This window comes from uncultured Erythrobacter sp., from assembly GCF_947492365.1.
In the GTDB taxonomy this organism is placed as follows: domain Bacteria; phylum Pseudomonadota; class Alphaproteobacteria; order Sphingomonadales; family Sphingomonadaceae; genus Erythrobacter.
This window is the reverse complement of the sequence record NZ_CANLMB010000001.1, coordinates 1-55,781: the sequence shown is the minus strand read 5'-3', so window position 1 is coordinate 55,781 and position 55,781 is coordinate 1. Positions and strand designations below refer to the sequence as shown.

Here is a 55,781-nt window from a genome sequence, read left to right as displayed (position 1 = left end):
CTGCCGAACCGCACCCTCCGAAAACCAGCCAGAATGTGCCGACAAATTCGGCGGTAAGTTTCCTCATCATTTCCAGTCCCTCCCGTCTTCTTCTGTAACTCCGCCCTCTTATCAGCACATTTTGGAAGGATGTGCTGTACCGAATTGTAAGCTCCAGACCGAGCGACCTACCGCGCAGTACCCCGGTCGCGTTCGAGCAGCAGGTGCCACAGGATCGCCCCCAATTGCGCATCGGGCTTGCCTTCGATCCTCTCCGGCCGCCAGCGCCGCTCAAAGGCTTCGATCGCCTTGCGCCCCTCGGTGATGTCATAGCCAAAGCGTTCAAGCGCGAGGATGAAAGCGCCTTCATTGTGGAACGGGTCTGCTTGTTCGAGCTTCTCCGGGCGCTCCAGACACAGACCATACTCGGCGAGGCGATCCCACGGGAACAGCTCACCCGGATCGATCTTGCGCAAGGGCGCGACGTCGGAATGTCCGACAACATTTGCGCGCGGAATGTCGTATTGCTTCACGATCCGGGCGACCAGCGGCACGAGCGCTTCAAACTGTGCATCGGCAAATTCGCGATAGCCGCCCGCATGGCCGGGATGGTCCAGCTCGATCCCGATACTCGCCGAGTTCACATCCTTGGACCCGCGCCAATAGGACGCGCCGGCATGCCATGCGCGATTTTCCTCGGACACGAGCTGGATGACCTCGCCCTCTTCGGTGATGAGGTAATGCGCAGAGACGCCCGCTTCGGCTTCGGTCAGGCGCTGCAAGGCGGTCTCGACCGGCTTCATCTCGGTGTAGTGCAACACCAGCATCGTCACCGGCAGAGCGCGGTCGTTGAAGTTGGGGGACGGGACAACACGGTGGACCAGCTCGCTGGTCTCCATATCTTGCCAGGGACCGCTTGTTTCAGGGATCCCTGCGCCGCTCACCCGATCATGCCCTCGGCTTCGGGCAGGACCGCGCCGAGCACCAGCGCATCATCGGACAGCGCATATTGCAGCCCCCCGCCCATCTCCTCTGCCAGCAAGGCGATCATATGAGCGGCGGCTGTGCGGCTGCTGATGTCACTTGGGTCGATCTCTCCCTGAAGCGCCTTGCCGATTGTCTCGTCAAAGGCGATGCGATCGCCAGTGGCGCGCGCGACGATCTCGACATTGTTGCGGCCATTGCCATCGGGTCGCCGCTCTGCCCCGATATCAAGCGTGCCGCCACGGATCAGCGCGTCGAGCGCGATCTGCGAGAGGTTGAGAAGCACTTTCACCGCAGGCTTAGGCAAGGTCGCATCGGCAATTGCCCAGTTCAGCGTGACCCGCTTGGCATCGGCGGCAAGCGCGGTCACGACTTCCTCGGCCTCCTCGACCGGGACTGACTCGCCGAACCCGCCAGCCGCACCAAAGGCGAGACGGAAGAACTTGAGCTTATCCGTGCTGATCTTGGCGCTTTGTTCGAGCAGCTGCATGCATTGCGCGCGCATTTCCGCGTCGGTTTCGTCGGCCAGCAGCTCCAGCCCATTTGACAAGGCCCCCACAGGGGAGAGCAGGTCATGGCAGAGCCGCGAGCACAACATTGCGGCAAGATCAGTTTGAGAGTTCATTTTACGAGGGTATTTCCTGAATGACTATTGAGACATGGACCGCATGTTACACGGTCTAGAAGCAAAAAAGAGAGACTTCTACCACTGGCGCGATCATTGGCCTGCAATCCACTCATTTTCGGATGAAACGCGGCATTCATGGGGCGAATTTAGCGTTCCTGCACCGAGTAGGAAAGGGCGGCAAAGCCTGCCGGGTCATCGCGCCAGAACGCCAGCTCACCTTCTCCCCAAATCGCCCAGATCCGGCCATCACCTGCCGCCGAAGCGCGGTCGGTTGCGGAAGGCGCCGCTGCGCCGACAGGATGCGAGTGGAAATAGCCGATCACTTGGGGGCCACCATCCCGTGCCGCTCGATGCGCGTCGATCAAAGCCTGGGGGTCGAGCTCGAAATGCGTCTCGGGGCGGCAGTGGACATTGGCGGTTTGGGCAAAGTTGGCGACATTCGCACCCTCGCCCAGCAACAGCCCGCAGGCCTCGCGCGGGTGCGCCTCAGCAGCAGCGCGCTCCATGCCTTCAAGCGCCTCTCTTGTCACAGCAATATCCATCGACCATGGCCATAGACATGTCTGCGGATGAAATCATCACTGGCACCGTCGCCGCCCCTGCTCGGCTGGACAAGGCGCTTGCTGATGCGAGTGATCTGTCGCGCGCGCGGGTTCAAGCCTTGATCGGCGAAGGACGCGTCGAAGTGGGCGGCAAACCCGCGACCTCTCCCAGCGCCAAAATTGCCGCCGGTGCGACCTTCACCATCACCGTCCCGCCCGCTGCCGAGGCGCTAGCACGCCCGCAAAACATCCCGCTCGACGTCACTTACGAGGACGAGCATCTGATCGTCGTCAACAAGCCGGCAGGCATGGTCGTCCACCCCGCTGCGGGAAATCCAGACGGCACGCTCGTCAACGCGCTGCTCCATCATTGCGCCGAAAATGGCGGCGGCACCCTTTCGGGCATCGGCGGGGTCGCACGCCCCGGAATCGTCCACCGGATCGACAAGGACACGTCAGGCCTGCTGGTGGTCGCCAAGTCTGACGCCGCGCATGAAGGGCTCGCCGCGCAATTCGCCGAGCACTCCGTCCATCGCCGCTATCTCGCAGTTTGCGCAGGCCACCCCAACCCGGCTGCGGGAACAATCGAGGCCAAACTGGGCCGCAGCGACGCCAACCGAAAGAAAATGGCCGTCCTCGACAAGAATTCCTCACGCGGCAAACACGCCGTCACCCATTACAAGCTCCTCAAGAGGTTCGGATCGAGTGCCCAAGGATTGAGTTCCCTACTCGAATGCCGCCTTGAAACCGGGCGCACCCACCAGGTGCGCGTTCACTGCGCATCAATCGGTCATGCTTTATTAGGAGACCCACTCTACGGCAAAACACCCAAGGCGTTGAAAAACCTGCTATCCGAAGCAAAATTCGCCCGCCAAGCGCTTCACGCGGCAGAATTGGGTTTCCTACACCCGGTTTTGAGGCAAGAATTACGCTTTTGCGCGGATTTACCGGAGGATATGCGGGAACTAATCGACCAACTTGGACGTTTTAATCGATAAAATGCGTGTAAATCTATGGGCAAACCCCATGCGCATCACCTATATGTAACCACGTGGCCCAAAAGACCGGATGCCCATCAGGGGTCTGGCAGCAGCGGTCGACACTAGAAAGGTTAGGGAAGAAGTGAGCAAAGCTAAAACAGTCCCGGCGCTGAGCGGAGAGCAGAGCCTCAATCGCTATTTGTCGGAAATCAAGAAATATCCGGTGCTGACGGCAGAGCAGGAATATATGCTCGCCAAGCGCTATGAAGAGCATGAGGACCCCGAAGCGGCATCCCAGCTCGTTTCCAGCCACCTGCGGCTCGTTGCCAAGATCGCGATGGGTTATCGCGGCTACGGCCTGCCTGTTTCGGACCTGATTTCCGAAGGCAATGTTGGCCTGATGCAGGGCGTCAAGAAATTCGAAGCCGATCGCGGCTTCCGCCTCGCCACCTATGCGATGTGGTGGATCAAGGCGTCGATCCAGGAATATATCCTGCGTTCGTGGAGCCTTGTAAAAATGGGCACCACCGCGGCGCAGAAGAAACTGTTCTTCAACCTTCGCCGGATGAAGAAACAGCTTGAGGCTTACGAGGATTCAGACCTCCACCCCGAAGACGTGACCAAGATCGCTACTGATCTGGGCGTGCCGGAGCAGGAAGTCGTCAATATGAACCGCCGGATGATGATGGGCGGCGACGGCTCGCTCAACACGCCGATGCGCAATGGCGAGGACGGCTCGGGCGAATGGCAGGACTGGCTGACCGACGATAATCCGCTTCAGGACGAAACGGTTGCCGACGCCGAAGAGGCGCAGGTCCGGCACGAAATGCTGGTCGAGGCGATGGACTCGCTCAATGAGCGCGAACAGCACATCCTCACCGAACGCCGCCTGACGGAAAAGCCGCAGACGCTGGAGGAACTCTCGCAGGTTTACGACGTAAGCCGCGAACGCATCCGCCAGATCGAAGTGCGCGCTTTCGAGAAGCTGCAAAAAGCGATGCAGCGGATTGCGGGAGAGCGGCTCTTGCCTGGGGTGGCTTAAGGGCTAGTCCGGAAGACGCTCCAACAAAGCGTCGAACACCGAAACATCAAAGCGTCGGGGGCTCGCCTCCGGCGCTTTTTCTTTGATCTCGGCCAATAGGGCATCTTTGGACGGCAGACCCCAGCGAACATGGTCCGGTAACGCTTCAGACAAAGCTGTGAACCACGCAATCAGATGCTGCTGCAAGGCCAGATGTTGCTCGAAGTTGCCGCGCCTACGGGTGGCATCGCCTTCCTTCTGAGCGCGGGCGATGGCGGGTTCGATCTGTTTGACCAGATAGAGGTCGGCAAAGCCTAAGCGGCGTTCGCGGATCGTCTCGCGCACAATCGGTACAGCTGTTTCAAACTTGTCGGGCCAATGGAACCCTGCGCGCTCCATGCACCAGGAAAAGTGGACCTTCATCGGATCGGTGTCGCAAATGGCAAAGCCGTGCTTCGCCTCGATCTCCATCGCCATCTGGAAACGCATGGCGTTGTGACCAGCCCAGAAACGCGCATGGTCAATCAACGGAGCATCGGCATCGGGCCTTTGCCCTTTCGCCTCGATCTCGGGCAGCCACAGTCCGTCGCCAAACTGTCGGGCAAATGTGGTCTTGCCAGCTGCGCTGATCCCTTCGACGACGATTATCATGACGGTCTGGCTTTACTGCCTGAGGCGGCAATAATCACCCTCCAGCGCCGTATCGAGCACTGCGCGATATTCGTCTGAGCGCTCATCGCCCTCGCGCACCAGACCGAACACCGGCTCGTCGATCTGCTCCATTGGCACCAGCGCTACCGGGCACGAAACCGGGACCAATTGCGAGCCATGACCGACCTGCAGTGTCGAAAGCAGGCCGAACATGCGCTGTTCGCGCGTCGCTCGGCCCAGCATGATCATGCGGTACTGCCCTTCTTCGCTCGTCATCAGATAGGTGTGGCCCGACATGTTCGGCATCGAGACGAAGCCCGCTTGCTGAAAAGTCGCGTCAACGCGGTCGCTTTCGGCGAAAACCAGATGGCCCTTGGCGGCGCTCCAGCGGATTTCGGTGCGGTAGGCATAGACTGCACCTTCCTCGCCAAAGCTGGCGCGCAGGGTGAGATATTCGCCTTCGATCCAGCGGACAGCGGGGCGCGCGTAGGAACCCATTTCGGGAGGGGCGTGCGCGGGGGTGCTGGCCTCAATCTCGGCCTCTTCGCGCAGGCTTGCGCCCAGTGCTTCTTCGAGCCGCACAATCGTCGCTAGCGTGAATCTGCGGCGGCCTGACAAGGCCTTTTCCAAAGTCGAAACCGAGAGGCGCGCACTCTCTGCCAGCCGCGCGCGCGACAGCCGCCGCCGCGCAATTTCCTCGCGCAGCCGAAAGGCCACCGCCGCATTGTCAAAGTCGCTCATCAGTGCCGCATACCCCATTCTCACCTCCTCTGTCCTGACAAAACCGTACAAATCCGCACAAAACCTCAATTCACCTCCGGTCTGTCCGCCTGACCGGCAGAAATCGGCCATTTATGCCGCTGGCGCGTCCGGAGCATCGCCCGATAGGGGGATAGTGAACCGCGATGAATGGAGGCTGACATGCGACGAATTGCAATATCTTTAGACCGAGATGCACTCACTGTGATGCTCATTGTGGGGGTGGTCGCGATGCTTGCTCTGACCAGCTCGACCTTCTCCACCCCCGCCACCGCCAACACCTCTAATGACGCGGTCGAGGACGCGATTGCGGCGATGGTAGCGGACCATCGCACCGCTCCGCGCAGCTCGCCCGCATCCGAAGGCGGTCTCGTCCTGCGCAGCACCAATGGCGATGTTGCAACCTCGGTCCCCGCGATGCGGCTGGGCACCGATATCGTCGCCAATGTCACCGGCCAGACCGCGCGCGTGACGGTGACGCAGGCCTTCCGCAACACATCGGACGACTGGATGGAAGCGACCTATCTCTACCCGCTGCCCGACAATGGCGCGGTCGATACGCTCAAAATGGTGGTCGGCGACCGCATTTTCGAAGGCGAGATCAAACCCAAGGAAGAAGCGCGCGAGATTTATGAGGAAGCGCTCGAGAACGGACAGAAGGCAGGTTTGGTCGAACAGAGCCGCCCCAATATGTTCCGCAACTCAATCGCCAATGTCGGGCCAGGCGAAACGGTGCTGGTGCAGATCGAGTTCCAGGCGCCGATCCGTCAGGTCGCGGGCGATTACTCGCTGCGCATGCCGCTGGTGGTCGGCCCGCGCTATATTGCTGGCGCCACAAATGCGAATGGCTCTCTAAGCCGCGCAGCGATGCTCGCCGGTTCGGCTGACATCCTTGCGCCTACCGCCGACCCGGCAATGGTCGCGCGGGCTGGCGGAGGGCTGAACCCCGTCTCGATCACCGTCAATCTCGATCCCGGCTTTACAGCTGAGGCTATCTCCAGCCCCTATCACCGCGTCGATGTAGCGGGTGAAGGCGCAACGCGCACTGTGACGCTGGCCGACGGAGCCGTGCCAGCCGACCGCGACTTCGAGCTGCGCTGGAGTGCGGCGGGCGATGCACCGAGCCTCGGCCTGTTCCGCGAGACGCATGGCGAGCTGGACTATGTGATGGCCACCATTACGCCTCCCGCGGTCCAGCGGATCGGAGAGGCACCGCCGCGCGAGATGATCTTCGTGATCGACAATTCGGGTTCGATGGCGGGCGAAAGCATGCCCGCAGTCCGCCGAAGCCTGCTCTATGCGCTCGACACACTCCGCCCGCAGGACCGGTTCAACATCATCCGCTTCGACGACACGATGACCGAGCTGTTTGACGGCGCTGTGCCTGCGAACCGTCGCAATATCGAGCAGGCCAAGAGCTTCACGCACAGTTTGGAGGCGGAAGGGGGCACCGAAATGTTGCCTGCCCTTTCCGCAGCCTTGCGCGATGGCATCTCGAATCGCGAAGGACCCGTCCGCCAAATCATCTTCATGACTGATGGCGGCCTTTCCAACGAAGCCGATATGATGCGCGAGATCAGCCAGAACCGCGGCCGCAGCCGCGTCTTCATGGTCGGCATCGGCTCCGCTCCCAACACCTATCTGATGCGCCGCATGGCCGAAGCCGGGCGCGGGACATTCACCCATGTCAGTCTGGGTGACGAGGCGGAAAGCCAGATGCAGCGCCTGCTCGACCGGCTGGCCCGTCCTGTAGCGACCAATCTTACGGCCAGCGTCGATGGCGGCAATATCGACTTCGCGCCGCGCGATCTGCCCGACCTCTATGCAGGCGAGCCATTGGTCCTGATGGGCCGCACTCGCCACCTTCAGGGCACGCTCACTGTCAGCGGACTGGTCGAAGGCGAGCGCTGGTCGCGCAGCATCGACCTGACCGAAGCCACCCAAAGCGACGTTGTGGCAAAACTGTGGGCCTATCGCCGGATCGCCGAGGTCGAGGCCGAGCGTTGGTCGGGCGAAATGTCCTATGAGCGTGCCAATAAGAGTATCGAGGAGTTGGGCATGGACTTCCACCTCGTCACCAGCCGCACCAGTCTGATCGCGGTCGATGACACGCCCAGCCGTCCTGACGGCGCGCGATTGACCCGCGAGGAGCTGCCGCTGCTTCTGCCCGCTGGCTGGGACTTCGAGCACCTGTTCGGCACCCAGTTCGCCCGAGCAGATCGGCTGACGCCAGCCGAGCGCGAGGAAGAGCGCCAGCGGCTCGAACTGCCCAACACATCCACCGGTTTTGTCCTCACCCTCACGCTCGGCCTGCTGCTTCTCCTGACTGGCGCCGCCGGAGCGTGGTGGTGGCGGCGGGAGCAGCTGGTCAAGGGGCCTGCCCAGCGCAGCCTCCGACCGCTGGCAGCCTGATGCCGGCTGCTCCCGCCAATACCGCAAGGACCGGGCGCGCGCTCACGAAAGGAGGTTTCCTGCGCGCCCTCTTTGCGCACTGGCACCTGACCCTGTGCCTCACCGCAATGCTGTGCGGCGGGGGTTTGATGGCGAAGGCGCTTTATATCCCGATCAAGGCCGAAGTTGCGCAGGTCATGCTAGCGCACGCCTTTGACGAAAGCGTGCGCACCGGCGCTCCGGTCAAACCGTGGAGCTGGGCCGACACCGCTCCGATGGCTAAAGTCACATTGCCCCGCCAAGGCGTGAGCGAGATCGTTTTGTTGGGCGGATCGGGCGAGGCGATGGCGTTCGGTCCGACAGCACTGGTCGATGCTCGCGCGCGCGGCCTGACCATACTCGCCGCTCACCGCGACACGCACTTTACCTTTATGCGCGATCTGAAAGCCGGTGATGCGCTCACCTTCACCCGAATTGATGGCAGCGTGGAGCGCTACGAGGTCACGCATCTGGAAACCGTGCGATGGGACGAGTTCACCTATCCTGCGGGAAGCGAGACGGGCCTGCTCGCGCTCACCACCTGTTTCCCTTTCGACACGCATGAGCCAGGCCCCTTGCGCCGTGTTGCATGGGCAAAGCGGGTGAGCGGCTAAGACAGCGATTGCGGCATGGCGCGGCAGCGATTATCTGCTGCAAATGGTCCTTCGCATCGCGCGCATATTTGCCAAGATCATTCTGTGGTTCATCGCGCTTACGCTGCTGCTGGTGGTCGCGTTCAAGTGGATCCCCGTGCCCGTCACCGCGACCATGGTGATGGACGAAAACGGGATCACAAAAGACTGGGAAAGCCTCGACAATATCGACCCCAATCTGGTCGCAGCGGTGATCGCGGCCGAAGATTCCAAGTTCTGCGAACATTGGGGCTTTGACACCGAAGCAATCGAGCAAGCCGCGCGCGAGAACCTGCAAGGCGGGCGCATCCGCGGAGGCTCCACGATCAGCCAGCAAACGGCCAAGAACGTCTTTCTGTGGCAAGGTGGCGGCTATTTCCGAAAAGCGCTGGAAGCGTGGTTCACATTCTGGATCGAGCTGATCTGGGGCAAAGAGCGGATCATGGAGGTCTATCTCAATGTCGCGGAAACCGGCATCGGCACCTATGGCGCAGAGGCCGGTGCGCAGCGTTACTTCGGCAAATCCGCTGCCCGCCTGAGCGCAGACGAAGCAAGCCGGATGGCCGCCGCTCTGCCTCAGCCCAAGAAACGCTCGGTCGTGAACCCTGGCGGCTGGCTGGCGCGGCACGGCAATTCGATCGAAAGGCGGATAGGCATCGTCAGACGTGACGGGCTCGCCGCTTGCGTCTACGAGTAAGCCGGATGGGGCATACGCACACTCACAAAGATCCGGAAAACCATGTGCACTCGCACGGCACGGGCGAGAGCGATTGTCACGGCCTCCACGATCACCACGGGCACCACCACGCGCCCAAGGATTTCGGGCGCGCTTTTGCTATTGGCGCCCTGCTCAACATCGCCTTTGTCGTGTTCGAGGCGACGTTTGGTTTTCTTTATGGATCGATGGCGCTGGTTGCGGATGCAGGACACAATCTGTCCGACGTGCTCGCCCTGCTGCTCGCATGGGGTGCAAGTATCGCGGCTAAGCGCGCGCCAACCGACCGCTACACCTACGGGTTCAAAAGCTCGACCATTCTCGCCGCGCTCGCAAATGCGCTGCTGTTGGCGGTCGCTATCGGAGCGATCCTGTTCGAGACTGTGCACCGCCTGTTCGAACCGCAAGAGCCGCAAGGCATGGTGATGATCGTGGTCGCGGGTATCGGCGTTGCGATCAACACAGGCACAGCAATGCTGTTCATGCGCGGGCAGGAAGACCTCAATATACGCGGAGCCTATCTCCACATGGCCGCCGACGCACTGGTGTCAGTCGGCGTGGTGATCGCGGGACTTGTGATCCTATTCACTGGACTTTGGTGGATCGATCCGCTGGTCAGTCTTGCTATTGTCGCGATGATCGCATGGGGCACCTGGGGACTGGCCAAGGACAGCCTCAGGATGGGCCTGCTTGCAGTTCCTGCAAGGATTGACGTCGCCGAAGTGCGCGCGCATCTCTCCGGACTGGAAGGGGTGGAAGAAGTGCACGATCTGCATATCTGGCCAATGTCGACAACCGAGACGGCTCTGACAGCGCATCTGAAGATGCCGGGCGCACCGTGCTCGGATGAATTTCTCCACTCGATCGCCCACAGCCTTGAAGACAGATTTGGCATCGGCCATGCGACCATTCAGGTCGAACGCGGCGATATTGCCGATTGCGGAAATGATTGTTGATGGCAGATGCAAACACCCAATCCGCTGATATTGCCCGCGAACGTCTGCGGGCAGCGATGGTTCGTCTCGCCGACGGAGACAGCGCGGCGTTGGAAGAAATCTACAACGCAACGCGCGTGAAACTCTTCGGCATCTGCTTTCGTATCTTGGGTGACAGAAAGGAAGCAGAGGACGCCTTGCAAGACGTCTACGTCAATCTTTGGCAACGTGCCGACCGTTACGACCCGACGCGGGCGAGCCCGATCTCGTGGCTAGCTACTTTCGCTCGCAATCGCGCGGTGGACCGGCTGCGCACGGGCAAGGTGCGCGGCGGAGCGGTGCCGGTTGAGGAGGCCAATCCGCTTCCTGACGAGGCTCCGCTGGCCGACGCGCTGCTGATTGATGCAGAGAAATCAGCACAGGTCCACGCCTGCATTTCGGCCCTTGATGACAATGCGCGCAAGCACATTCGCGGCGCCTTTTTCGATGGCTACACCTATGCCGAGCTCGCCGAAGCCGCCGATGTGCCGCTGGGCACGATGAAAAGCTGGATCCGCAGGGGCTTGCAGAAGCTGCGCGCCTGTCTGGAAGCAGGAGACGCGGCATGAGCGGCGCGAACGACACTCCTGAAATCGAACGCGATGACGATGTGATCGCGGCTGAATATGCACTCGGTCTGCTGGAAGGCGAGGAGCTTCTCCGCGCGCGCGGCAGAGCTGCGAGCGATGCAGCTTTTGCAGAGCGCAAGGCCTGGTGGGATGCAAAGCTTGCTCCCCTTACCGACGAGGTTGCCGGCATGGAACCGGGCGCGCATGTCTGGGATCGGATTGCGGCCCACATACATAGCCAAGCGGGCCAGGCTGGAGCCGAGGTCATCGACCTCCAATCCCGTCTGCGCCGCTGGCAATGGACCGCCGGGCTCACTTCGGCTGCTGCAGCTGTGCTGGCAGCGGTGATGGTGCTTGGTCCGGGCAGCGGGCCGGGCGACAATCCTGCCGCAGGCGATACCCCGCAATTGGCCGCCGCCGATCCGCTGGTCGCGCAGGTGCCGATTGGCGATACCGGACTGCGCCTCGACGTCACTTACGTTCCCGAAAGTGAGCAGATGCTGATCGGCGCTATCGGCCTGACCGCAGATGGCGTTCACGATCACGAGCTGTGGCTGGTCCCAGCCGATGGCAGCGCGGTGCAATCGCTTGGCGTGGTTGCACCGGGTGAGGTGCTTGCCATGGAACTGCCTGAGGATGTTTCGCGCAATCTCGGTGACGGAGTACAGATTTTGCTCACCCGCGAACCGATTGGCGGAAAGCCCGAAGGCGTCGATCCCGGCCCCGTGGTCGCGCAAGGCGCATTCTCGCAGGTCTAAGCAGGCGGTTTCGGGCGCGGCTCAGCGCTCCGCTCCACCAACTCACCGAAATGTCCCAACAAAATTGCTAGGCCGCGCATCCGCTGCGTGGGGCCTCGCGTAGTTCCTAATGCAAGATCGGGAGGGCTTGCAGACAATGGAGAATACCAATGACTGTAACCCGTAAGTCCCTCAAGACGCTGACCCTTGCTGCTGTCGCGGCAACCACTGGCTTGGCCGCTATCGCGACCGGACCTGTCGCCGCGCACCATCATCGCAGCGCGGAAAGCAGCGCCCCGAACATCGTTCAGACCGCGCAGAGCACCGGCGTCCACAACACGCTGGTCGCAGCGGTCACTGCCGCCGACCTTGCCGGCACGCTTTCGAACCCCGGCCCATTCACCGTCTTCGCACCGACCGACACCGCCTTTGCCAAACTGCCGGATGGCACGGTGAGCACGCTGCTGCGCCCCGAGAACAAGGGCCAACTGACCAATGTGCTGGTCTATCACGCCGTCTCCGGCTCGGTGACGTCCGCCGACCTGGCGCGCCTGATCGAACACCATGGCGGCGAGGCCACGATTGAAACGCTTGCCGGCCAGAACCTGACCGCGCGCCTTTCGGGTGACACGATTGTGATTACCGACGCACAGGGCCGCGCGACCGCCGTTACCCAAGCCGATGTCCAGACCTCGAATGGCGTGATCCACGTGACCGACGGCGTGTTTCTGCCAGGCTGACCGTGCCCACCCCTTCAAGAGCTAGCGCTGCTTCACCCATCCCCCTCCCAACCCAGAGGCGGCGCTAAACACCGGCCCCGTCCGACCTTCCTCCAAAAGGTCGGGCGGGGTTTTGGTTTCAGTCAAACTACGAGATTATCAGTTGCAAACGTCTAGACCCGAGACGTGGCCTCGGAAGAAAATGTTGTCGTAAGGGCCCGTCGCCTTGCGTTGATAGACAAAGCCGACTTCTTGCGGATCAGAAGCTGGCTCGATCCGGAAGCGCAAATCGCCGTCCTCGGTAAAACCCAGAATGTGGATCACATTTCCAAGATAAAGAACTTCCAATGGCTCACCGGTAAAATGGACCGTCTGATAGCAATCCGAAACTGCCTCCCAATTCGAGCTGGAAGTGTCGTCGTGAAAGACTTTAATCCCGATATAGACCGGCTCTCCGCGGCGCGCATCGCGGCGCGATGAAACAATCCATCCCAGCCTCGCATTGAAAGTGGGGCCTTCTCCCTCGTCCAATATCCTGTAGCGCACTCGATCGGGAAGCGATTTGCGCCGGTTGAATTTCACGCCGCTGATTGTGTCCCCTCATCGTCGGGCACAATGATATCGCTATGAAGTTGGTCGACGCTCGATTTTACGATCTGCTCAAAGTCGCCATTGCGGTCGAAGTCGCGAAAGCACGCATTGGCTTTGCTTGAGATGGAAACGATCAGAGTCGAACACAACAGGCTTGGCCGGTCGCTGGAGCCAAAGACATAGGAACCCGGTTCGGCCAGGCCTTCGTCGGGAATATCAAGCTCGTCGAGTATCGCTTCGTCCACGCCGTCTTCGAGTTCGGCGACAACTTGCGGTCGCAGCGTAACCGTCGCGAGACTATCGCGCCGATCGGCGATCTGCTCCTCGCTTGGATTGTCGGATTCGAATGTCGCAACAAAAATGGTTGGCCGCTGATTGGCCGATACTATCGCAGCGTGTGACAGCAAAATACCGCCGCACAGCGCCGACAATGTGCGAAATACCGCCAGTGGAAAGCGAAAAGCCAGTCCGATTGCCACCGCGCGTCTAGGCCGCTTCTTCCTTGGCTTCGTCGCCGCCATGGACGCGGATCGGGTCTTTCTTGCCGGCTACCACCTCGTCGTCGATCACGATTTCGCTCACACCTTCCATGTCGGGCAGGTCGAACATCGTATCGAGCAGGATGCCTTCAACAATCGAGCGTAGGCCGCGCGCGCCGGTTTTGCGCAGGATCGCACGTTCAGCGATGGCCTTGAGCGCCTCGTCAGTGAAGCTCAGTTCGACATCTTCGAGCTCGAACAGTTTCTTATACTGCTTCACCAGCGCGTTTTTGGGCTCTTGCAGGATCGTCACCAGCGCATCGACATCGAGGTCGTGCAAGGTAGCGATCACGGGCAGACGGCCGACAAATTCCGGGATCAGGCCAAATTTGAGCAGGTCTTCCGGCTCGCTCTTTTCGAGCAACTCGCCAACCTTGCGCTTGTCCGGATCGGCAACATGCGCGCCGAAACCAATCGAGCGTTTTTGCAGACGGTCGGCAATGATCTTGTCCAGACCAGCAAACGCGCCGCCGCAGATGAACAGGATGTTGGTCGTGTCGACCTGCAGGAATTCCTGCTGCGGATGCTTGCGCCCACCCTGCGGCGGAACCGAAGCGGTCGTGCCTTCCATCAGCTTCAAGAGCGCCTGCTGCACACCCTCACCCGACACGTCGCGTGTGATCGAGGGGTTTTCGGCCTTGCGCGTAATCTTGTCGATCTCGTCGATATAGACGATGCCGTGCTGCGCTTTTTCGACATTATAGTCTGAGCTTTGCAGCAGTTTGAGGATGATGTTTTCAACGTCTTCACCCACGTAACCTGCTTCGGTCAGCGTGGTGGCGTCCGCCATCGTGAAGGGAACATCGAAAGTGCGCGCGAGCGTCTGTGCAAGCAGGGTCTTACCCGTGCCGGTCGGGCCGACCAACAGGATGTTCGACTTGGCCAGTTCAACTCCGTCGGTTTTGCCGGAGTGCTTCAGACGCTTGTAATGGTTGTGAACCGCGACAGCGAGGTTCCGCTTGGCCGAATTCTGGCCAATCACGTAATCGTTGAGCGTGGCGAAAATCTCGGACGGGGTGGGAACCTCGCCTTCCTTCTTGCCCGCAATGCCCGCCTTGGTCTCTTCGCGGATGATGTCGTTGCACAGCTCGACACACTCATCGCAGATGAAGACCGTTGGCCCAGCGATAAGCTTGCGCACTTCGTGCTGCGACTTCCCGCAGAAGCTGCAGTAGAGGGTGCTTTTGCTGTCAGATCCGCTCAATTTGGTCATCCCGTTGTCCTAAAATCCGCGACTTCTGCGCGCAACACGCATTTACGCCGGATTCGCCAAGTCTATCTTCGGCTACAGATGAATCAACATACAGGCTGAAGTTTTCGGTCCGGTTAAGTGGTTTTCATGCACCACTTTAGTAATTTCGCCTGTTCGGCCGGTCAGTGCGTCCCGGCATGGGGCGATTGCCGCGCGAGCGGTTAAGCCCGCGCGCGTCCCCCGGAACTGTCATCACTCCGGAGCGCCGCCCGAGCCAGCCTCGTCCGCATCTTCTTCGTTGTCGGGACGCGTCTCGAATACCTTATCGACCAGGCCAAATTCCTTCGCTTCTTCCGCTTCAAGGAAGGTATCGCGATCCATCGCCTTTTCGATTTCTTCAAGCGTGCGGCCGGTGAACTTGACGTAAAGGTCGTTCATCCGGGTCCGGATACGCAGGATTTCGCGAGCCTGAATCTCGATATCGGATGCCATTCCGCGCGCACCGCCAGAAGGCTGGTGAACCATCACTCGCGCATTGGGCAGAGCCACTCGCATCCCCGGCTCACCTGCGGCGAGGAGGAAGCTGCCCATCGATGCCGCCTGCCCCATCACCACGGTTGAAACACGCGGTTTGATATACTGCATCGTGTCATAGATTTGCAGACCGGCCGTCACCACGCCGCCGGGCGAGTTGATATACATGCTGATCGGCTTTGACGGGTTTTCGCTTTCGAGGAACAGCAGCTGGGCGGTGATGAGCGAGGCCATGCCATCTTCGATCTGGCCGGTCACAAAAACGATCCGCTCGCGCAGCAGGCGCGAGAAGATGTCGAAGCTGCGCTCTCCCCGGCTGGTCTGCTCGACCACGACCGGCACCAGAGCGCCCGTCAGCGGGTCGGTGGTGAACTGGCCCTGTGCGCCGTGGGTTTCGCCTTTATCTGACAGCAGATCGATCATGGGGTGTTTCCTCGTCCAAAGAATTGAGCGCCTATGTCGGACGCGGGGGAGCAATCTTCAAGGGCATTAACATTCGGCTTGGGGAAATGTGGCGGAAGTGGCAGCATGGAATCCATGAAAACCAAATCCATTCTTGCGCTAACCTTCCTCGGCTCAACCGCCCTCGCTGCTTCTTTCGCAAGCGCGCAGGACAGCGATGCAGAGGGTGCCGCCGATATGCGCGCCTCTTTTGCCGAGGTCATGGCGACGACCGATTACATCCTGCGCATTCAGGCGCTCGACGATAATGGGCCCACGCTCAACGCGGTGATCGACTACAATGTCGAGGCACCGGTGGAAGCGCGCAGGCTGGCCTCGACCGGAATTCTGCGCGGGCGCAGCGTGCTGGTGAAGGACAATATCGAAACCAGCGAGTTCCCGACAACCGCCGGCAGTCTCGCGCTTGCTGAGAACCGGACGGGCCGTGACGCGCCGCTGATCGCCAACATACGCGAGGCTGGCGGCGTTATCCTGGGCAAGACCAATCTTTCCGAATGGGCCAATATCCGTAGCAATGACTCAACCAGCGGGTGGAGCGCGGTCGAGGGCTTGACCCGAAATCCGCACGCGATTGACCGCAACACTTGCGGTTCGTCCTCGGGCAGCGGCGCGGCGATTGCAGCGGGCTTTGCATGGGCAGCCATCGGGACTGAGACCAATGGCTCGATCTCCTGCCCCGCCTCGATCAACGGGATTGTCGGGTTCAAGCCAAGCGTCGGGCTGGTCAGCCGCACCCATGTCGTGCCGATTTCCTCCACGCAGGACACCGCAGGGCCGATGGCGAAGACGGTCTATGACGCCGCATTGCTGCTCTCTGCCATGGCGGGTGAGGATGAGGCTGACAGCGTCACTGTCGGCGTGCCGCGTGTGAGTGATTACACCCAAGGCCTTGCGGGTTACTCGCTTGACGGTGTTCGCATTGGGGTGATGCGCAATCAGATCGGCGGCAATGCGCAGGTTGCCGGAGTGTTCGACGCGGCGCTCGCCGATCTTGAGCGGGCTGGTGCAGTGCTGGTCGATATCGAATTCGATCCTAACCCTGAAATGTGGGGCGATTCCTATACCGTTCTCAAATACGAACTGCGAGAAGAGATGGGGCGGTACCTGCGGTCGATCCCCGAATTTGAAGAAGGCGACACGCCGCGCAGCCTCGCTGACCTCATCACCTTTAACGAGGCCAATGCTTCGACCGAGATGCGCTGGTTCGATCAGAGCATTTTCTACGAAGCCGAAGCAACAACCGACCGTGAAGCCTATGAGGCCGCGCGCGAGAATGCGGTCAGGATCGCAGGCGAAGAAACGCTCGACATGCTGTTTGCCGAGCATGATGTCGCGTTTCTTGTCGCTCCGACACGCGGCCCGGCATGGGTGAGCGATCTGGTGCTCGGGGACAATTTCAATGGCTCGATCGGCTTCGGTTCACCTGCCGCCATCGCCGGCTATCCGCACCTCACCGTGCCAATGGGTGCGGTCGAACGGCTGCCTGTGGGCATCAGCTTTTTCGGTGCAAAATGGGCCGATCACGACGTGCTCAAGGTCGGCGCAGCCTATGAGCGAGCGCGCACGACTGAACTGCCCGAGCCTTCCTTCAGGCGGTGGCGTCCGGCCGACTGAACGCCGCCGAAAGCGCGCCGCAAACCTGAACGCCAGATGAGTTGCGAGCAAAAACCAGGCTCGACCTTTATCGGAAGACCGGTAACATCGGTCGAATCGCGTTTTCCCAATCCTGCACCCATGGCGATGGAGCCTCAGGTGGAGGAAAAATCATGGGACATACCAACCGTTTGAACGTCGCGTTGCTGCTGATTTCGGCAAGCGCCATTTCACTTGCAAGCCCTGCGTTGGCGCAAGAAGCTGCATCAGACATTGCGGATCCGGCCTCAGTTGAAGCCGAGCCCGATCAGGCCGCCGATACAAGCGGAAATGGTAGAGTCTTTGCTCCTGAGTATTTCGCGCAATTTGCCCCGCGCAACGCGCTTGACATGGTCAATCAATTGCCCGGCTTTTCGATCAGCGGCGGCAATGATAACGGCCAGCGCGGCCTTGGTCAGGCCAGCCAGAACGTCATCGTCAATGGCGAGCGATTTTCCGGCAAGGCAGACGGCGTGCGCGAGCAGCTTGGTCGGATTCCGGCGGATGACGTGATCCGGATTGAGCTGGTCGATGGCAATTCGCTCGACATTCCGGGGCTCACCGGACTGGTCGCCAATGTCATCCATGAAAGCACCGGGCTTTCAGGCCAGTTCCGCTGGGACACTGGCTTTCGAGCCCATAACACCGAAGCGCAGCTCTATGGCGGTGAGGTGTCGATAACGGGCAGCACAGGTGCGCTCGATTACACCGTCTCGCTCAGCAACCGGAACAACCGCTTTGGCGCAGATGGCCCGATCCTTATCACCGATGCAGCCGGTGATTTGATCGAGCGGCAGGACACCAAATCCTCTGGCGGGTTCGACAATCCCACGCTCTCGGCCAATCTCGCCTATCGCTTTTCCGAGAACGTGCTCGCCAATCTGAACCTCAGCTATGGGCGCGACTACTTCTTCAATAACAACACCGAGCTTGCGACCAATGTTGCGGGCTTCACAAGGGTGCAAGACAATCGGCGCAGGGAGCGTGGCCCAGAATATGAGATCGGCGGCGATATCGAGTTTCCGTTTGGGCCCGGTTCGCTCAAGCTGATCGGGCTGGAACGGTTCGAGCGCGACAATTTCAGTTTCCAGCTGATCGACACCTTTGATGACGGGCGCGACACCGAAGGCAGCATCTTTCGCCAGTCCAACGAAACAGGCGAGCGCATCGGGCGGTTCGAATATGGCTGGAACATGTTCTCCGCCGACTGGCAGCTTTCCGGAGAGGCCGCGTTTAACCGTCTCAACCGGGCGTCTGAAATTCTGGTCCTCGATCCCTCAGGCGAATTCGTCGACATCCCCTTTCCCGCCGGCACAGGCGGCGTGACCGAGGACCGATTCGAAGGCATATTGAGCTTTACCCGGCAGATTTCTCCGGCCTTCTCGATACAGGCCACTGCGGGGGGCGAATATTCTCAGATCGAGCAGACCGGCGTTGCCGCCAATTCGCGCACCTTCCAGCGCCCCAAGGGCTCACTCTCGCTGACATGGAAACCCGCCAGCGATTTCGACATCACCCTGTCGGGCCGCCGCCGGGTCGGTCAGCTTTCCTTCGGGGACTTCCTCGCCAGCGTCTCGCTCGACGATGACAACGAGAACCGCGGCAACAACGAACTTCAGCCCGACCAGAGCTGGAATCTCGAGCTTGAGATGAACAAGGGGCTCGGCGCATGGGGTTCGGTGAAAGTCGAGCTGCGCCACGCATGGTTTGAAGACTTCGTCGACTTCTTCCCTCTGCCAACCGGCGGCGAGGCACGTGGCAATATCGGCAGTGCGCGGCGCACCCACTTCCAGATCAACACCACGCTCAAAGGCGAACCCATAGGCCTTAGGGGGGTGCAGCTGGACGTGCAGGCGATCCGCCGCTGGATGAACATCAATGATCCGTTCACCGGCGAAGATCGGCCTTTCTCGCAGGATTTGATTGACCTGCTCGAGGTCGATTTGCGCCACGACATTCCGGGCAGCGACATCGCCTATGGCGCGGGCCTGTTCACAAACCAAAACGCGCCCTATTCGCGCCTGACTGAGATCGGGCGGCAACATGAAGGCCCAACCTTTGCGAACCTCTTTGTTGAGCACAAGGACGTGTTCGGTCTGACTGTGCGCGCGCGCTGGGCCAATGTCCTGTCAGCGCGCAACAAGTTTGACCGCACAGTCTTTGACGGCCCGCGGCCGAACTCGCCCGTGCTCTTTAACGAGAATATGGACCGCAGGATCGGCGCGATCTTCCGCTTCAGCGTGAGCGGCGATTTCTAAGCGGCTGCAAGGCCCGCAGAAGCCAAGCAGGCACGAAAAAGGGCGGCGGGTTTGCACCTGCCGCCCTTTTCATAAGGTCTAAGCCGAGGCCTACTTTTTCTTGGCAGGCGCTTTCTTGGCTGCTGGCTTCTTGGCCGGAGCCTTCTTTGCAGCAGGCTTCTTGGCGGGGGCCTTTTCTGCCGCTGCTTTCTTGGCTGGAGCTTTCTTAGCCGGTGCCTTCTTGGCAGCTTCCTTTTTCGCAGGCTCTTTCTTCGCCGCCGGCTTCTTCGCAGCAGCCTTCTTGGCTGGAGCCTTTTTCTTCTTCGGCGTAGCCTTCACCTTGGCGACTTCGGCTTCCTCGTCAGCCTCGATCGCGGCCTGAAGTTCCTCGATCGTTACTTCACGCTCGGTTACTTCTGCCTTGTCGAACAGGAAGTCGACGACCTTGTCTTCGTAAAGCGGCGCGCGCAGTTGAGCGGCAGCCATCGGGTCTTGCTGGATATACTGCATGAAGCGCTCGCGATCTTCCTCGCGATATTGTTGCGCTGCCTGTTGGATCAGCATCTGCATTTCCTGGCCGGTGACTTCGACGCCATTGGCCTGGCCGATTTCCGAAAGGAGCAGACCGAGGCGCACACGGCGTTCCGCGATAGCCTTGTAATCGTCCTTCTCGTCTTCGATCTGCTTGAGAGCCGCCTCGGGGTCTTCTTCCTTGGTGGCTTCCTGCTGAAGCTGCGCCCAGATCTGTTCGAATTCGGCATCGACCATGGTCGAAGGCACTTCGAAATCGTGACCCGATGCAAGCTGATCGAGCAGCGAACGTTTCATCTGCGTGCGGGTCAGGCCAGCGGTCTGCTGTTCAAGCTGACCCTTCATGATCTCCTGCAGCTTTTCGAGGCTGTCGAGACCGAGCTGCTTGGCAAATTCGTCATCAACCTTGGTGTCGGTCTCGGTCTTCACGGCCTTCACAGTGACGTCGAAGGTCGCTTCCTTACCGGCGAGGTGATCGGCCTGATACTCTTTGGGGAAGGTCACGGTGATGGTCTTCTCATCACCGGTCTTCACGCCAACCAGCTGCTCTTCGAAGCCGGGGATGAAAGTGTTCGAACCGAGAACCAGAGCCGCATCTTCAGCCGCGCCGCCTTCAAAAGGCTCACCGTCGAGCTTGCCGAGGAAGTCGATGATCAGCTGGTTGCCGTCGACCGCCTTCTTGGTCTTGGCGACATCTTTGTAGCTCTTGTTCTGGCCTGCGATGCCAGCGATCGATTCCTCGATCTGCTCATCGCTAACCGGAACCGTCAGCTTTTCGAGCTTCAGGCCATCCGTCGAAGGCGCTTCGACCTGCGGCAGAACTTCGAGTTCAATCGTGATCTCGGCGTCTTTGCCTTCCTCATAGCCCTCATTAAGCGCGATCGAAGGCTGCATCGCCGGACGCAGTTCTTCGTCCTTGATCACCGAATCAACCGATTCGCGGATCGTGTCGTTGAGCGTCTGCGCGTGAAGCTGCTCGCCATGCATCTTCTTGACGAGGTTCGCGGGAACCTTGCCAGGGCGAAAACCGGGCATCTTCACTTGCGGCGCGATCTTCTTGATTTCGGCATCGACCTTGGCGGCGATTTCGTCCGCAGTGATCGTGATCAGATAGGCGCGTTTGAGCCCTTGATTGGTGGTCTGCTTGGTCTGCATGAGAGTAAAACTGAAGCCTTCTAGTGAATGCCGAGAAACCGAAAACCGGGCCTTGCCACGGGGCGAATTTGGTGCGGGCGAAGGGACTCGAACCCCCACATCTCTCGATACCAGAACCTAAATCTGGCGCGTCTACCAATTTCGCCACGCCCGCAATGCCCGAACGAAGCCGCGCGGGAAAGCCTGACAGCCCGCCCGCGCGCGTTTGACGGCCCTCTATATCGCCATGCGCAAAAGGGCAAGCATTCAGCGCTTGTCGGTAGAGCAAAGCGCGATTATTGGCGCTTGCCATGTCAGACGAACAGAAAAACGATACGCCGCCGGATCACCTTTCGGTCAATCCGCGCAGCCCCGCCTTCGACGCCGACGTGCTTCAGCGCGGCGTGGGCATCCGGTTCAAGGACCGCGTGCGAACCGATATCGAGGAATACTCGATCTCCGAAGGTTGGGTCCGCGTGCAGGCAGGCAAGACCGTCGACCGCAAGGGCCAGCCGCTGACGATCAAGCTGACCGGCCCGGTTGAGGCGTGGTTCGAAGATCTCGGCGATAATCCTCCGGTCGCGAAAAAGGGCTGAGCCGCTCGTTTCCTTGCCAAGTGGCGGGTAAGCGGCCACTTGGCACTGTATATGAAACCTCAGGTCATCATTATCGGCCGCCCTAATGTGGGCAAATCGACGCTGTTCAATCGGCTCGTGGGCAAGAAACTCGCGCTGGTCGACGATCAGCCGGGGGTGACCCGCGACCGCCGCATGGGTGATGCGGAGATTGCTGGACTGCAGTTTACCGTCGTCGATACCGCCGGTTGGGAGGATGAGGACGAGCTCTCCTTGCCCGGCCGCATGCGCAAACAGACCGAGGCCAGCCTTGAAGGCGCCGATGCGGCTATGTTCGTAGTCGATGCGCGCGCTGGTCTGACCCCGCTCGACAACGAAATCGCGCGCTATCTGCGTGAGCACAATGTTCCCATCGTGCTGGTCGCCAACAAAGCGGAAGGCGCGGCTGGCGAAAGCGGGGTGCTGGAAAGCTACTCGCTCGGCTTTGGCGAGCCTGTCGCCTTGTCTGCCGAGCACGGCGAAGGCATTGCCGACCTGTTCGGCGCGCTATGGCCCATAATTGGCGAAAAGGCCGATGCAGCCGAAGCCGCCGCCGAATTGGGCGAAGAGGACGATGAAGACGCGCCGCTTGGCCCGCTCAAGCTTGCGATTGTCGGTCGTCCCAATGCGGGCAAATCGACACTGATCAACCGGCTACTGGGCGAAGATCGTTTGCTCACAGGTCCCGAAGCCGGGATCACCCGCGATTCGATTGCGGTTGACTGGAACTGGACCGACCCGAAGAGCGGCGAGACCCGCGAAATCCGCCTGATCGACACCGCAGGCATGCGCAAGAAACGCAATGTCGTCGAGAAGCTGGAAAAACTGTCGGTTGCCGATGCGCGGCGCGCGGTCGACTTTGCCGAGGTTGTCGTGCTGCTGCTCGATGCGACGCAGGGTCTGGAGCATCAGGATCTGAAGATCGCTGCGCTCGCACTTGAAGAGGGCCGCGCCCTCATGGTCGCGATCAACAAGTGGGATATTGCTGGCGAAGGCGGAACTGACACTCCATCGGGCCTGTTTAACGGGATCAAGCAGGCCTTGTTTGACGGGCTCGCACAGGTGCGCGGTGTCCCGTTATTCTCGGTGTCGGCGAAGACTGGCAGAGGTCTCGACACGATGCTGGGTGCGGCATTCGAATTGCGCGAAAGCTGGTCAAAGCGCGTGCCGACTGCTGCGCTCAATCGCTGGTTTGATGATGCGCTTGACGCCAATCCGCCACCTGCGCCCGGCGGACGCCGGATCAAGCTGCGCTATATCACACAGGTCGGCACCCGCCCGCCGCGCTTCGTGGTGTTCGGCAGCCGCCTCGACGCTCTGCCCAAGTCATATGAACGCTACCTCATCAATGGCATCCGTTCCAAGCTGGGCTTTGATGCGGTTCCGGTGCGGGTGACTTTGAAAAGTCCCAAGAACCCCTACAACGCCAACAAGGGCGGAGGCGGAAACTATTCCGGGGGGAGTAACAAGACATGATCTTTGAATTCTTGGCGCAGGTGGATCAGCCGCTGGCTTTCCAGATTTTGGAACGGACCGCCTCGACCCCGCGCGTGCAGCAAGTGGTGCAGCTCAGCCTGGCCCCGGCATTCCTGCTCGGCGGGATCGGCGCGGTGATGAATGTCATCATGAGCCGTATGATCTGGATCGCGGGCCGGATCGAGCGGATCGAGGAAGTCCCCGGTGAAGACCGCAGCCAGCGACAGCTCCACGAGCTCGGCTGGCTCGAAGCGCGCCGCCGCGCCTCGCAAACCGCGATCATGTTTTCGACCGCCGCCGCGGTTATCATCAGCCTTGTGATCGGATTGCTGTTCGTCTCAGCTTATATCGAGGCGCAGATCGGCACTGTGATCGCAGGCCTGTGGGTTCTGACCATGCTGCTCTTGATGGTTGGTCTGATCTTCTTTCTGATCGAAACACGCATGGCGGCAAAGGGCACACTCAAGCCGCGCGGTTAGTCTGCCGGTTACGAAAAACGCCCAAAACGAAAAAGGCGGAGCATCGCTGCCCCGCCCGTTATTCCAGCCAGATGTGGTGGCTTATTCTTCGCCCGCAGCCTTGCTCTGCAGCTGGACGTAGTTTTCCAGACCCATCCGCTCGATCATGTCGAACTGGGTTTCGAGGAAGTCGACATGCTCTTCTTCATTGTCGAGGATATGTGCGAACAGATCGCGGCTGACATAGTCGCGCACGCTTTCGCAATGCTCGATCGCGTCGCGCAGCAGCGGGATGGCATCTTCTTCCAGCTTCATGTCGGCCTGAAGAATTTCCTCAACCGTTTCGCCCACGCGCAGATTGTGGATCGCCTGGAAGTTGGGGAGGCCGTTGAGGAACAACACACGCTCGGCGAGCTTGTCGGCATGCTCCATTTCCTCGATTGATTCCTTGCGCTCGTAAGCGGCAAGTTTGGTCACACCCCAATCGTCGAGCACGCGGTAATGCAGCCAATACTGGTTGATCGCAGTCAGCTCGTTGGTGAGCGCCTTGTTGAGGAATTCGATTGTTTTCGGATCGCCCTTCATGGGTCAGTTTCCCTTGCTGAATTTCGACTTTGCGCCAGATCAATTCGGCGGCGCTTGCAAGGGTGTAGATAGGCGCTAACCCCCCACACTGGCAAGGGGAGGTTCAACTTTTTTCTTTTAAAATCAGCCTCTTGCGATCCAGTCGCAGTTGCGCGCGGTCAGTTTATAATGCGACGTTCTCGCAAGAAAGAAGCGCGCGTTCCTGGCTGAGGATTTCGCCAGCCTTCACAAGGCATTGGCCGCAATTGGGGCGCTTGCCCAGCGTCGCATAGGTCGCCTCAGCATCGCCAGCCGACGTCAGCGCAGCTTTGCGCAGGTCGGCTTCACGAATTGCGTTGCAGATGCAGATATACATGGGTGTAGAATCACTCCTGCGAGGCGCTTGCAATAGATAGATATGAGAATAAATCGCAATAGCAAGGAAATTTTGCGATTGCCCCGTCCACTTGGCTGCCTAGAAAGGGACAGAACGTCGCTTCACTGCGACACACTGGACGTGACAGGGGACGCAATGACTAAGGCAAATTGGTTCAAACACGCCCGCCGGGTCTCGATGGTCGGACTGGCCAGCATAATGCTAGCCGCCTGCGGATTAACACCCGAACAGGACCGCGCGGCGATCGAGGAGGGGATACTCACAACGCCGGGTGGGCAAGAGCTATGGCAGACGATCAAGCGCGAATATCCCGAGGATTTCGGCAATCTGATCGACCGGTTGCAGGCGCTCGATTTCAGCCAGCGCCGGGATGACAGCGTTAGCGAGGAGATCGGCAAGGTCTGGTTGCAAGAATTCTTCGGCAAGATCGCACCCGATTCTGTCAAAGCTCCGGCCGAACAACTGCTGCAATGGAGCGCGAGCGAACAGGAACTCTACGCCGTGCTCCAGCGCAGCTCGGTCAATGATTGCGCCGCCATGACGATGGGGCAGTGGATCTTCGTGGATGAAAGCAACACTCTGGTCACTGGCGCGATAGCGCGGCGCAATGCGGCCATGGTGCGTTCTGCCGCCGCTGGCCGCGACAATCCGCAGCAATATGCCGAGCCCGATGATGCAGATTTTGGCCGGTTGGGCGATTCCATCGCAGACACGGGCATCGACCCCGATTTGCAAGCCGCGCTTGGCTCTGACGCAGCCATGGCCGCGCTCGGGCCGGCCGAACAATGCGAGATCGGGGTAGCGGTCTATTCGGGACTCGCCGCCCTGCCCGACGATGTCGAGCCTGAATTGGCGGCCTATATGCTCTCGCCCGAATAGGCGCGGCCCAGCGCCTCAACGCCTGAGCGGGAACAGTTTTCGATAGGTCAGGCAGCGCCACAGCCATTCGAGCGGGCCATAACGGAAACGGTCAAGCCACGGCTTTGACCATGCCAGCATCAGAACCCACATCAGCGCGGTCAGCAGGTAAAGCTCAGGCCGGTTTAGCTGCCCAAACAGTCCAAGCGCCCAGCCATGCATGATAAACAGCATAACGATCGAAGTGCCGAGATAATTGGTGAAGGCCGCGCGCCCGGCGGCGCGCACGCGCTCACCCAGCCAGCCGGTCCATGCGGGCGAATAGGCGACCATGAGCGCCGCCATGCCCAGCACCATCAGCAGTTGGGGTATCGCGCTCCAGGCAACGAACGCTGCCAGCATGGCGTAATAGGTGAAACCGACCGATTTGACCCATAGGCCGAGAGCAAGGAACATCGCTCCTCCGACCGCGAACCCTACCCAGCCCCAGCGCATCATTTTGCGCCGCGAGAGCTCGCCGCTGAAGAAACCCAGCCGATAAAGCCCGACGCCGATCAGCATCAAGGGCAACGTCTCCCAGATGAACAGACCGATATTCAACATCGGATCCCAAGTGTGTTCTTGCAGCTTGTGCGTCACAAGACCAACGAAGTCGCCCGACTGAATAAGTCCGGTTTCCAACTCCCCGTCAGCCAAGGCATCGGCTATACCCGCCTCCATTCCCGCGCGGGTGTCAGCCATTTCTGCAGTGTCGCCCATTGGGGTTTCCGCAATTAGATAAGGCATGGAAACGAACCCGGCATAGAAGAGCGCACCCGCCATGTAGCCGATCAGACCCAGCCACAATTGCGATTTTGCCCCGAGCTTCAGCATCGGGACCACCATGAATCCGATGATCGCATAATAAAGTAGGATATCGCCCATCCAGATCACAAAGAAATGGATCAGGCCAAAGACGAGCAAGATAGCGAGCCGCCACATCTGGAGCATTCGCGAGCTTCCCCGCGCCCAGGCGCGCTCCATGAACAGATACAGGCCTGCTCCGAACAACAGCGTGAAGAGCCCGCGCATCTTGCCATCAATCAGGACATATTGCCCAACCGTCAGCCAGTTGGAGGTTTCTCCATGCTCGGTCAGGAAGGCGGCTGGATACATATAGGCCGCGAAAGGCTGGCCAAAGGCGACGATATTCGCTGCCAGAATGCCCATCACTGCGATGCCGCGAATGAAATCGAGCGAGCCAATCCGGTCCTTGCCCGTTACCGGAGCGGCTTCTTCTGCGAATTCCGTCTGATCCGGCGTCGCTGCTTGAGCGTCACTCATGTCCAATTCCCTTGTTCCCTATGCCGCTATCCTAGCAGCAAGCGGGATCAGGGGAAGCCGGACCTGAAAAACTATGTTGGTTTATGGGCGCGCGACCATGCAGGCCTGACCTTGCCGCGCGAGCGCGTCGCAGGCCTGCTGTGCTTCGGCGCGGCTGTTAAAGCCGACCGCGTGAAGCCGCGTCACGTTACCGCCGGGCACCAGAGCCTTCCGGGTGCCGGAAAGCGCCGGGTTCGACTGAAGCTGCGCCCACAGACGATCCGCATTGCCCGCGACGCCAAACGCGCCGAGCTGAACACGCCAATTGCCGCTCATGCGAGAGGCGGCAGGACGGGCTTGTGTGGGCTGTTGTGCCGCAGGAACCGGCACTGGCCGGGTAGGCTGCGAAACGCGCACCGGTTGCGGAGCGGAGCGCGCAACAGCTGCGGTGCGCACCGGAGCCGAAGCGGCCGGACGCGTTGCCGCGGGTTGCTGGGTGCCTAGATCAAGCGCAGCCAGCTCAGCTGCGCGGCGCTGCTCTGCCTCTGCATCAAGGTTGCGCGCAAGCGACTGGGCCTGCTGGCGCTGCGTCAGCGGGATGTATTGGTCCATCTGCGACAAAGCCGTGCTGGCCTGCGGCAGACCCGCAGCATTGGCGAGCGTCAGCAAGGCATAGGCGCGCACCCAATCCTTCTCGGCATAATCTGCGTTGAAGTGGGCAAGGCCCAGAACATATTGCGCGCGCGGATCACCGCGCTCGGCTGCCGAGCGGATCAGCGGCATGGCGCTGTCTTGCTCGCCCTGCTGGAACAGCAGCAGCCCGTAATTGTCAGCAGCCTTGACATGGCCGCGATCAGCGGCGGCGGCATAAAGCTCGCGGGCGCGAGTGATGTCTGCGTCGACCCCGCGACCCAGGCGATAGGCCTGCGCAAGGTTGAACATCGCATCGGGATCGCCCGCCTGTGCAGGGCCGCGCCATTCGGAAACGGCGGTCGCGTAGTCGCCTGCGCTCCACGCCTCTACGCCCTCGCGCACATCGGCAGCGGCAGGGACGGTAAGGGCGGCAAAAGCAGCGGCGCATGCAAAGGTTGCAGCGCGCAAAGCGGCATGCGGGCGAATGGCGGTTAGAGCTTTGATAGCCATCGATTGGCACTCCTTCGAAATCGGATGCGCCTACTTATAGTGAAGGAGTGGTTAGCATTTCGTTTCTGCCGCCTAGCGAGGTTTTGCAGGACGCTGAGCTGCCAGCCGCCATCCATCATTCGACGGACTTGTGTGGCCCCGCGTTAACCCAAAATTAGGGGTAGTCTGCGATCCCCCTTCTCATCCAGCCGCAATTGGGCGGCGACTTATGGTCTATTTATCAGGGGGACCGAGCGTTGCGTGTACTCGCTTTGGCATCGCAGAAAGGCGGATCGGGCAAAACGACCCTATCCGGACATCTGGCCGTCCAGGCCCAGCGCGCTGGCGCTGGACCGGTCGTCTTGATCGATATCGATCCGCAAGGGTCGCTCGCCGATTGGTGGAATGAACGCGAGGCGGAATATCCCGCCTTTGCCCAGACCACTGTTTCGCGGCTTGCGAATGACCTTGCGACCTTGCGTCAGCAGGGCTTCAAACTTGCGGTGATCGATACGCCGCCTGCCATCACCATGGCTATCCAGTCGGTGATCGGTGTGGCTGAGCTTATCGTTGTTCCGACTCGTCCCAGCCCGCACGATCTGCGCGCTGTCGGCGCGACGGTCGACCTGTGCGAGCGTGCCGGAAAGCCGCTTGTCTTCGTGGTCAATGCCGCAACGCCCAAGGCCAAGATCACTTCCGAAGCCGCAGTCGCGCTTTCGCAGCACGGCACCGTTGCTCCGATTACACTTCACCACCGCACCGATTTTGCCGCCTCGATGATCGATGGCCGCACGGTGATGGAAGTCGATCCCGAAGGTCGCAGCTCGGCTGAGATCACCGCTTTGTGGAAATACATCTCGGATCGCCTGGAAAAGAACTTCCGCCGCACTGTCTTTTCGGCACCGGGCACCAGCCCGCAAGTGCAGGCCAATGGCGTGCATCGCCCCGCGGGCGGCTTTGGCCGCCGAGTGGCACAGTAAGGGAGACGCAGGCCGATGTCCGAAGCCAGCTTTGCCTCGCTTGGACCGACTTTGCTTGCACGCAAGGGCGGCGCAAAACCCGCCATGCGTCCGCAGCTCGCCCCGCTTCCCGAAGTGGTTGAGCCCGAACAGCTCGAAGATCTGGGCTGGAACGACATGGGTCAGGAGGAAGCAGAAGCAGCCTCCAAGAACTCGGACGTTGTTCCGATTCAGCCAGTCTTGAAAACCCGTGCACCGCGCAAGGCCGCCAATGAGGACGGCCTGGACAGCATTCTTGCCGACAATCTGGGCGGAGACAGCCCGCTGGTCGCGCGTGAGCAAAAACGTCTCGCCGAATATCTTCTGAACGACACACCGGCAGAGCCTCTGGTGGTGAAGAAGCCAAATTCGAAGAAGAAGAAAAAGAAGCACGCAGCGTCAAAGCCGGCGCAAAAGGTTGCAACGGGCAAGAGCGCCAAGCGCGCGGCCTTCACCTTGCGTCTTGATACCGACCGTCACCTCAAACTGCGCCTCGCTGCGACCATGCAGGGAAAAAGCGCACAGGCACTGGTGACCGAAGCTCTCGATACTTTGCTGAGCGAGATCGACGATCTCGATGCACTCGCCACGCGAATGAAACGTCACTGAATTTTTTGAACCAACCGACCAACAACCAAGACGCAGATTATCATGGTTAATTTAGGGGAAATGCACATGGCCCGCCGTAACAAAGGCTTTACCGGTCCCAAGATCGGTCTCTTCATGAGCACCGCTCTTGCCAGCCTCGCTCTGGCAGGTTGCGCGGGGTCTGCACCGCCTGCAGAGTTGTCTTTCAACAAGGCTCAGGCCGCGCTTGAAGATGGCCATGTCGACCGCGCGATCACCCATGCCGAAGCTGCCGTTCTCGCTGAGCCGCGCAATGCAGCCTACCGCGCCATGCTCGGCGCTGCCTATCTTGAATCGGGCCGTTTCCAATCGGCTGCAACCGCCTTTGGCGATGCGATCGAACTGGGGGACAGCGATCCGCGCACGGTGTTGAGCTATGCTCTTGCGCAGGTAGCGTCGGGCAACAATTCCGAGGCGCTGAACAAGCTTTCCCAGCACGAAGCCGCTATCCCTTCAGCCGATCTGGGCCTTGCACTGGCGCTCGCAGGTCAGCCCGAGCGCGGCGTCCACTATCTGATCAACACCGTTCGCAACGGTGAAAACAGCGCCAAGGCGCGCCAGAACCTTGCTTATGCCTATGCGCTGGCGGGCAATTGGCGTGCAGCGCGGGTGATGGCCGCCGAAGACGTGCCGGTCGATCAGCTCGATACGCGCCTGTCTGATTGGGCAGCAACCGCGCGTCCGGAAGATTACCAGGTCCGTGTTGCCAACCTGCTGGGCGTCTCGCCTGTCAGCGATGGCGGCCAACCGCAAATGCTCGCGCTCGCCAACTTCCCGAGCCAGACGATGATGGTTGCCGAAGCGCAGGATATGCGCGCCGGTGAAGTCAATGCAGACATTGCTCCGCAGGTTGCCGATGCATCGGCAGTCGAAACCGCTCCGGTTCCGGCCTCGGTCGCTGCTCCGCGCGCCAATGAAGCGCCAGCACTGGCGGTTCGGGAAAGCAACGAACTGCGCTTCCAAAGCAATCCGGTTGTCCAGACCGTCGATGGCGCACCGACCCGTGTCGCCGCCGCACCTTCGCGTGCTCCGGCACGTGTAGCGCCGCGTGTAGCCTCAAGTCCTGCACCGGCACCGGCTGACAGGCCTGCTCCGGCAGCTCGTCCAGCACCCGTTTCGATGCCGGCGGCAGCCGCTGCACCATCGCGCGGAGCGCCGCGCTTCGTCTCGAACGCTGTGGTCCAGAGCACGCCTGTTCCGGCCACCACGCCCGAACGTGCCGCTCCTGCGCCCCAGCGCCGCTCAGCCGTCGCAACGGGGTCTTCCGCGACCCACCTGGTGCAGCTGGGCAGCTTTAGCAGCCGCTCCGTCGCCGAGGCAAAATGGCGTGAGATCAAATCCCGCTTCCCGCAGCTCGCCGATCACGATGTCGTGATTACCGAAGCTGTCGTGAACGGTCGCACCTTCTTCCGCGTAGCTGCCGCCGGTTTCGGTGCCCGCAGCGCACGCAGCCTGTGCAACACGGTGAAATCGGCGGGTCGCGCCTGCTTTGCCTATGCCGCATCCAGCCCGCCAGCCGGCGCGGTTGATCGCGGCGTGCGGATTGCTGCCCGCACACGCTAAGACATTTCTCCGCTCTTGTTTTGAGAGCTTCAGCGAAACTGCCCCCGGCGCGAAAGCACCGGGGGCATTTTTCGTTAGAGGTCTAAGCTCACGCCGCCTTTGATCAGCGCGAGCACGCGTCCCTGCGCGCCCTGACGGTCAAAAGGCGTGTTATCGCCATGCGCGCCCATCTTGGTGCGGTCGATGATCCATGGAGCCTCGGGGTCGATGAGCGCGATGTCGGCTTCCAAACCCGGTTCGATCGCGCCTGCCGAAACGCCCAGCAAGCGCGCCGGATTGCCTGCGAGCAACTCGAAAGCACGCGCGGTGTCGATCACCTCCTCGCGCACCAGATTGAACACCATGGCGAGCAGCGTATGCGCCCCCGCCATTCCCGGCGCGGCGTCTGCGAAGGGCAAGCGCTTGTCCTCCGGCCCGCGCGGATCGTGTCCGCTGGAGATGACATCAACCACGCCTTCGCCAATGGCCGCGCGCGCCGCCTGCCGGTCGGCTTCGCAGCGCAAAGGCGGTGAGAGGCGCGCGAAAGTGCGGAACTCCGCTGTTTCGAGGTCGGAGAGCATGAAATGCGCAGGCGTGATCCCGCAGGTCACATTGACCCCGCGCGCCTTGGCTGCGCGAACCAGATCAAAACCTGCCGCCGTGGTCACTTGCCGGAAATGGACCCGCGCGCCGCTCATTTCAGCCAGCGCAATGTCGCGCGCCAGTGCCAATGCTTCGGCCTCGGCAGGCGCGCTTGGCAGGCCAAGCCGCGTGGCCATCTCTCCCGCTGTCGCAGCCGCCTCGCCGACCAGCGCGCTGTCCTCGGCATGGGCAACGACCACGAGGTCGAGCATCGCGGCATATTGCATCAGGCGCAGCATCACGCCGCTATCGGCGATCCATTTGCGGCCTGTCGCGACCCCCCTCGCTCCGGCATCGCGCATCAGCGCAATTTCGGCCAGTTCGCTGCCTTCGAGCCCGCGCGTCGCCGCGGCGAGCGGGTGGACCCACAGATCGGGTTTGCCGCTTTTGGCAGTGTAGGCAACGCGGCTGGGGTAATCGAGCGGCGGAGACTGGTCCGGCATCAGCGCAGCCCGTGTGATCCCGCCGAAATGGAAGGCTGGCTTGTCGATCCCGAACACGCCGAAATCGACAAGGCCCGGCGCGACAAGCTTGCCTTTCGCGTCGAGTATAGAATCGCCATCCTGCGCGGCAACATCCGCGCCGACTGCTTCGATCAAGCCATCGACAAGCCGCACCGCGCCATCCGCGATTCCGTCTGCCGTCACGATCTTGCCGCGCGTAATTGTGAGAGGTTGCATTTGCTTCATGACCAGCCCTCCACACCGCGCGCGCTTCGGGTCAGCACATCGAGGCACGCCATCCGGATCGCGACCCCCATCTCTACCTGCTGGGTGATGATCGACCGGTCGAGCATATCGGCGACATCGCTGTCGATCTCGACCCCTCGGTTCATCGGCCCCGGATGCATGACCAACGCATCGGGCGCAGCGCGTTCGAGCCGCGCTTTCGTAAGGCCGTAAAGGTGGTGATATTCGCGCTCGGAAGGGATGAACTGCCCCGCCATCCGCTCTGATTGGAGCCGCAGCATCATTACCACGTCCGCGCCATCCAGCGCAGCGTCAAAGTCGTGGAACGGTTCGGCTCCGATGGCTTCAACGCCCGCTGGCATCAGCGCAGGCGGCGAACACAGGCGCACGCTTGCGCCCAAAGCTTGCAGGCAAAGTATGTTGGAGCGCGCAACGCGGCTGTGCAGGATATCGCCGCAAATGGTGATCGTGCGGCCGGTAAAGTCCTCGCTCGCCTCGCCCCTTTTGGCCAATGCCTCGCGCAGGGCCAGCGCGTCGAGCAGGCCCTGTGTCGGGTGCTCGTGCTGTCCGTCGCCTGCGTTGAGAACCGGGCAATCGACCTTGTCCGCAATCAGCTGGGTCGCGCCGCTCGAAGCGTGACGGATCACAATCGCATCGGCGCGCATCGCGTTGAGCGTGATCGCGGTGTCGATCAGAGTCTCGCCCTTCTTCACGCTCGACTGCGCGGCGTGCATGTTGACGACATCCGCGCCCAGCCGCTTGCCCGCAATCTCAAAGCTCAGCAGCGTGCGCGTCGAGTTTTCGAAGAAGGCGTTGATGATGGTCAGGCCGCTGAGCAGGCCCGAATGCTTGTCGCTGCGGCGGTTATGCTCGACCCAATGTTCGGCCTGCGCCAGCAGATAGAGGATTTCGTGCCGCTCGAGCTGTCCGATGCCGGTCAGATCGCGATGCGGAAAGGCGAGACGGCCCGCCGGAAAGCGCGAGTCCGTGTGTGTAGGTGCCGAGTTGTCCATTAAAGCCACGCCCTTAGTCGAGCAAAGTCGCCCGCTCAACCCTTACAATGCCCCTTGCATATAGAAGTTTCACCATATTGCGCCTAGGTCGGTGCCAAGACACGCAATTATCAAGCAGGAATTCGCGCATTATGAGCTTCGTCGGCAAGGCATGGAAAGTGATCGTCGGGATCAAGGACGCGCTGGTCCTTATCTTTATGCTGCTGTTTTTCCTCGCGCTGTTCAGCATCCTTTCCGCCACTCCCAATCCCGGGCAGGTGCGCGACGGGGCGCTCTATATCGACCTGTCAGGCTATATCGTGGAAGAGCGCACGGCGGTCGATCCGATAGCTACTCTGCTGAGCGGGCAAGCGCCTCCGATCGAACATCAGGCGCGCGATCTGGTGCGCGCGCTGGACGCGGCAGCGACCGACGAACGGATCAATTCGGTTGTGATCGACATGTCGGCGTTTGCAGGCGGCGGGCAGGTCCATATGCAAGCCATTGGCGAGGCGATGGACCGCGTGAGGCAGGCCGAAAAGCCCGTCCTCACCTACGCGCTGGCTTACGGCGATGACCACATGCACCTGGCCGCCCATGCGAGCGAAGTCTGGGCCGATCCGCTTGGCGGCGCAGTGATCGCTGGACCGGGCGGGTCGAACCTCTATTACGCAGAGCTGCTAGAACGGCTCAGCATCAACACCCGCGTCTACCGCGTCGGCGAGTTCAAGTCAGCGGTCGAACCCTACATCCTCAACGCTCCATCCGAGGCCGCGCGCGAAAACCGCGCGGCGCTTTACGGCGCGCTGTGGGAGGAATGGCAGGCCAACGTCTCCAAAGCGCGTCCCGCGATCCAGCTTGACCGAGTAACCGGCGATCCGGTCGCATGGGTCGAAGCATCGGCAGGCGATCTGGCAGAGGCTGCGCTTGAGGCCGGTCTGGTCGACCGCCTTGGCGATTCCGTTGAATTTGGCGAGCGAGTGGCGGAAATCGCAGGCGAAGATGGCTGGAGCGAAAAGCCCGGCGCTTATGCGCGCAGCGAGCTTGCCCCCTTCCTCGCCGATGTGGGTGACGGCTACGCATCCTCCAGCAACCAGATCGCGGTGGTGACCGTAGCCGGCATCATCGTCGACGGCGATGCCGGTCCGGGCAGCGCGGGCGGCGCGCGGATCGCGGGCCTTCTCGATGATGCTTTGTCCGATGACAGGATCAAAGGGCTGGTCGTTCGGGTTAATTCTCCCGGCGGATCGGTGCTCGCATCAGAGGAAATCCGGCGCGCCATCGAGCGCTACCGCGCCAAGGACATTCCGGTCGCCATCTCGTTCAGCAATGTCGCGGCCAGCGGCGGCTATTGGGTCGCGACCGCAGGTGACCGTATCTTCGCCCAGCCCGAGACGATCACCGGCTCGATCGGCGTCTTTGCCGTTATTCCGACTTTTGAGGATACGGCAGCCGAAATCGGGGTGAATGCAGACGGTTTCCGCACCACGCCTCTATCGGGCCAACCTGATGTTATCGGCGGCTTCACGCCCGAAGTGGACGCGATACTGCAAGCCTCTGTCAGCGATACCTATTCCGACTTTCTCACCCGCGTCGCCGAAGCGCGCGGCAAGAGCGTCGAGGAAGTGGATACTATCGCACAGGGCCGCGTCTGGGACGGCGGCACGGCGCGCCAGCTGGGCCTTGTCGACCAGTTCGGCGGGATGGACGAAGCGCTCGCATGGGTCGCAGGCGAAGCGGGCCTTGAAGAGGATGACTGGCGCGCACGCTATCTGGGCGCGCAGGAGGCAAGCTACGATTCGCTCATCCGGCAGCTAGTGACGAGTTCGGCTGCACCCGCTCCCGAAGCCCGAAACGCCGATCTGTTTGCGATGGCATCGTTCCGGCGCGAGGCGCTGTTCGCGCAGCTCACCCGCGATGCGCAGATGCTGGCGGGCACGCGCGGCATTCAGGCCTATTGCCTTGAATGCCCTTCCGAACCGCGCGCCGCGACAAGCGCTGAAAATCGCAGCCTGATGGAGCTGATCGCGGCCTATTTCGCCCGCTGATCTGGCGCCAATCGCAGGTCGCAATAGTCTTGCAATGCACAGAGGCTCGCAGTAGATGCGCGCCCCTGTCCGGATCAGGACGGGCGCGTAGCTCAGTGGTAGAGCACACCCTTCACACGGGTGGGGTCGCAAGTTCAATCCTTGCCGCGCCCACCATCTTTTCAATACCTTAGGGAAGATGGTGCATTTTTCCATGAAAAAAACATGAAAAACGCGGTGTGCAGAATGCGCGGATTTTGTGTCGGAAGATGCGCCTAACAGGAAAACCGGCGCGGCTGGAAGAGCTTATCGGACCTGCCGCATCCGGCGCATGGTTTCTGCCACGATTGCGGTAATCTGGGCTTCCTCACTCTCAGCCTGCCCCTCTCCCAATCCCCGGATTAGTTCGGCCTGTTTCTCTTCGGGCACTTTGCCGTAAGTCATTAAGGTGGTCTGCACATTCTCGTGGCCAATATTCTGGGACCATGCCTTGTAGTGTTCAATTGTCGGACAGATCTGCCCGCCTAGCCTCGCGAGCGAGTGACGGAAACAATGCGGATTGTAGTAGCGAAAGCCTGCTGCTTCGAAGGCTCGTTTGTAGATCGTTCGTATCGATCCGGTTCCGCTCCAGTGCTCTCGCGCCAAGCCAAGAGCTTCAAAGCCACCTTGCCCCCCGACCCCAACCAGCGTCTTGGGAAAAAGCGGATCATCATCCCCCCAAAGCAATTGCTCGCGTAGATGCTCAACCCAATCAGTGACGATCTGGAGCGCATCACCGCCCACCGGGCAAAACCAAGTTTTGAAGGTCTTGCTGTTTTTGGTGTTCACCTCGCGAGCATCCTGATCGATGCACCCTTCATTGAGGTCGATGTGCTTCATCTTCAGGCTAGCAAGCGCGGCTGCCCTCGCCCCTGTCAGCAAGGCAAGCGCGATTAGCGCCCGGTTGCGTTTCTCAATGTCGCTCCGGGTTGGCATTGTCGCAATAACGTGGTGCACCTGATCCAAAGTAGGAACAGGCTTCTCACGCTTCGCCTTAGCGATGCGCACATCTTTTTCGGACAGGTTGAAATAGTCCGCATCGGAATAGCCAATCCGGCTTTTGTAGCCGGGCTTGTCAGCGAGCCAGTTAAAGAAAGCACGCAAAACGGACAATGTAGAATGCACCGTTGCTCGTGAGAGCGGCTTGCCAGTCTTGGCATTCTTTTGCTCGCTCAGCTTGGTTTTGAACGCGACTGCCTGCTTTATGTGGAACTTCTTGAAGTCCTTGTGCCCGGTCGATTGCTCGAACTGTGTAAGGGCGCGTGCTACCTGATCGATTGAAGCCTCATCACGACGTTGCGCGTGCTTCAGGTAGTCGAAGTAACCCCGCTTGATCCGGGTATTTGCCGCATTGTGCTTTGCCATGCCTCAGGCTCCAGTCTTTTTGTCACAGTTTAGGGAAGGATGCACCCGCGCACTTATGCTTGATGAAGCCTGCGTGATTTGAACGTCAATACCGGGCATTCTAGCCTCAACATTGGCCAGCCGGATGTTCTGATGCATCAAGGTGTCGCACGTCTCACACAGGGCCTTGAGATTGCCTGTGGCGGCGTTTGTCGCAGCGTATTCGACCATCCCGAGCGCAGGAGATTTGGGCTCTCGGCATTTGAAGCAAAACATCTGCCCCGGCTGGCATGGGCGTTTGTCCGCTTTGCGCCGCTCGCCCCACCATGCCTGAAACTCGACGCCAAGAATAAGGGTAGGCTTTGCTCCATCGATTGCTGGCAAACCCTTTTTGAGCCACCCGCGCACGGTGTGCTTGTGAACGCCTAGCAAGTCGGCAAGCTCGGTCACGGTGAAAGAGCGATGCTTCTTGGCAAGGCGCGGATTGATCCGCTTCATCGCCTTCCCCCTCTAGCCCTGTTCGCCAACAAGGCGGCGGATCGAGGCTACAGTAACGAGACGGCGGCGGCCCATCTTGCGGGTTTCGAGCTTGCCCTCGTTGATCAAGGCATAAACCGACGTGCGACCAAGGTTCAGCGTTTGGGCAGTTTCGGTGATTGAGACGAGGAGGGGTTCCATATTGATATTCCTTGCTTGGTGCCAGCGAATGCCAGCGGGCGCAGGGAATCATCGGTGAAAAACCTCAGTCTGTCGGACGATAAGGCCGAAAACGGGCCGGGAATTGGGTGGCAACCTATTTCAGGCCTTTTGCGATTCGTCCCAGATTTTCTTGGCGTAGGTGCGAACCGTGCTTTCGGAGGGGTACTTATCACCGCGAGTTAGGTGCGACATCAATGCGCGCTCAACGTCAGCTTGACGTTCAGGCTTCAGATCACCTCTATGTATTTCGCCAAAAATTGCCAAACAAGCTACGAGCCAATCGTATGTAGGCTTGCGTCCACCCTTTGCCTGTCGCGATTCGGGTTCTCCAAAGCCTTCAAGCCCTAGGTTGACCAAACCCGAGCGATGAAAGTGTACACCTTGAAGCTCGAGCTTGATCCACCTGCCTTCGCGACGACCGTCGCCCCGAACTTTGTTCAGAGACCAATTTTGAGTGCGGGCGTCCTTGATGAAATCGCGCCAAAACCAAAGTGGAATGTCCCAAGCTAAAGCGCCGTATCTTGAGACTGGATCAAGTTTGCTAGAGCCACTGGATTCCTCTCCGGTCATTCTCTCAGCTCGGCCGGCAATGTGGCCAAGTTGGCAGGCCTCAACAATTGCACTTCCCGCATTGGCAGGATTGTGAAGCTCAAGCATCTTCTTGTGAAGGTCGCGGGCACTTATCCAATCTTGGTTCGAAGACAGGCTTATCTCCCGCATAGCAGCGGCTTGACGATGTGACGGAACTAGCTCTGAAAGCGCCAAGAAATCAAAGCTGACTCCGAACGCTTGTTCATCATTCTGGTAGCGGTCACTTCGTTGGAAATCTCCTCGCTCCCAATCTTCAATTAAATCGTCGTTGAGGTCATCGGTGCGCCAGAATGCCGGTGGTATCCGCCGATTGCTTTCCTCAGTGCCATCCAGAATGAGCTTCTGCGCCTTCGCAGCGATTATTCCGGCGTTGGCCCGTTCGATAATCGCCCTGCGAACCGAATACTCATCGTCGCCATATGCGGCGTACTTCAGTGCGAGATTTGCCTTGATCCATTCAATCGCCATGAGTTCGTGGCTAAGGCAAAGCAATCCGCAAACGCAAGCAAATGCCTTGGTCAAATCTGGTATATCGGCCGCGAGCATCGGTTTCTTACGTCAGCAATGCGCCCCAGTCCAAGACGTAAGCATCCGAGATCTTAGTTCCGGAAAGCAGACATTCTTCGAGGCCATTCCGGCCAAGGAGAATGAAAATGACCTACTCACACTTTGACCCCGCTGCTCAAAATCGAGTGCCGTGGAATTTTGGAGCGAAGATCGGGCCTAAGCGTCCATTCAATCAGAAGCAGATCTGGGCGATCCGTTTCTTCTTAGATCGCGAAGAGCGCTTTCGCGATCGAGCGCTGTTCGATCTGGCGATTGATAGCAAGCTGCGAGGCTGTGATCTCGTTGAGCTGAAAATCGGCGATTTGGTCAGCGGTCCGGACATCAGGACGCGAGCAACAATCACGCAGCGAAAGACAGGTAGGCCAGTCCAGTTCGAGATCGCAGCTGACGCGCGTGCAAGCTTGTTTGCCTGGCTGGAGCTCAGAGGCGGTGACGTCGAGGACTTTGTCTTTCCGAGCCGAGTTGATCCCGCTCGCCACTTGAGCACGCGACAATACGCTCGGCTTGTTGATGAGTGGGTGGCAGCTATTGGATTGCGGCCCGAGGAGCATGGCACTCACTCGCTGCGTCGCACCAAAGCCTCGATAATCTACAAGGCGACCGGAAACATCCGCGCGATCCAGATCCTGCTGGGCCATTCAAAAATCGAAAACACAGTTCGCTACTTGGGTGTGGACATTGAGGACGCCCTCACTCTTGCCGAGAAAACCGAAATCTGACCGCTGCTGGGCGCCAGCCACGACCCGGCTGGCGTCCGCTATCGGGAGTGCTGACTGACCGTCCGCTTACAATCAATCTTGGTCGCCTAACGGACGGAAGCTAGAAAATCGACTATCGAAAAATGAAGCTGGATGGCCTTACCAAGGCGCTAACGAACCAGCCTCTGGTACGCACCAAATCCACGTAGCGCCATATCCTCCACAATGGCAGAGAGATGAATAGCGGATGGCGGGAGCGACCGGTCCTGCCGTGTGACTATCGTCCCAGCGACTTCAACAGGCATCAACTGATCCAGCGTGGAGAGCACTGCTACTTTGCCCGCATGAATTTCCTGCCTGATCACAGCCTCCGGGAGTAGGCCCAAAATATCGGTATTGGTCAGCAACTGGCGAAGCAGGCCAAGCTCATGGGTCGTCAGGAAGATCTCTCTCAAAGATGAAATCGATTCAAACTGCGCGGGAAATGCGTCAACGAATTGCTTGAGAAACCAGTCCGGCACCTCGGACCCTCCATAAGGATAGGAGATAAGGTCTGAAACTTCGAAAGTGCTCTTTTTGGTAAGCGGATGTCCCGCCCGGCAAGCAAAAATTGGCGGCACCAATGGAAAATTCCGATAGTCGAATTGATCGCTATGACGGTCCGGCGACAGTCCGATGAACATATCGATTCTGTCTCTCGAAAGATCGCCTTCCATCGAGCGCCAGTTGTGTTCTAGGGTCGTGAATTGGAGTTCCGGAAATTTTGCGAGCAGGGCGGCCATTGCGGGAGCAAGCAGGCCCTCTGTGATCGCAGTGTCGACCCCTATGATAAGCCGGCCCAGCTTGAGGTTTTCCATCAAGGCGATGTCGCGCCTTGCCTGTGAAACCAATTCAACCGATTGGTGCGCTGCGACCAAGAGGCGCTCACCATATGCTGTCGGTGTGGTCTTGCGCTTTTTGCGTTCGAACAATTGGGTTCCGTATTGCTCTTCGAACTTGGCAACGGTTTGACTCAGTGCACCGTGGGTGATGCCAAGTTTGTCTGCAGCACGCCGGAAATTACCCAGTTCGGCCAAAGTTATGAGCTGCCTAAATCTCCAAAGTTCGTCCATCACTCACTCCAATTGGATAGCTATTCTAACCTTATTGCCTGAAATAGATAGATTGATGATCCTGCAATTCTGAAATGAACCGATCGCGCCTACCGCGCCGATCAGGAAAGTGTCATTCAAGGGAGCGGGATATGAAAAGCGCATTGTTCACAACAGTTTCTATCGTCGGCTTGGCAGCCGCCCAACCAGTTTACGGACAGTCAGTCGAAACCAGCGAAGGCGCGGAGGGTGTGCCTGCATCCGAACAGCGCGATGAAATTCTCGTGATTGCCCAGCGGCGCGAACAAGACGTTCAAGATGTGCCGATCGCCATCTCGGTCTTTTCCGATGAAGATCGCGATCGTCTGGGAATTCGCACGATTCAGGACATGTCTAACTTCACCCCCGGACTCAGCTTTTCGGCTTCGCTCGATCGGCTTTCGATCCGCGGCATTGGCCGGCTGACCAATATTATCGGCACCGACCCGGGTGTAGCTACTTACAATGACGGCTTCTACACGGCTTCGGCCGCCGAGGCGTCCAAGACGCCGATGTTTGTTGAGCGTGTCGAAGTGCTGCGTGGGCCTCAGGGCACTTTGTATGGACGAAATTCGATCGGCGGGTCGCTCAATGTCGTCTCGAAGCGCCCAACCGACGAATTTGAAGGCGAAGTGCGCGCGACTGTCGAAAGTTTGGGTTTCTGGATCGGAGAGGGCTATCTCTCTGGTCCGATCACTGATGAGTTGAGAGCGCGTGTCAGCGTTCAGGTCGGGCCCCGCTTTTTTGACGAGCCGTATACCAATATTTCCGGCCTCGAAGACGAAGGGACACTCGATCGGTTTCTTGTCGAGGGGCAACTGGAATGGGACATTTCAGACAGCACCGAATTGTGGCTAAAATATTCCCACGCCGAATGGGATGACCACAACCGCACTGGAGGCTTGGTTACGCCGTTTTCTACAACCGAGGTTCTGCCCGAAGGACTCGTGCCGAGTGCGGCCTTCGGGTATGCGGTTGCGTCTCCGGGTGTGACCGATCCGCGGTCTTTCGATGCCAATACCCGCGCCAGCCAAAAACTAACGGACAACCACAATATCGTCGCTCACCTGACCGCGGATATGGGCGGTGTCACTGTCAAATATGTCGGTGGCTATTCGCAGTACTTTTACGAGCAGATTTCGGACTACGATTTCACGAGCGTGGATTCTGTCACAACTGGTGCGGGAACATTGGCTGCGCTGAGCCCCGCTTTTGCTGCATTCACCTACACTTACAACCCGACCTATGTGCAGGAATACATCGAGGACAAGAGCTACTATAGCAACGAGATCACCCTATCGAACAGCGACCCAGCCGCGTTCAATTGGATCGTTGGCCTCTACCAATATCACGAAGATTTCTCACAGCCGATCACCCAATTCGTCGATGCAGATGGGTCAGACAATCTGAGTGCCGCGATCGTAGCACCGATCTGTCTGGGCCAGTTTGGCATTCCAACCGCGACCTGTGCCACCAATCCCCGCCGCTCATTTTACGAAGGCAGAAGCAATCTCGAGATCGACGGGTTAGCTGCTTTCGGTCAGGCGGATTTCGAGGTGTCGGATGGGCTAAAGCTCACGGTAGGCCTGCGCTATTCGCGTGACGAGAAGAAGGGCGATGAATCTTTCCGTCTTGTCGGTTGGAACCCCACCGATCCGACGGTTGATCCGGTTGGCTGCTTCGGGTTTGGTTGCGGGCCTTTCACGCCGGCATTCGATGTGACCGTTCCGGTCCTCAACACAGTATTTCCGGGCTTGACTGGATCTGGCGCCCAAACCCGTTCATTCGAGGATGACTGGGGCGGACTTTCGTGGCGCCTTGGCCTTGATTATGCGCCAAATCCCGACACTTTGATATTCGGCAGCTATTCGCGCGGCATCAAATCCGGCGGTTTCAATCTTGGTGTCTATTCCGAAAATGCTGTGGTCGACAAAGAGGAAGTCGATGCGTTTGAAATCGGTATCAAGAGCCGTCCAGCTTACGGCTTTACGCTGAATGCGACTGCATTCCATTACGTCTATGATGGTTTGCAAGTTCCGATCGAGGTCGAAACCGGCGGGATTGGCCTCGGCAATCTGTTCAATGTGCCGACGTCGAAGTCGACCGGTTTTGAACTTGAGACATCCTGGGAAGCCACCGACTGGTTCGAATTCAATGCCAACTACGCCTATCTCGATGCGCGGATCACTCAGATCGATATGCTCTTTGATGATCCAAATCTGCCGGGCAACAATCTGATCAGCATTGATGGCAACCGCTTGCCGGCATCGTCAAAGCACAAACTTTCCGTGTCAGGCCTGATCGACGTGCCGCTTGCTCAGGGGGACCTGTTCTTTGCGGGGAGCTACGTCTATCGCTCAAACGCCTACTACGGTGTTTTTGACAATCCAAACTACCGCGCTCCGGGTTGGGATCAGGTGGATCTGCGTGCGACATATGTGGCACCCGACCGGAACATCCGCTTGATCGCTTATGTCCGCAATGTCTTCGATACGCTTGGCTATGACGGTGCAGATGCACTGGAAGGAAGCCGGTCTTCGCGTTTTGGCCAGACGTTGAGCTACACTCCGCCGCGCAGTTTTGGCGCAGAGGTTCAGTTCAGCTTTTGAGCTGGAGTGACAAGATGCGGTGCGTCCGGAGGTGGATTTGCAAACCTTCGGACGTCGCCGATCGAGCTGAATTTGTGTGAAGGATGAAGCGCGAGGCCACGTCCATATAATGATGTGCAATGCCCTTATGTAGGCAAAGGAAATGGCTCTCCGGCCAGTGTGATGCGATGCATCAAGCGGCGTTCACCATCATAGTCATTCTCGGCAAGATGCCAGGTTAGACGGTTATCCCAGATCGCAACCGAGCCTGGTTGCCAATTGAACCTGCATTGGAATTGCGGCTGTTGAGCATGGTGGAACAAGACTCTTAGAAATTCCTCGCTTTCCTCGCGCGCCAATCCTTCCAAAGCAATTGTGTGTGCCGGATTCACATACAGGATCTCCGCGCCCGTCTGCGGATGACGCACCATCACCGGATGAGTCGCCGAACCGACATCATCCGAACCCTTAAGAGAGCTGGCAAGATCGGTCCTCGAATAATAGCCGTCCCGTCCATAGATATGGGCATTGGAATGTACCGCTGTTAGCTGCTTTGCGCGCTGTTTGAGCGGATCAGGCAAAGCGCTCCATGCGGCGTGCATATTGGCAAACAACGTGTCGCCGCCTTTTGTCGGCAATTCTCGGGCGACAAGGATGGATCCAAGCGCAGGTGCAACATCATAGCTGTGATCAGTGTGCCAGCCGCCGCCGATATTCGTGGTTTGGTTGGCTTCCTTGCGCACCTCGGCAATCTCATGAAACCCTTCAACCGGCATGAAGAATTTGTTGAGGACGAGGTCGCCGAAACTCTTCGCAAAGGCCAAATGCGCTGCCGGTGCAAAGTCCTGATCTCTAAAGAATAAGACACCGCGTCGCGCTAGCAATTGCCGCATTTGATAGATTTCTGAATCGCTGGCATCGGCCAGTTGGACACCTTCGATCAAGGAGCCGCAAGATTGTGACCAGTCGCTGGCTTTCAAATCACACTCCCCGACAGGAAAGTTACAGCAGCATAGGCTGGGTCTGGATACTCATAAAACCCTTTGCCCACCTGCAAGCCGGATCGACCTTGCGCAAGCTGATCGATCAGGCATTTATGCACCTTGCCTGCATTCTCCGGCCCTGCAAGTGGTCCTGTCACGTGGAACAGTGTCAATGCGCGATCCAATCCGATTTCATCTAGGATAGCGAAAGGTCCTTTGGCCTGTCGGGTGGCTGCAATCCAAGCGCGATCGACATCATGGGGCCGCGCTACGTCATTGGTGGCGATCAAGACTGCATTCTGAGTCCATGCCGATGTCAGAGCATAGTCGGCCAGAGACGATTCGGGATGAGCTTGGAGAAAGTCGGGCGCGGCATAAGCGGGGGCAGGATAAGTATAGAATCCGCGACCGCTCCTCATCCCAAATCGCCCCGTCCCCACAACAGGTGCGAGAAAGGACAGGACCTTACGCCTCATCAGATCCATCAATGGTTGTTCCGGCATCGCCGGGCGGTTCTTCCAGCTATCATAGATCAGCCGCGTGCCGAACAGGTCCATCATCCCGAACGGCCCCATCGGAGAACCCGTGCGCTTCATCCACGCCCGGTCAACCTCTTCAATGCTCGCTGCGCCATCGATGACCTGCAGCATAGCAGCCGCCAGCACAGGGCCGATCATAGCATTGAAAACATACCCCTTGTTCTCTTTCTTGAGGACAAGCGACACTCCACCGAGGTGTTGCACATAGTCCTGCAAACGTGAAAGTGTAGCCGGTGACGTCCGCGGACCGGGCACGATATCAAACAACATCGCTCCCAGATGCGAATGCAGCGCGGCAAAGCGGCTTCCATCAATAACCGCGTCCTCGATATCCGAAACCAAGAGAGATGAGCTGTTGGTGGTAAGGATCGTATCGGATGCCGCGTATCTCTCCAATTCGGCGAATAATTCGCGCTTCACTGCGAGATTTTCAAAAATGGATTCACTGACTAGCCCTGCACCGTAAAGTGCCGCTTTCAGATCTTTCTGGATCGCGATCCGTAAGGAGGCGTCCTGCGCGGCTTTGGGCGAGATAAGTCCTGCTATCGCCATCTCTCCGGCTATCTCAGATACACGCTGCGGCACTTCGAGCAGGGAGTCCCATGCAATGTCGTAAACCACCGCGTCGTAGCCAGCCAGAGCGGCTAAGAGCGCGTTGTAACACCCCATCGTGCCGCCGCCGATGAAGCAGACATGACCTTCGCCGTGAGGCCTCATTTGAGCGGCCTGGGCAGACGACCAGGAAGGATCAGATTGGTGCTGCCCTTAGTTAACGCAGCAGGCCGATAATCAAGAATTGGCAGCGACTTGAGAGCATTGACGATATGGAATTGAGTCGGATTCTGCTCCCAGCTCAGATTTTTCCACTCGACCTTGCCTTCGCCCAGCATGATCTGAGTGATGTGGTTTTCGCTCGGGAAAGTTGTGTATTCGTCAAGTTTGGGTTCAAATGATCCAGCCTGCTGTATGTAGCGCCAGCCCATTGGATTATCTTTGCCCTTGCGGTCTTCCTCACTGGCGGCAATCTCCTCAAGTTCAGGCGCGCGCAGTCCAGAGACTTCAATATCGACAATCGTGTGTCCGAAATGGCTCGCATTGCAGCGCCAGACGTCATTGGAGACGCTGTGATCCGGAATGTCGGCATAGACTTTGGGAATTCCCTGTAACTCGCGCCCAGTCAGGATTGGATCGGTCAGATTTTCCCAGATGACCAACGCAAAGGTCCCTTCAAGGGATTCGCCATCACTGCGATAAGTAACGTCGGCATTCACGCCGATCATGTTGTATCCTCTCCCGGCGAGCCAATCGACTTGTCGGTTGCAGGCATAGAAGACAGAGATGATCGGCTCGGCAGCTGGCTCGAATCCTTGCGGAAGCAACTGCGCCAATTGGCTGCCATCGGTTACATATGGAACAGTCAGCGCGGTCACGTCGCGATACCAGCCGGAACTGCCCGGACCGTGATAGCGCGCGCCGAAATGTGCCGGCATCATGTGGCTCTTGGTTGGATCACGCTTGAACACTCGATCTTCCTCTCAATCAGCCGGGGTTAGGGTCTGCGCGACATTGCGTTCATGCGCGGCGCGGTCGATCTTGTAGAGGCGCACGCAGAGCAGTCGCAGGACCCAAAGCCCCACAATCGCAATCAGGTAAGTTTTACCAAATTCCTGCACGGTGCTGTCTGCAACCTGGCCTGGTTCGGCTCCCTCAGGGAAGTTGACAACGGCAAGCACCAGCGATGCAGCGAAAATCCCCAAACCCTGCGTTGCCTTTGCCGAAAAAGTGATCGCTGCAAAGAACACACCTTCTGACCGTCGCTTGGTCTTAACCTCGCTTTCTTCCACCAGATCGGCGATCATCGAGAACATCAGCACCTGAAATGAGATTATCAGGGTCATCTCGATCACCGCGACCACGAAAATCAGTGGCAACAGGAACGATTGCCCATCTACCGGCATCGGCTCCAGAACGCCGAGCAAGCGCAGGGTGATCAGCACGGGTGACATGAACAATGTCGCGCCTGCCGCGATAAGCGCTCCATTGCGTTTACCGAACTGCTTGGTGAAGAACGGTGCAATCACCACCGCAAGTGCCGCTCCGACAAGCGATGCGAGGATCAGTATGCTAATCTGTTCCTGCGTGAAGCCCCAGAAGAAAGAATTGATGTAGAGATTGAGGCTCATCGCAAGGCCGGTGGCAACCGATGATAGGACGGTCGCCATAAACAGTGCGAAGAACGACTTGCTTGTCAAAGTCTCGAGAATCTCAGCGAATATCAAACCCAGCTTCTTGGGCTGTTTCGCGGGCGCGGCCGGCAAGGTCGGGATCAAACGGTGCGTGCCGAGACTTGCCACTATGATCGAAACAAAGATCATTGCGGAGGCGATCAGACCATAGGTGGTGAAGCCGTCGCGATTGAACAGGCCACTAGGATTGGCTTCATTGGGCGCTAGAATGACAGCCAGCGTAAAGACGGCGATCAGCGTCCCGCCGATCCAGCCAAAGAATGTGCGCCACGCCATAAGTGACGTTCTTTCGTCGTAGTCGCGCGTCAGTTCCGCGGCGAGCGCAGAGCTTGGCACTTCATAGAGCGTGATAAGAGTGCGGATCAGGATCGATAGGACGACCAGATAGGCAAACAGCATATTGCCCGAAATGCCCTCAGGCGGGCTCCAAAGGAAGAAATAGGCAATCGCGACCGGTATTGCAGCGAAATACATCCATGGGTGCCTGCGCCCCCACCGGCTGCGGGTATTGTCACTCAGATAGCCGACAAACGGATCGGAGAATGCGTCGAAGACCAGTGCGATAAGCAGCGCCAGCCCGACCAGTTCTGCTTCAACTCCAAGAATCTGTGAGTAGAACAACAACAGGAAGAAATCGAACCCGTTGTTCTTAACCCCATAGGCGATAGCTCCGAAACCATACGCAAGCTTTGTTGCTATCGGAATCTTTGTGGTGGTCAAAGTCGCTCTCCAAACTTCTCAGCTTGAGATCGCTACACGGCTAACCAGGTGCTTCAATAAGGATAGAATAGCTAACCGGTGTTGGTTTTGCTGCAGGCGGCTCCATGCGGCGAAATCACCGAGATTTATCGACTGAACCTCGCAAGATACGCACCGAACCAGAGGCCACATGCCAACTATGTGGTCATCGCCGTCAATTTGGGGCTTCGGTACGTTTGGAAATGACCGCTCATGGGGTCGTTAGCGGAATGGCGGCTCTTCGCGCTCACAGCCCAATGAGCAGACATTCCGCAACCGGCCCACTTCCAGTCACCGTTCAATGTCTGCAATTGGAGGTGTTTGCTGACAGACTGCTTTCGGGAAACGTCACCCGCATTTGAACTAGGCGATGGAGCTAAAGATTAGCCCTTCCAGTAGAACCCCGGCCCCGGCATGTCTCGCCCGTCGTCTGGTCCGACTTCAGTATCGATGAGCGCGTTCAGTTTCGTGTTTAGATCTTCGAGCACCTCATCCGGAACCGCTTCCGATGCGGCCAGGTTGCGGGTCTCGCCCGGGTCCTGTTTCAGGTCGAAGACTTCGAGATCGTTGCGCGCCTTCAACTCTTCGAGCGTTCGCGGCACATGGTGTTCACGCGGAGAGAAATAGCGCGCGAGTTTGTAGTCGTCGGTCACCACGCCGCGCATGAAGCTGCGGGCGCTGAAATCTGGTGTCAGACCAGCGCCGACGCTGTTGCCGAACCTGCCAATGGCAGAATCGATCTTCTGGTTCTCGAAAACGGATTTGGCAAAGTCAGGGTCCGCATGATGGCTAACGCTGTAGGTGACCAGCGCGCCTTTGACTGAGTGGCTGCGTTCGGTCGAACCGCTCGCCAGTTCTTGCGACATGTCCAGGCCGCTGATCGCCGCATAGCGATCCCTGACTATCTGTTCTTCAATGCCGACCAGCCCCTGTATGGTTGGTGTGAAATCAACGGCAGAAACGAGCCCATCATTTGTTCTTGGCGTTCGCGAATCCGGATGGGAGATCACCAGCGGCACATTGAGGTTCTCGCGGAACATCCACGGGCCCTTTTGCCGCAGGCCATGCACGCCGCCCATTTCTCCATGGTCGGACGTCAGCACAATGATCGTCCTGTCGGCCTGACCACTGCTCTCCAACGCGTCGAGCACCGTGCCCAGATGCCGGTCTACGTCGCGGATGCAGTTGTAGTAGTATTGAGAGAACCTGATCCACGCTTCGACATTGTCATGCGGCATGGATCCGTAAAAATAGTCCATGTAGGTATCGTAGTCAGCCTGCGCGGGAAGCTGTCCTTGGTAGCCGCCAGGTTTGAAATCGCGCGGCAGGTCGGCAACCTTGGCAATCTGGTAAAGCGGATCGTCGGGTATCGGCAGGACCGGTCCCGGCAAGGTGTTTTGCACCCGTGTCGTCGCCTGCTCGCCGGTTGCATCGAGGAACATGATGTCGTGCGGATTGACGAAGCTGACCGTCAGCGCCCATGGCTGCTCTAAATTGCGCGATTTGCCGGTCAGCCATTTTGCGGCGTCGCCCGCTATCCGGCCATCGAACTTCCAGCCAGCTTGGGAGTCGATCAGTTCCGGCCCCCAACCGTAGTCGGAATAGCCATAGGCTTCGAGCGCATCGGGGCGGTCGGCAGCGCCTTCCCAGGCTTCATCCTGCGGCAATTCGTGCAAGTGCCATTTGCCCTTGTAGGCCGTGTAGTAGCCAGCATCGCGCAGCATGTGACCAAGGGTCGGGATGGCCGGATCGAGCGGCCTGCCCATCAGCGGCACATTGGTATTGTCCTGCACGCCAGTGTGCTGAACGTGCTGACCGGTCCAGAAGACTGAACGAGAGGGCGTGCACAGCGGAGAGGTCACTTGCAGGCCTGAGAAATAGGTGCCGCGCTCGGCAATCCGGCGATGATTGGGCAGATCGAGGCTCGTGGGAAGCGTTTCCCATGACCGTTCCTGATCCACCATGATCACCAGCAGGTTGAGGTCCTTGCGGCCCTTGGGAACGGGCGCATCACGATTCACCCCGCGCGTCCCGGGCGCTTCCTTGGGAGTGAACCAGCCCAGACCATAACCAGCTGCGCCCAAAGCCCCCAGCGCAGCGCCCCCCATTACGGTCCTGCGGGAAATGCGCGGCATATCAGTTCGCTTGATCCGGGCGGCCCATCCATGGCCTGAACATCCCTGAGGGATCGTATTTGGCGCGCAAGCTATCGAGTCGGGCCAAATTCTCATCCTTCATGAAGCGCGCGGGGCGCTTGCCGAGATTTTCGTCCGCAAGCTGAATGCCAACCGCGTGGTCCTGCATCGCTGTCATGCGTTCGGTCGCCCAGTTCTCATATTTGTGATCGTCCGCAGCGTGCTTCCACTCGCCATATGCCGCGAGATAGCGATTGGCCTCGAGCGAGAACGCCATGTCAGGCCGTTCCCTGGGCGGATGCCAGTTGAGCCACAGAGCATGGCTTGGAGCAGGCGGCATAGTATCAGCAATGGCATTCAGGCCGTGCAGCAGGTCGTCAATCGGCGCATCGGTCCAGATATTGTCCGCGCACCAGCGCACATCGGGCGGGAAGTGGGTGATGTTTGCGGTCTGCGAGAGGATGCTGGTGCTCGATGGAATGAGCGGGGTTGTAAAACTGGCGAGCTTCCGGATCGGGCTGTCGTTGATGAAGCGAACCGCTTCGCGTGCTTTTTTCCAGCTATTGGCAAGGACCGGCGCAAAAACCTCTATCCCCGGCTTGAAAATACCCATCGCCTTGGGCGTGATCAACATCTGAAACTCAACCGAGCGCGCGACGCTGGCCCCGACATCATCGGCCCAGCGGAACACATCGTCGAGATGTTCCTGCCGGAACACCTGTACCTTCATGCCGGTGAATTTCGGCCGCGGATGCAGGCGCAGGTGATAGCGCAGAACGACAGCAAAAAAGCCCGGTCCCGATCCGCGCGCGGCCCAGAAGATGTCCGCGTTCTCGCTCTTGCTGGCATGGATGCGGCTGCCGTCGGCGAGAACGAGATCGATGCCGATCACGCTCTGCGTTGCCAGCCCCAAATCGCGACTGCCCCAACCAAAGCCGCCTTGGAGCAGGAAGCCGCCTAGCGCGACATCGGGGGCATGAGCGATCGGGAAAAACAGCTTGTGCTTTTTGAGCGCGCAGTCGAGGTCGAGGCCCCAACAGCCCGGCCCCACCTTGGCGATGCCAGCTTGCGGATCGATTTCGATCTGGTTGATCCGCGCCATGCTCAGCAGCAAACCGCCTTCGCGAAGATGGTTCTGCGCCCAGCTATGCCCGCCGGATACGATGCTGACTTGCCAGCCTTTCTCGCGTGCCTGCAACAGTGCCGACTGCACATCCTCCGCCGAATTTGCTTCGACCAGCAGGTCCGGGCGCGCACCGGAATCGCGGGCATTGAAACTGGTGGCAAGGACCGCCTTGTCGAACCCCTGTTCTCCGCGCCGCCATATGCGTCCTTTGCCCTTGGGTCGTTTCATGCCTGCCGCTCCCGATAGGCAGCACCGAACTCCTCAAACAGTTCGGGCAGGAAGCCTGCCAGATGGGCCATTTCCTGCGCGTTGTGGACGAGGAGATCCGCTGGGGATGGCAGGAGCTTGCCTGCGATGGGGCGCAACCCCTTGGCAAACCCGCGACCCAATGCGCCGGGATTGTCACCCAGAGCAACGTTTTCACCGCCCATCCACATGCGCGAGCGCATCTCGCTCCCGCCTTCGACTGGGCGCAGCTGGTGCAGCAACCATCCGGCCTTGAGCGGAGCGCCCGGCAGGCCGACCCGTGCACAGATAGCGACTTCGCCCTGCTTCGCCAGCCGGGCTTCATCGAAACCCATGACCGAAGGAGACACGAAGCCAATCGCCCCTTTCACGAGTTTTGGGCCGAGATATTCGGTAATGTGCGAAACACGGCCGATATAGCTCTCGTCGCTGCGACCATCGGCCCACTGAGCATTGACGTGTGCCTTGGGGTGCCACAGCTTGTAACGCTGCGCTTCGCAGCCGTGCCAGCCAAACCACCAGTCCCACATCTGCGGAGTAACACGCGGCATTTTGGTGAGGCAGAAGACCCGGATGGAGCCGTCTGGTGGGCGTGCATAGCCTGTTTCCACCGGCCAATACCCTGGTTCGATCATCGTGGAGGCATCCGTGGCCGGTGCAAACAGCTCATGCGCCTGCGGCCCGACCAACAGGGCTTCGGCGACTTGCGGCTGAAGCGGATCGAGCTCGGGGTTGAAGAAGCGTGCATAGGGGCTTTGTGCAAGTTCTTGCTCCGAATATCCAAGCAGGCGCTGGGTCATGCTTCAGCCTTTCGTTTCAATGGCGGCGCGATAGGCGGCGGTGATCAAGGGGCGCGATGTCTCGCTGCAATGCTGAAGCAGCGCCGCGCACCAGCTCTGGCGAACCTGCGCGATACTCTCGCGGTTGGAGAAAAATCCCGACCCCCACATCCCCAACACAGCCAACAGCTGAATAGCGAGATGTCTGCCAAGGCTGTCTGTATCAGTGCCGGGGACCAGCTCGCTGTTTTCAGCGGCTTGCTGCAGACGGACGCACGCCAGTCCGACGCTGCGCGAGACCGCTGTTTCGCGCGCCTCCGGGTGATCGGAGGTCATGATGCTGGCGTAGATGCCGCGGAAGTAATCTTCATCGCTTTCGAAGAACGCCTCGATCCGGTCGAGCGAGCCGAACAGCTGTTCAATAATCGTGAGATTCTCTTCGCCCGCGCCGAGTGGCGACAGCTCGAACTCCGCCTCCTCCATCAGCGAGATCAGGACGTCGGTTTTGGAGCCGAACAGATTGTACGGTGTGCGCAGGCTGACATCGGCCTGCTCGGCCAGCCGCCGCATGGTGAGTTTTTCCATGCCCTCAGTCCGGATGATCTCCTCGGCCGCCGCACGAATGCGGGCGCGGTTGAATTCTTTCGCTTCTTCTCGCCTTGACATGTGCCTTTAAATAGCATTTTTATAACATGTGTCAAATTTGTTGGATTCGCCAGATCGCGGACCCGAAATGGAGAACGGAACGTGTTGCTTGATCCGGCACAGCTGCAGACAAAGGAGGTGCTTGGGTGGGAGGGCCTGCACCTGCTCAACTTCTCCCAGAGCAGTTGCTCGCAGAAAGTGCGCATCCTGCTACGGGAAAAGGGGCTGCCCTATCGGTCGCGTGAAATCGATCTCAAGAAGCTAGAGCACACGACGCCATGGTATCTTGGCATCAACCCGCGCGGCGTTGTGCCGGTGCTGATCGACGATGGCGATGTCCACATCGAGAGCAACGACATCCTCACATATCTCGAAGATCGTTATCCAAGCGAGGAAAGCTGGATTCCATCAGGGGAGAGCGAAAGGCAGGCCGCGCTCGAACTGCTGGAGCTCGAAAGCGCATTGCATGACCATTTACGCGCGATCACCATGGGTTTTCTTGCGCCGCGCAAGATGATGGAGAAGAGCGAGGCCGAGCTTGAAGTCTATCTCGCCAATGGGCCGGACGATCCCTATCGTAAGCGTCAGGTTCAATGGTGGCGCGAATTTGCCCTCAATGGAGTGAGCAATACGCAGGTGCGCAAGGCTGTCCTCGCGTTTAGCGACGCATTCTCGCGGCTTGAGCAACACCTGGCCGGCAGCCAATGGCTGGTGACTGACCACCCCACGGTTGTCGACATCGCCTGGTTCATCAATATTCATCGCGCCGCCCTTGCGGGCTATCCATTGGAGCGACACCCTGCAGTCAGGGAACACTATCGCCGGATGCTCGATCGCCCTGCATTTCGGATCGAAATCAACAATGGGCCGCTCTCACTTCGCATTCTATCCCCGATCTACCGTTTCTTCCGACGAGTGAGCGGCGCATCGCTTGCAGCCTGGAAAGAATGGCCAATGGGCAGTGACGTGGATGCCCCAAAAGAGGAGCTGATCTGATGCCATCCAGATTGCGCATTATTCAAATCCTTCTGACAATCACCGCACTGGAGTTCTTCGGCCCGGCAATAAGGGACATCAGTCACTCACACCTTTTCAATGCCAGCTGGGTCGGTCACGCAAGACTGCACCTAGCCTGGTTGCTGGGGTTCATGGTCTTTTCGGGACTGGCGAACCTCTATTTCATCTGGCGGCCGGCTGAAAATAAACGCCGGGACCTCAGAATTCCCGCAATCTGGCAGGCCTGCAATCTCGCCGGATTCTGGGTCGCGACGATAGCCGTGGATTCCTACGGTGGCGCGATCGTCGATCCAGAGCACCATGTCGCGATTCTGAGAATGGACGAGAACGTCTTCGTCTTCTCCATCCTGACGGTGGTTTACCTGATTGCGCTTGTGCTGCTTGCGAAAATGCCCGGTGATAGGAAGCGCTCATGAACAAATTTGGAAAATGGTCGGTAGCACTAGTAGCCCTTTCAACTGTTGGCATATTCGCGGCTTGGGCGACCTCGTCCGATCCGCGCTACAATCCGGCGAGCTTCGAGGAGGAGCCGCTCGAACTGGGGCTGGCCCCACTCGATGAAGCGATCACGCTTGCCCAGTTCGCGCACGATGATGGTGGGACACACACTATGCTCGTCACGAGCTGGGACGACGAAACCGCAACAGGCATCGATCTTGAACAGCTGGGAGCACCCGTAACGGACGATCCTTTCGCGGCACTTGGCGGAGCCGATCTGTCTGCGGTTCGTTCTGGTCGACTCGAAGGCTTGCCAATCTCTACCGTGGCCATGACCGACCTCCTGCCCTCGGGACCGGGCGGCGAGCAGCATATTGGGACAGGCACGAATTTCCCCGAACATGCCGAAGAGGCGAACAGCACTTCGGTCTTCCAGTTTCCGAAATTCGGCTCGGCTTCCCCTGCACGCACAACGGTTCGCGCCAATCCCGGTATCCTGCTCGATTATGAGGTGGAGCTATGCGTGCGCTTCGACCGAGAGCTCACCTCATCTGCGGAATTCGACCAAGCCGTGAAGGGTTTCTTCCTCTGCGGTGACTTCACCAACCGCAATGCACTGATCAATCTCGCCGACCCTGATAATCTGGATTCTGGCCATGGCTTCAGCGATGCGAAGAGCGGCCCTGATTTCTTTCCGACCGGACCGTTTCTGATCATCCCCAGCGATTGGAAGGCCTTCATCTCGAATGTCCGTATGACCACCTCGGTCAATGGTTCACCGCGTCAGGATGCGCGCGGTGGGAAAATGACGCTCGACTTCCGGTCGCTGGTCGAGAAAGCTTTCGGTGACATGAAGGAACCGCGTTTCCTCTATCGCGACGGCTACGTCAAACTGATGCCCGAAGCTTCGATCCCCACGTCCGCCACGTTGATGTCTGGAACCTCGGAAGGGACAATCTTCACTCCCCCCACCCGCGGCGACATCATCGAGGCGATCATGGCTTATCTCGGCCAGGGCGGACCACTGGCAAGCGAGGAGTTCATGGATGTCGCACGGAGGACACTCATCACCAATGAACTTGCGAGCAAACACTATCTCCAGCCGGGAGACATTGTGGAATACGGCTCCAGCAACCTCGGAGATATTGTGGTGAGGGTCGTCGAATGATGCGCAACCAGCATTCCGTGCGTCACTATCCGGGGGACAATTTCTACGCATGAAGATTGCGCTTTCAATTGTGCTCGCACTGGCAATTGGAACGGCCACGCGGATGTTTGGCATACCACTTCCAGCACCACCGGCCCTGGTTGGCGCTCTTCTTGTACTGGCGATGACGCTCGGACATCTGGCCGCAGACAAGCAGATCGCCCGGCGCACTGGAAATGACGTTGGCGATGAGGGTTTGGCAGATGATCCAACAAATAGGGGATACGGGAGGTGACGACTGCAGTCGGCTTTCTCCTCGCTTTTGTCATCGGATATGGATGTAGGTGGTTTGATCTGCCCCTTCCAGCGCCGCCGAAATTGCTTGGCGCGCTGCTCGTTGTAGCGATGACTATTGGGTTTCTTGCTGCAGATCTTGCTCTTGCGATTTTGGGTTGATTTCTCCGACCCAGTTAGGCGCGGAGCAAGTCCGCATTTGGAACCCGCGAATTCAGGAGCCAAAGTCTCGGATTGGGTCGTGACCAGCCGATCCGCTTCTGGGTGGCGACCTGACTAAGCAGACAGACCGCTCATCGGCGGTGTCCGCGT

The 55,781-nt window shown here is 59.2% G+C and carries 56 protein-coding genes and 2 tRNA genes (1 of these 58 running past the window's edge); 27 read left to right on the top strand and 31 right to left on the bottom strand.

What is annotated here, in order from left to right:
* The 4 genes from aqpZ to Q0887_RS00270 form a co-directional block, all read right to left on the bottom strand.
* Positions 1-70 carry the beginning of an aquaporin Z gene (gene aqpZ / locus Q0887_RS00285; RefSeq protein WP_299191355.1) on the bottom strand. 650 nt of this gene lie to the left of the window's left edge, so only the first 70 of its 720 coding nucleotides appear in the window; it begins with the start codon at positions 68-70; the stop codon falls past the left edge of the window.
* 97 nt (positions 71-167) lie between these two features.
* A complete protein-coding gene (locus tag Q0887_RS00280) occupies positions 168-878 on the bottom strand; it encodes an N-acetylmuramoyl-L-alanine amidase (RefSeq protein WP_299195134.1) in 711 nt (236 codons plus the stop codon).
* Between the two features lie 41 nt (positions 879-919).
* Positions 920-1,588 (bottom strand): histidine phosphotransferase family protein, encoded by a 669-nt coding sequence (locus Q0887_RS00275; RefSeq protein ID WP_299191354.1) that lies wholly within the window; start codon positions 1,586-1,588, stop codon positions 920-922.
* A gap of 149 nt (positions 1,589-1,737) precedes the next feature.
* Positions 1,738-2,133, bottom strand: a complete 396-nt coding sequence (locus Q0887_RS00270; RefSeq protein WP_299191353.1) for a M67 family metallopeptidase — start codon at positions 2,131-2,133, stop codon at positions 1,738-1,740.
* Positions 2,134-2,150: 17 nt separating this feature from the next.
* On the opposite strand from Q0887_RS00270, the gene Q0887_RS00265 reads away from it, so the two are divergent.
* Positions 2,151-3,131 (top strand): RluA family pseudouridine synthase, encoded by a 981-nt coding sequence (locus Q0887_RS00265; RefSeq protein WP_299191352.1) that lies wholly within the window; start codon positions 2,151-2,153, stop codon positions 3,129-3,131.
* A 70-nt stretch (positions 3,132-3,201) separates the two neighbouring features.
* Complete coding sequence (rpoH, locus tag Q0887_RS00260) at positions 3,202-4,155, top strand: RNA polymerase sigma factor RpoH (protein ID WP_299191351.1); 954 nt, start codon at positions 3,202-3,204, stop codon at positions 4,153-4,155.
* Positions 4,156-4,158: 3 nt separating this feature from the next.
* On the opposite strand, the gene Q0887_RS00255 is transcribed toward rpoH, so the two are convergent.
* Together Q0887_RS00255 and Q0887_RS00250 are read right to left on the bottom strand one after the other, a co-directional pair.
* Positions 4,159-4,785, bottom strand: a complete 627-nt coding sequence (locus Q0887_RS00255) for a hypothetical protein (protein WP_299191349.1) — start codon at positions 4,783-4,785, stop codon at positions 4,159-4,161.
* A 12-nt stretch (positions 4,786-4,797) separates the two neighbouring features.
* Positions 4,798-5,526: a helix-turn-helix transcriptional regulator gene (locus Q0887_RS00250; RefSeq protein WP_299191347.1), complete on the bottom strand. Its 729-nt coding sequence runs from the start codon at positions 5,524-5,526 to the stop codon at positions 4,798-4,800.
* A gap of 225 nt (positions 5,527-5,751) precedes the next feature.
* Between Q0887_RS00250 and Q0887_RS00245 the strand changes: the two genes are divergently transcribed.
* From Q0887_RS00245 to Q0887_RS00215, 7 genes are all read left to right on the top strand, one after another.
* Complete coding sequence (locus Q0887_RS00245; RefSeq protein WP_299191345.1) at positions 5,752-7,956, top strand: marine proteobacterial sortase target protein; 2,205 nt, start codon at positions 5,752-5,754, stop codon at positions 7,954-7,956.
* A gap of 128 nt (positions 7,957-8,084) precedes the next feature.
* Positions 8,085-8,588: a sortase gene (locus tag Q0887_RS00240; protein ID WP_299191344.1), complete on the top strand. Its 504-nt coding sequence runs from the start codon at positions 8,085-8,087 to the stop codon at positions 8,586-8,588.
* Positions 8,589-8,631: 43 nt separating this feature from the next.
* Positions 8,632-9,303: a monofunctional biosynthetic peptidoglycan transglycosylase gene (gene mtgA, locus Q0887_RS00235; RefSeq protein WP_299191342.1), complete on the top strand. Its 672-nt coding sequence runs from the start codon at positions 8,632-8,634 to the stop codon at positions 9,301-9,303.
* Between the two features lie 5 nt (positions 9,304-9,308).
* Positions 9,309-10,277, top strand: coding sequence for a cation diffusion facilitator family transporter (locus Q0887_RS00230; RefSeq protein WP_299191341.1), 969 nt, complete (start codon positions 9,309-9,311; stop codon positions 10,275-10,277).
* Positions 10,277-10,864: a sigma-70 family RNA polymerase sigma factor gene (locus Q0887_RS00225; RefSeq protein WP_299191340.1), complete on the top strand. Its 588-nt coding sequence runs from the start codon at positions 10,277-10,279 to the stop codon at positions 10,862-10,864. Before Q0887_RS00230 ends, Q0887_RS00225 begins: the two co-directional genes overlap by 1 nt.
* On the top strand, positions 10,861-11,622 hold the full coding sequence (locus Q0887_RS00220) for an anti-sigma factor (protein WP_299191339.1): 762 nt from the start codon (positions 10,861-10,863) through the stop codon (positions 11,620-11,622). Before Q0887_RS00225 ends, Q0887_RS00220 begins: the two co-directional genes overlap by 4 nt.
* 149 nt (positions 11,623-11,771) lie before the next feature.
* Positions 11,772-12,341 carry a fasciclin domain-containing protein gene (locus tag Q0887_RS00215; RefSeq protein WP_299191338.1) on the top strand — a complete coding sequence of 190 codons (570 nt, stop codon included), beginning with the start codon at positions 11,772-11,774 and terminating at the stop codon, positions 12,339-12,341.
* A 138-nt stretch (positions 12,342-12,479) separates the two neighbouring features.
* Here Q0887_RS00215 and Q0887_RS00210 read toward each other — a convergent pair whose 3' ends face one another.
* From Q0887_RS00210 to Q0887_RS00195, 4 genes are all read right to left on the bottom strand, one after another.
* Entirely contained in the window at positions 12,480-12,902 is a 423-nt protein-coding gene (locus Q0887_RS00210; RefSeq protein WP_299191337.1) for a hypothetical protein, read from the bottom strand.
* A complete protein-coding gene (locus Q0887_RS00205) occupies positions 12,899-13,390 on the bottom strand; it encodes a hypothetical protein (RefSeq protein WP_299191336.1) in 492 nt (163 codons plus the stop codon). Before Q0887_RS00205 ends, Q0887_RS00210 begins: the two co-directional genes overlap by 4 nt.
* A gap of 7 nt (positions 13,391-13,397) precedes the next feature.
* Positions 13,398-14,663, bottom strand: a complete 1,266-nt coding sequence (gene clpX / locus Q0887_RS00200) for an ATP-dependent Clp protease ATP-binding subunit ClpX (RefSeq protein WP_299191334.1) — start codon at positions 14,661-14,663, stop codon at positions 13,398-13,400.
* A gap of 231 nt (positions 14,664-14,894) precedes the next feature.
* On the bottom strand, positions 14,895-15,599 hold the full coding sequence (locus tag Q0887_RS00195) for an ATP-dependent Clp protease proteolytic subunit (protein WP_299191332.1): 705 nt from the start codon (positions 15,597-15,599) through the stop codon (positions 14,895-14,897).
* A 114-nt stretch (positions 15,600-15,713) separates the two neighbouring features.
* On the opposite strand from Q0887_RS00195, the gene Q0887_RS00190 reads away from it, so the two are divergent.
* Both Q0887_RS00190 and Q0887_RS00185 read left to right on the top strand, forming a co-directional pair.
* Positions 15,714-17,252, top strand: coding sequence for an amidase (locus Q0887_RS00190; protein ID WP_299191331.1), 1,539 nt, complete (start codon positions 15,714-15,716; stop codon positions 17,250-17,252).
* Between the two features lie 152 nt (positions 17,253-17,404).
* On the top strand, positions 17,405-19,528 hold the full coding sequence (locus Q0887_RS00185; RefSeq protein WP_299191329.1) for a TonB-dependent receptor plug domain-containing protein: 2,124 nt from the start codon (positions 17,405-17,407) through the stop codon (positions 19,526-19,528).
* A gap of 90 nt (positions 19,529-19,618) precedes the next feature.
* On the opposite strand, the gene tig is transcribed toward Q0887_RS00185, so the two are convergent.
* Together tig and Q0887_RS00175 are read right to left on the bottom strand one after the other, a co-directional pair.
* Positions 19,619-21,193, bottom strand: a complete 1,575-nt coding sequence (gene tig / locus Q0887_RS00180; protein WP_299191327.1) for a trigger factor — start codon at positions 21,191-21,193, stop codon at positions 19,619-19,621.
* A 69-nt stretch (positions 21,194-21,262) separates the two neighbouring features.
* Positions 21,263-21,347 (bottom strand) — tRNA-Leu (locus tag Q0887_RS00175).
* Positions 21,348-21,483: 136 nt separating this feature from the next.
* Between Q0887_RS00175 and Q0887_RS00170 the strand changes: the two genes are divergently transcribed.
* The 3 genes from Q0887_RS00170 to Q0887_RS00160 are packed head-to-tail and all read left to right on the top strand — an operon-like array spanning position 21,484 to position 23,741.
* On the top strand, positions 21,484-21,768 hold the full coding sequence (locus Q0887_RS00170) for a DUF3297 family protein (protein WP_299191325.1): 285 nt from the start codon (positions 21,484-21,486) through the stop codon (positions 21,766-21,768).
* A 51-nt stretch (positions 21,769-21,819) separates the two neighbouring features.
* Positions 21,820-23,262: a ribosome biogenesis GTPase Der gene (der, locus tag Q0887_RS00165; protein WP_299191324.1), complete on the top strand. Its 1,443-nt coding sequence runs from the start codon at positions 21,820-21,822 to the stop codon at positions 23,260-23,262.
* The gene (locus Q0887_RS00160; RefSeq protein WP_299191320.1) at positions 23,259-23,741 is read left to right on the top strand and encodes a DUF2721 domain-containing protein; all 483 of its coding nucleotides are present in this window, start codon (positions 23,259-23,261) and stop codon (positions 23,739-23,741) included. The genes der and Q0887_RS00160 overlap by 4 nt, the downstream gene beginning before the upstream one ends.
* An 81-nt stretch (positions 23,742-23,822) precedes the next feature.
* Here Q0887_RS00160 and bfr read toward each other — a convergent pair whose 3' ends face one another.
* Positions 23,823-24,305 carry a bacterioferritin gene (gene bfr / locus Q0887_RS00155; RefSeq protein WP_299191319.1) on the bottom strand — a complete coding sequence of 161 codons (483 nt, stop codon included), beginning with the start codon at positions 24,303-24,305 and terminating at the stop codon, positions 23,823-23,825.
* A 163-nt stretch (positions 24,306-24,468) separates the two neighbouring features.
* Positions 24,469-24,660, bottom strand: a complete 192-nt coding sequence (locus tag Q0887_RS00150) for a (2Fe-2S)-binding protein (RefSeq protein WP_299191318.1) — start codon at positions 24,658-24,660, stop codon at positions 24,469-24,471.
* Positions 24,661-24,816: 156 nt separating this feature from the next.
* Here Q0887_RS00150 and Q0887_RS00145 point away from each other — a divergent pair, with 156 nt between their 5' ends.
* Positions 24,817-25,560, top strand: a complete 744-nt coding sequence (locus Q0887_RS00145) for a hypothetical protein (RefSeq protein ID WP_299191316.1) — start codon at positions 24,817-24,819, stop codon at positions 25,558-25,560.
* 15 nt (positions 25,561-25,575) lie between these two features.
* Here Q0887_RS00145 and Q0887_RS00140 read toward each other — a convergent pair whose 3' ends face one another.
* Together Q0887_RS00140 and Q0887_RS00135 are read right to left on the bottom strand one after the other, a co-directional pair.
* On the bottom strand, positions 25,576-26,862 hold the full coding sequence (locus tag Q0887_RS00140) for a DUF418 domain-containing protein (RefSeq protein WP_299191314.1): 1,287 nt from the start codon (positions 26,860-26,862) through the stop codon (positions 25,576-25,578).
* Between the two features lie 81 nt (positions 26,863-26,943).
* Positions 26,944-27,984, bottom strand: a complete 1,041-nt coding sequence (locus Q0887_RS00135) for an SPOR domain-containing protein (RefSeq protein ID WP_299191312.1) — start codon at positions 27,982-27,984, stop codon at positions 26,944-26,946.
* A gap of 236 nt (positions 27,985-28,220) precedes the next feature.
* On the opposite strand from Q0887_RS00135, the gene Q0887_RS00130 reads away from it, so the two are divergent.
* The 3 genes from Q0887_RS00130 (at position 28,221) to Q0887_RS00120 (ending at position 31,151) form a co-directional block, all read left to right on the top strand.
* Complete coding sequence (locus tag Q0887_RS00130) at positions 28,221-28,943, top strand: ParA family protein (protein ID WP_299191310.1); 723 nt, start codon at positions 28,221-28,223, stop codon at positions 28,941-28,943.
* A 15-nt stretch (positions 28,944-28,958) separates the two neighbouring features.
* Positions 28,959-29,570 (top strand): hypothetical protein, encoded by a 612-nt coding sequence (locus Q0887_RS00125; protein WP_299191308.1) that lies wholly within the window; start codon positions 28,959-28,961, stop codon positions 29,568-29,570.
* Positions 29,571-29,636: 66 nt separating this feature from the next.
* The gene (locus Q0887_RS00120; RefSeq protein WP_299191306.1) at positions 29,637-31,151 is read left to right on the top strand and encodes an SPOR domain-containing protein; all 1,515 of its coding nucleotides are present in this window, start codon (positions 29,637-29,639) and stop codon (positions 31,149-31,151) included.
* A gap of 74 nt (positions 31,152-31,225) precedes the next feature.
* On the opposite strand, the gene Q0887_RS00115 is transcribed toward Q0887_RS00120, so the two are convergent.
* Together Q0887_RS00115 and Q0887_RS00110 are read right to left on the bottom strand one after the other, a co-directional pair.
* Positions 31,226-32,461, bottom strand: coding sequence for a dihydroorotase (locus Q0887_RS00115; protein WP_299191304.1), 1,236 nt, complete (start codon positions 32,459-32,461; stop codon positions 31,226-31,228).
* The gene (locus Q0887_RS00110) at positions 32,458-33,474 is read right to left on the bottom strand and encodes an aspartate carbamoyltransferase catalytic subunit (protein ID WP_299191302.1); all 1,017 of its coding nucleotides are present in this window, start codon (positions 33,472-33,474) and stop codon (positions 32,458-32,460) included. The genes Q0887_RS00115 and Q0887_RS00110 overlap by 4 nt, the downstream gene beginning before the upstream one ends.
* A gap of 131 nt (positions 33,475-33,605) precedes the next feature.
* On the opposite strand from Q0887_RS00110, the gene sppA reads away from it, so the two are divergent.
* Both sppA and Q0887_RS00100 read left to right on the top strand, forming a co-directional pair.
* Positions 33,606-35,501, top strand: coding sequence for a signal peptide peptidase SppA (sppA, locus tag Q0887_RS00105; RefSeq protein ID WP_299191300.1), 1,896 nt, complete (start codon positions 33,606-33,608; stop codon positions 35,499-35,501).
* An 81-nt stretch (positions 35,502-35,582) separates the two neighbouring features.
* Positions 35,583-35,657: transfer RNA gene (locus Q0887_RS00100), tRNA-Val, on the top strand.
* Between the two features lie 129 nt (positions 35,658-35,786).
* Here Q0887_RS00100 and Q0887_RS00095 read toward each other — a convergent pair.
* The 4 genes from Q0887_RS00095 to Q0887_RS00080 form a co-directional block, all read right to left on the bottom strand.
* On the bottom strand, positions 35,787-36,884 hold the full coding sequence (locus Q0887_RS00095; RefSeq protein ID WP_299191298.1) for a site-specific integrase: 1,098 nt from the start codon (positions 36,882-36,884) through the stop codon (positions 35,787-35,789).
* 3 nt (positions 36,885-36,887) lie between these two features.
* On the bottom strand, positions 36,888-37,313 hold the full coding sequence (locus tag Q0887_RS00090) for a helix-turn-helix domain-containing protein (protein ID WP_299191297.1): 426 nt from the start codon (positions 37,311-37,313) through the stop codon (positions 36,888-36,890).
* 60 nt (positions 37,314-37,373) lie between these two features.
* The gene (locus Q0887_RS00085; protein ID WP_299191295.1) at positions 37,374-37,541 is read right to left on the bottom strand and encodes a helix-turn-helix domain-containing protein; all 168 of its coding nucleotides are present in this window, start codon (positions 37,539-37,541) and stop codon (positions 37,374-37,376) included.
* A gap of 120 nt (positions 37,542-37,661) precedes the next feature.
* Positions 37,662-38,699: a hypothetical protein gene (locus Q0887_RS00080; protein WP_299191293.1), complete on the bottom strand. Its 1,038-nt coding sequence runs from the start codon at positions 38,697-38,699 to the stop codon at positions 37,662-37,664.
* Between the two features lie 107 nt (positions 38,700-38,806).
* On the opposite strand from Q0887_RS00080, the gene Q0887_RS00075 reads away from it, so the two are divergent.
* A complete protein-coding gene (locus Q0887_RS00075) occupies positions 38,807-39,439 on the top strand; it encodes a tyrosine-type recombinase/integrase (protein ID WP_299191291.1) in 633 nt (210 codons plus the stop codon).
* A gap of 149 nt (positions 39,440-39,588) precedes the next feature.
* Here Q0887_RS00075 and Q0887_RS00070 read toward each other — a convergent pair whose 3' ends face one another.
* Positions 39,589-40,530 (bottom strand): LysR family transcriptional regulator, encoded by a 942-nt coding sequence (locus tag Q0887_RS00070; protein WP_299191290.1) that lies wholly within the window; start codon positions 40,528-40,530, stop codon positions 39,589-39,591.
* A gap of 131 nt (positions 40,531-40,661) precedes the next feature.
* Between Q0887_RS00070 and Q0887_RS00065 the strand changes: the two genes are divergently transcribed.
* Positions 40,662-43,157: a TonB-dependent receptor gene (locus tag Q0887_RS00065; RefSeq protein ID WP_299191289.1), complete on the top strand. Its 2,496-nt coding sequence runs from the start codon at positions 40,662-40,664 to the stop codon at positions 43,155-43,157.
* A 125-nt stretch (positions 43,158-43,282) separates the two neighbouring features.
* Here Q0887_RS00065 and Q0887_RS00060 read toward each other — a convergent pair whose 3' ends face one another.
* The 8 genes from Q0887_RS00060 to Q0887_RS00025 all read right to left on the bottom strand — a co-directional run bounded on the left by Q0887_RS00060 (position 43,283) and on the right by Q0887_RS00025 (position 52,594).
* Positions 43,283-44,116, bottom strand: coding sequence for a TauD/TfdA family dioxygenase (locus tag Q0887_RS00060; protein WP_299191287.1), 834 nt, complete (start codon positions 44,114-44,116; stop codon positions 43,283-43,285).
* Positions 44,113-45,375 carry a 3-hydroxyacyl-CoA dehydrogenase NAD-binding domain-containing protein gene (locus Q0887_RS00055; RefSeq protein ID WP_299191286.1) on the bottom strand — a complete coding sequence of 421 codons (1,263 nt, stop codon included), beginning with the start codon at positions 45,373-45,375 and terminating at the stop codon, positions 44,113-44,115. The genes Q0887_RS00060 and Q0887_RS00055 overlap by 4 nt, the downstream gene beginning before the upstream one ends.
* Positions 45,372-46,181, bottom strand: a complete 810-nt coding sequence (locus Q0887_RS00050; RefSeq protein WP_299191284.1) for an acetoacetate decarboxylase family protein — start codon at positions 46,179-46,181, stop codon at positions 45,372-45,374. The genes Q0887_RS00055 and Q0887_RS00050 overlap by 4 nt, the downstream gene beginning before the upstream one ends.
* A gap of 12 nt (positions 46,182-46,193) precedes the next feature.
* Positions 46,194-47,624 carry an MFS transporter gene (locus tag Q0887_RS00045; RefSeq protein WP_299191282.1) on the bottom strand — a complete coding sequence of 477 codons (1,431 nt, stop codon included), beginning with the start codon at positions 47,622-47,624 and terminating at the stop codon, positions 46,194-46,196.
* A 401-nt stretch (positions 47,625-48,025) separates the two neighbouring features.
* Positions 48,026-49,726, bottom strand: coding sequence for a sulfatase-like hydrolase/transferase (locus Q0887_RS00040; protein WP_299191280.1), 1,701 nt, complete (start codon positions 49,724-49,726; stop codon positions 48,026-48,028).
* A 52-nt stretch (positions 49,727-49,778) separates the two neighbouring features.
* Positions 49,779-51,131: an FAD-binding oxidoreductase gene (locus tag Q0887_RS00035; RefSeq protein WP_299191278.1), complete on the bottom strand. Its 1,353-nt coding sequence runs from the start codon at positions 51,129-51,131 to the stop codon at positions 49,779-49,781.
* Positions 51,128-51,949: a hypothetical protein gene (locus tag Q0887_RS00030; protein WP_299191276.1), complete on the bottom strand. Its 822-nt coding sequence runs from the start codon at positions 51,947-51,949 to the stop codon at positions 51,128-51,130. The genes Q0887_RS00035 and Q0887_RS00030 overlap by 4 nt, the downstream gene beginning before the upstream one ends.
* A 3-nt stretch (positions 51,950-51,952) precedes the next feature.
* Entirely contained in the window at positions 51,953-52,594 is a 642-nt protein-coding gene (locus tag Q0887_RS00025; protein WP_299191274.1) for a TetR/AcrR family transcriptional regulator, read from the bottom strand.
* 81 nt (positions 52,595-52,675) lie between these two features.
* On the opposite strand from Q0887_RS00025, the gene Q0887_RS00020 reads away from it, so the two are divergent.
* Genes Q0887_RS00020 through Q0887_RS15020 form a run of 5 tightly spaced genes read left to right on the top strand, consistent with a single transcriptional unit; the run spans position 52,676 to position 55,631 of the window.
* Entirely contained in the window at positions 52,676-53,569 is an 894-nt protein-coding gene (locus Q0887_RS00020) for a glutathione S-transferase family protein (RefSeq protein ID WP_299191272.1), read from the top strand.
* A complete protein-coding gene (locus tag Q0887_RS00015; protein ID WP_299191270.1) occupies positions 53,569-54,006 on the top strand; it encodes a DUF6640 family protein in 438 nt (145 codons plus the stop codon). The genes Q0887_RS00020 and Q0887_RS00015 overlap by 1 nt, the downstream gene beginning before the upstream one ends.
* Positions 54,003-55,196 carry a fumarylacetoacetate hydrolase family protein gene (locus Q0887_RS00010; protein ID WP_299191268.1) on the top strand — a complete coding sequence of 398 codons (1,194 nt, stop codon included), beginning with the start codon at positions 54,003-54,005 and terminating at the stop codon, positions 55,194-55,196. Before Q0887_RS00015 ends, Q0887_RS00010 begins: the two co-directional genes overlap by 4 nt.
* A 49-nt stretch (positions 55,197-55,245) precedes the next feature.
* Positions 55,246-55,470 (top strand): DUF1427 family protein, encoded by a 225-nt coding sequence (locus tag Q0887_RS00005; protein ID WP_299191266.1) that lies wholly within the window; start codon positions 55,246-55,248, stop codon positions 55,468-55,470.
* Positions 55,467-55,631 (top strand): XapX domain-containing protein, encoded by a 165-nt coding sequence (locus Q0887_RS15020; protein ID WP_363317631.1) that lies wholly within the window; start codon positions 55,467-55,469, stop codon positions 55,629-55,631. The genes Q0887_RS00005 and Q0887_RS15020 overlap by 4 nt, the downstream gene beginning before the upstream one ends.
* Positions 55,632-55,781: the final 150 nt, after the last annotated feature.

What these genes read in the sequence shown, in the direction of transcription:
- Q0887_RS00215 (WP_299191338.1), top strand. Translation starts at nt 11,772, where the DNA reads ATGACTGTAACCCGTAAGTCCCTCAAGACGCTGACCCTTGCTGCTGTC.
- Q0887_RS00150 (WP_299191318.1), bottom strand. Translation starts at nt 24,660, where the DNA reads ATGTATATCTGCATCTGCAACGCAATTCGTGAAGCCGACCTGCGCAAA.
- Q0887_RS00115 (WP_299191304.1), bottom strand. Translation starts at nt 32,461, where the DNA reads ATGAAGCAAATGCAACCTCTCACAATTACGCGCGGCAAGATCGTGACG.
- Q0887_RS00220 (WP_299191339.1), top strand. Translation starts at nt 10,861, where the DNA reads ATGAGCGGCGCGAACGACACTCCTGAAATCGAACGCGATGACGATGTG.
- Q0887_RS00230 (WP_299191341.1), top strand. Translation starts at nt 9,309, where the DNA reads ATGGGGCATACGCACACTCACAAAGATCCGGAAAACCATGTGCACTCG.
- Q0887_RS00110 (WP_299191302.1), bottom strand. Translation starts at nt 33,474, where the DNA reads ATGGACAACTCGGCACCTACACACACGGACTCGCGCTTTCCGGCGGGC.
- Q0887_RS00075 (WP_299191291.1), top strand. Translation starts at nt 38,807, where the DNA reads ATGACCTACTCACACTTTGACCCCGCTGCTCAAAATCGAGTGCCGTGG.
- Q0887_RS00185 (WP_299191329.1), top strand. Translation starts at nt 17,405, where the DNA reads ATGGGACATACCAACCGTTTGAACGTCGCGTTGCTGCTGATTTCGGCA.
- Q0887_RS00070 (WP_299191290.1), bottom strand. Translation starts at nt 40,530, where the DNA reads ATGGACGAACTTTGGAGATTTAGGCAGCTCATAACTTTGGCCGAACTG.
- Q0887_RS00240 (WP_299191344.1), top strand. Translation starts at nt 8,085, where the DNA reads ATGGCGAAGGCGCTTTATATCCCGATCAAGGCCGAAGTTGCGCAGGTC.
- sppA (WP_299191300.1), top strand. Translation starts at nt 33,606, where the DNA reads ATGAGCTTCGTCGGCAAGGCATGGAAAGTGATCGTCGGGATCAAGGAC.
- tig (WP_299191327.1), bottom strand. Translation starts at nt 21,193, where the DNA reads ATGCAGACCAAGCAGACCACCAATCAAGGGCTCAAACGCGCCTATCTG.
- Q0887_RS00275 (WP_299191354.1), bottom strand. Translation starts at nt 1,588, where the DNA reads ATGAACTCTCAAACTGATCTTGCCGCAATGTTGTGCTCGCGGCTCTGC.
- Q0887_RS00250 (WP_299191347.1), bottom strand. Translation starts at nt 5,526, where the DNA reads ATGAGCGACTTTGACAATGCGGCGGTGGCCTTTCGGCTGCGCGAGGAA.
- Q0887_RS00225 (WP_299191340.1), top strand. Translation starts at nt 10,277, where the DNA reads ATGGCAGATGCAAACACCCAATCCGCTGATATTGCCCGCGAACGTCTG.
- Q0887_RS00245 (WP_299191345.1), top strand. Translation starts at nt 5,752, where the DNA reads ATGCTCATTGTGGGGGTGGTCGCGATGCTTGCTCTGACCAGCTCGACC.
- der (WP_299191324.1), top strand. Translation starts at nt 21,820, where the DNA reads ATGAAACCTCAGGTCATCATTATCGGCCGCCCTAATGTGGGCAAATCG.
- Q0887_RS00030 (WP_299191276.1), bottom strand. Translation starts at nt 51,949, where the DNA reads ATGACCCAGCGCCTGCTTGGATATTCGGAGCAAGAACTTGCACAAAGC.
- Q0887_RS00080 (WP_299191293.1), bottom strand. Translation starts at nt 38,699, where the DNA reads ATGCTCGCGGCCGATATACCAGATTTGACCAAGGCATTTGCTTGCGTT.
- Q0887_RS00005 (WP_299191266.1), top strand. Translation starts at nt 55,246, where the DNA reads ATGAAGATTGCGCTTTCAATTGTGCTCGCACTGGCAATTGGAACGGCC.
- Q0887_RS00035 (WP_299191278.1), bottom strand. Translation starts at nt 51,131, where the DNA reads ATGAAACGACCCAAGGGCAAAGGACGCATATGGCGGCGCGGAGAACAG.
- Q0887_RS00025 (WP_299191274.1), bottom strand. Translation starts at nt 52,594, where the DNA reads ATGTCAAGGCGAGAAGAAGCGAAAGAATTCAACCGCGCCCGCATTCGT.
- Q0887_RS00085 (WP_299191295.1), bottom strand. Translation starts at nt 37,541, where the DNA reads ATGGAACCCCTCCTCGTCTCAATCACCGAAACTGCCCAAACGCTGAAC.
- rpoH (WP_299191351.1), top strand. Translation starts at nt 3,202, where the DNA reads ATGCCCATCAGGGGTCTGGCAGCAGCGGTCGACACTAGAAAGGTTAGG.
- Q0887_RS00140 (WP_299191314.1), bottom strand. Translation starts at nt 26,862, where the DNA reads ATGAGTGACGCTCAAGCAGCGACGCCGGATCAGACGGAATTCGCAGAA.
- Q0887_RS00095 (WP_299191298.1), bottom strand. Translation starts at nt 36,884, where the DNA reads ATGGCAAAGCACAATGCGGCAAATACCCGGATCAAGCGGGGTTACTTC.
- Q0887_RS00255 (WP_299191349.1), bottom strand. Translation starts at nt 4,785, where the DNA reads ATGATAATCGTCGTCGAAGGGATCAGCGCAGCTGGCAAGACCACATTT.
- Q0887_RS00195 (WP_299191332.1), bottom strand. Translation starts at nt 15,599, where the DNA reads ATGATCGATCTGCTGTCAGATAAAGGCGAAACCCACGGCGCACAGGGC.
- Q0887_RS00280 (WP_299195134.1), bottom strand. Translation starts at nt 878, where the DNA reads ATGGAGACCAGCGAGCTGGTCCACCGTGTTGTCCCGTCCCCCAACTTC.
- mtgA (WP_299191342.1), top strand. Translation starts at nt 8,632, where the DNA reads ATGGTCCTTCGCATCGCGCGCATATTTGCCAAGATCATTCTGTGGTTC.
- Q0887_RS00265 (WP_299191352.1), top strand. Translation starts at nt 2,151, where the DNA reads ATGTCTGCGGATGAAATCATCACTGGCACCGTCGCCGCCCCTGCTCGG.
- Q0887_RS00015 (WP_299191270.1), top strand. Translation starts at nt 53,569, where the DNA reads ATGCCATCCAGATTGCGCATTATTCAAATCCTTCTGACAATCACCGCA.
- Q0887_RS00190 (WP_299191331.1), top strand. Translation starts at nt 15,714, where the DNA reads ATGAAAACCAAATCCATTCTTGCGCTAACCTTCCTCGGCTCAACCGCC.
- Q0887_RS00145 (WP_299191316.1), top strand. Translation starts at nt 24,817, where the DNA reads ATGACTAAGGCAAATTGGTTCAAACACGCCCGCCGGGTCTCGATGGTC.
- clpX (WP_299191334.1), bottom strand. Translation starts at nt 14,663, where the DNA reads ATGACCAAATTGAGCGGATCTGACAGCAAAAGCACCCTCTACTGCAGC.
- Q0887_RS00270 (WP_299191353.1), bottom strand. Translation starts at nt 2,133, where the DNA reads ATGGATATTGCTGTGACAAGAGAGGCGCTTGAAGGCATGGAGCGCGCT.
- Q0887_RS00160 (WP_299191320.1), top strand. Translation starts at nt 23,259, where the DNA reads ATGATCTTTGAATTCTTGGCGCAGGTGGATCAGCCGCTGGCTTTCCAG.
- Q0887_RS00125 (WP_299191308.1), top strand. Translation starts at nt 28,959, where the DNA reads ATGTCCGAAGCCAGCTTTGCCTCGCTTGGACCGACTTTGCTTGCACGC.
- Q0887_RS00010 (WP_299191268.1), top strand. Translation starts at nt 54,003, where the DNA reads ATGAACAAATTTGGAAAATGGTCGGTAGCACTAGTAGCCCTTTCAACT.
- Q0887_RS00170 (WP_299191325.1), top strand. Translation starts at nt 21,484, where the DNA reads ATGTCAGACGAACAGAAAAACGATACGCCGCCGGATCACCTTTCGGTC.
- Q0887_RS00055 (WP_299191286.1), bottom strand. Translation starts at nt 45,375, where the DNA reads ATGAGGCCTCACGGCGAAGGTCATGTCTGCTTCATCGGCGGCGGCACG.
- Q0887_RS00135 (WP_299191312.1), bottom strand. Translation starts at nt 27,984, where the DNA reads ATGGCTATCAAAGCTCTAACCGCCATTCGCCCGCATGCCGCTTTGCGC.
- Q0887_RS00065 (WP_299191289.1), top strand. Translation starts at nt 40,662, where the DNA reads ATGAAAAGCGCATTGTTCACAACAGTTTCTATCGTCGGCTTGGCAGCC.
- Q0887_RS00120 (WP_299191306.1), top strand. Translation starts at nt 29,637, where the DNA reads ATGGCCCGCCGTAACAAAGGCTTTACCGGTCCCAAGATCGGTCTCTTC.
- bfr (WP_299191319.1), bottom strand. Translation starts at nt 24,305, where the DNA reads ATGAAGGGCGATCCGAAAACAATCGAATTCCTCAACAAGGCGCTCACC.